The sequence below is a fragment of the Streptomyces sp. NPDC005791 genome (genome assembly GCF_042871485.1).
Lineage (GTDB): Bacteria > Actinomycetota > Actinomycetes > Streptomycetales > Streptomycetaceae > Streptomyces.
On sequence record NZ_JBIAIP010000024.1, the window covers coordinates 1 to 49526 of the forward strand.

The window sequence follows — 49526 nt, forward strand, 5'->3', positions numbered from 1 at the left end:
CGCCCTGTGCGCGGTCGAAGACCGCGGGCCAACCACGGCAGTAGCTCCGTACCTCCGACTCCAGGGTCTCGAAGACACTCAGGGCGGGCGGGGTGATGGTCACAGCTGGTCTCCTGCTCGAGGGGTGTGACGGGCGGCGGGTCAGGCGTGCCCGGGAAGCCGCGCCCGGGCGGGGCGCGGGAGGGCGATCAGAGTTCTAGAACGGACCGATGCGGTAGAGCACTTCGGGCAGGTGCGTTCCCTCGGGGAACAGGGCACCGTCGAAGAGCACCTCGCGCTCCAGCGGAGCGTCGTGACGCTGCGCGAACGACGTGAACAGCCGGTCGGAGGCGGTGTTGTCCGGAGTGATGGTCGTCTCGACCGATGCCAGTCCCTGCTCGGAGGCGACGCGGGTGGTCAGCGCGTCCAGCAGCGTGGCCGCCAGTCCCTTGCCACGGTGCGCCCGGTCGACGGCCACCTGCCAGACGACGAGCGTCTCGGGGCGGTCGGGGCGGATGTAGCCGGTCACGAAGGCGATCGGGTCGCCGCTCTCGTCGCGGGCGACCACGGAGGTCGCCGCGAAGTCACGGCACCACAGCAGGTAGCTGTACGAGGAGTTGAGGTCCAGGACCTCGGAGTCGCGGGCGATACGCCAGATCGCGGCTCCGTCCTCCACTCGCGGGGTGTCGATTCTGAGGAATTCGCTTCGGGCACGTGCAAAATCTGCTGGTGCGGCGGTCATGCGAATTGAATTTACCCAGCAAAAATCGAAATTGCATCGCCGTGAGGGGTTGGGTGAACGCGCCTGCTGTGTTATCACGCGGGCGCGGGCCGGGCTCCGCGCGGCGGGGATTCGGGCGTATCTGTCCGGTATTTTCCGGGCATAACGAACCGGTTGTGGGGTCGGTCACATATCTGCAACTCCCGTGACACCTGTTCGGATTACGTGGATGTCCTCAGCGGAAACCAGGGCGTTTAGGTCCGAAGAACGGGGGAAGAAGAATGCGGGGAGCTGCTCCCGATAAAGCAGCTCCCCTTTCGCGTCGATTACATCGGCCGCTGAGGGCCGGAATTAATTCAGCTGTTCGGCCAGGTTTCCGCGACGGCTTCGCGGGCAGCATCGATATCGGTCTTCCGGCCCGCGTCCGTCAGGGCCGTGCCCAGGGCGGCCAGCGAGGACAGCACCGCGTCCCGCGTGGCGTCCACGCCGTAGTGATTGACCCGGACCATCTCCTTGGACAGCGCCCCACCGCCCGCGATCAGCGGCAGCGACGGGTCGGCCGCCAAGGCGTGCGAGACCAGCGCGGCGGCGTCGACGCCCGCCGGTGTACGCAGCGTCGTGGCGACCGGTGCTGCGTCACGCGCGTCGTGGACGTACGGCTCCAGCCCGCCGCCGAGCGCCGTGGCGCCCGCACGGGTCGCCGCGGCCGCCGACGCGTGCCGCGCCATGACCGTGTCCAGGCCGTCCGCCTCGATCCGCTCCAGGCACGCGTCGAGCGCCAGCATCTCCAACTGGGCGGGCGCGTGCGGCAGCGCCGTGCGGCCCCCGTCGATCCAGCGGGCCTTCCAGTCGAGCAGCGAGAGGTACGACTGGCGCGGGGCCTGCGGGTTGCCGGCCATCCGCTCCCACGCCCGCGCGCTCACCGACACCGCGGACACCCCGGCCGGGCCGCCCATGGCCTTCTGCGCGCCGATGACGCACAGATCCACTCCCCAGGCGTCCACCAGCAGCGGCTCCGCGGCCACCGACGCGACGGCGTCCACCATGAACAGCGCGCCGTGCGCCCGTACCACCTCGCCGATCTCCGCGACCGGGTTGGTGTTGCCGGTCGCGGCCTCGGCGTGCACGAGCGACACGAAGTCGATCCCGGGGTGCTCGGCCAGGGCACGCTCCACCTGCTCGGCGGTGACCGCGGAACGGAACGGCACGGCGAGGTCGACCACCTCGGCGCCGCAGTCGCGCAGCCAGTTGCCGAAGGTCTGGCCGTACGGCCCGGTGACGACGTTCAGCGCCGTCGAACCGGGACGTGCGCCGCCCCGGATGCAGCCTTCGAGGGGCAGCAGCGCCTCGCCCTGCATGATGACGATGTCCTGCTCGGTGGCGAGGAGGCCGGCCACTCGCCGCTCGATCGCCGCGAAATGCGCGGCGGTGAGCGGTGCGAGGTCGAGGAACGGGTGCGTCACGGTGGTGCTCTCTTCGGGTCGGCCGGTGCGCGGTCAGCGCCTGCTTCGAGGGTACTAAGCACCTCTCGGACCCCCGGGCGGGCGGCCTCGTACAGTGCACTCCATGAGCGATCACGAGGTGGCGCCGGTGCTGCGGATCAAGGGGCGGGTGCTCGTCGGGCCCGACGAGGTGAGGGACGGACTCTGGGCGGTCGACGGGCGGATCACCTACGATCGGCCGCCCGGCGCGGACGGTGCCGTGACGCTCACCGGATGGGTGCTGCCCGGCCTCGTCGACGCGCACTGCCATGTCGGACTCGGCCACGAGGGGCCCGTCGACGCGGCGACCAGCGAGAAGCAGGCCCTCACCGACCGGGAGGCCGGCACGCTGCTCATCCGGGACGCCGGATCGCCCTCCGACACCCGGTGGGTGGACGAGCGGGAGGATCTGCCGAAGATCATCAGGGCGGGGCGGCACATCGCAAGGACCCGTCGTTACCTCCGCAACTTCGCCCACGAGATCGAGCCCGGCGACCTCGTCGCCTACGTCGCCCAGGAGGCGCGGCGCGGCGACGGCTGGGTGAAGCTGGTCGGCGACTGGATCGACCGGGACGCCGGGGACCTGACCGCATGCTGGCCGCGCGGCGAGGTCGAGGCCGCGATCGCCGAGGCGCACCGGCTCGGCGCCCGGGTCACCGCCCACTGCTTCGCCGAGGACGCGCTGCGGGACCTGGTGGAGGCAGGGATCGACTGCATCGAGCATGCGACGGGGCTGACCGAGGACACCGTTCCGCTGTTCGCGGAGCGCGGCGTGGCGATCGTCCCGACGCTGGTCAACATCGCCACCTTCCCTGCCCTGGCGGCAGGCGGTGAGGCCAGGTTCCCCCGCTGGTCCGCCCATATGCGCAGGCTTCACGCCGCCAGGTACGACACCGTGCGCGCGGCGTACGACGCGGGGATCCCGGTCTTCACCGGTACGGACGCGGGCGGGTCGCTGGCCCACGGTCTGATCGCGGAGGAGGTCGCCGAACTGGTGAAGGCCGGCATCCCGCCCCTCGACGCGCTCTCCGCGACGGCCTGGGGCGCGCGGCGATGGCTCGGCCGTCCCGTGCTCGAGGAAGGCGCTCCGGCGGACCTGGTGCTGTACGACGAGGACCCGCGGGCGGACGTACGGGTGCTGGCGTCGCCGCGGAGGGTGGTGCTCAACGGGCGGGTGAGGGGCTGACGGCCGGTTGACCGTGCGGTGGGCGCCGTGTTGACCGGCGGTGACGCCGCGACCCGCTGTCCCGTTGTAGCACTTCGGCACGTCGTCCGGGGTACTCGCCCTGAGTGCTCCGCGCACGGTGGAACGGGTGATTCCGAGGAACTCCTGTGCCGTTGGTATCGAAGGCGCACACGGAAACCCCGTCCTGCGGTGCCGCTGGTGGGTGACCGGTGGCACCGCCGTCGCCGGCGCAGTCGGCGACCTCGCCGAGACCGGAGGCAGCTCCTCGACCCCGTACATCGCGGGAGCCGCGGCCGTCCTGCCGGCGCCACGGTCATCGCACGCAAGCGCCCGAGGCTGATCACCCGCCCCGGGGAGCCGTCAGCCGACGGCTCTCCGGGGCAGTCCCTGCAGAGCCAGGTCGAGCGCCTGAAGGAATCTGTTGGTCGTCACCCGGTCGCGTACGGCGAGCCGCAGCCACTCGCTGCCCAGCCCAGGAAACGTGTCCCCGCGCCGCGCCGCGAAGCCGCGCGAGCGCAGCAGCTCCCGGACCTCGTCCGCCCGCTCCAGCCGCAGCAGCACGAACGGCGCGGCGGCCGGCTCCACCACCCGTACCTCGCTGAACTCCGCCAGCCCGGCCAGCAGATGCGCCCGGTCCACCGCGATCCGGTCCGCCGCGTCCGCGGCCTCGACCAGCGCCCGCGGCTCCATGCACGCCTCGGCCGCCGCCAGCGCGGGGGAGGACACCGGCCACAGCGGCTGCGCCTCCTGCAACAGCGCGATCGTCGCCGGGTCGGCCAGTACGTAACCGATGCGCAGCCCCGCCAGCCCCCAGGTCTTGGTGAGGCTCCGCAGCACCACCAGCCCGGGGACGTCCGTACGCCCGCAGAGTGCCTCACGCTCGCCCGGTACGGCGTCCATGAAGGCCTCGTCGACCACCAGCGTCCGCCCGGGCCGCGCCAGTCGCTCCAGCACGCCGGCGGGGTGCAGCACGGACGTCGGGTTGGTCGGGTTGCCGACCACCACCAGGTCCGCGTCCTCCGGTACCGCCGCGGGATCGAGCCGGAAGCCGTCCTCCGGCCGCAGCACCACCCGTCCGACCTCATGACCCGCCGCGCGCAGGGCCGCCTCGGGCTCGGTGAACTGCGGGTGCACGACGACCGGCCGCCGTGCGGGCAGCGCCCGCGCGAGCAGGACGAACGCCTCGGCGGCGCCCGCCGTGAGCAGCACTCTCTCCTCGGGGAGCCCATGCCGCCCGGCGACCGCCGTGCGGGCCGGCCGCCCGTCCGGATAGGCGGCCAGCGACCCCAACGACGCGGCTATCCGCTGCCGCAGCCACTCCGGAGGCGTGTTGGTCCGTACGTTGACGGCGAGGTCGGTCAGGTCCAGGCCGCGTACTTCCGCGTCGCCGTGGTGCCGCAGATCGGGCCCGGCGTTGTCGATGTGCTTCGTGGGGGGCATGGCAGCCATGGTGAACGGCTCGGCGCCATTCGTCGATGCCGAGTTTCCGGCCGACGGTCCCCGGCGGGCCACCGCGCAGGTCGCGGACGCCGACTTCCGCTTCGTGACCAGCAGTTCACCGGCGTTCATGAGCGCCGCAGCCTCCGCGACCGACCCGGTGGCCACAGCCTCACGGGGCGCCGCCGAGGGATTCGGCACGGAGACCACTGCCAGCGCGCCCGCCGTGTGCGACCGCACGGGCACCCCCAGACGCTCCGCGGCGGCGACGATGCCCGGCTCGTCGGCCCTCGAGTCGAGCGTCGCCAGCTCGACCACGTCATCGGCCTCCTGCCCGGCCTCCTGCAGCGTCCTCCGGATCAGCTCGACCACCTCCTCGGCCAGGACGCCGCGACGGGCACCGATACCGACGACGAGCCCGGCTCGGAGCATGGCGGGACATCCTTTCGAAGGACGCGGAGGGGAGAGGGACCGCAGGGGACACGCCAGGGTTGCGTGAGGTGCGTGAGGCGGCGTCGATCCGCTAGCAAGGGCCCATGGCGGTATTCGTCGCGCTCGGCGCGTTCCTGATGACCCTGGTGGGCGGTTGGGTCGCCCAGCGCGTCAGCGACCGCCGCCACCTCGTACTCGGCTTCGCCGGCGGACTGATGCTGGGTGTCGTCGGCCTCGATCTGCTGCCGGAGGCGGTGGAGGCCGCGGGCGGCGTCGTCTTCGGCGTACCCGCCGCCCTGTTGCTGTTCGTGGGCGGCTTCCTGACGGCGCATCTCGTCGAGCGTTCGCTGGCCGTACGCCAGGCGGCACACGGGGCGAGCGAGGAACGGGTGCCGCAGGTCGGGCTGACAGCGGCGGCCGCGATGGTGGGCCACAGCCTGATGGACGGCATCGCGCTCGGCGCCGCGTTCCAGATCGGCGGCGGGATGGGAGCCGCCGTCGCGCTCGCCGTCATCACCCACGACTTCGCCGACGGTTTCAACACGTACACGATCACCAGCCTCTACGGGAACGCCCGGCGCAAGGCGCTCCTGATGCTGCTCGCGGACGCCCTGGCACCGATCGTGGGCGCGGCGACCACCCTGCTGTTCACCCTTCCGGAGGAACTGCTCGGCTGTTATCTCGGTTTCTTCGGCGGGGCGCTGCTCTACCTCGCCGCCGCCGAGATCCTCCCCGAGGCGCACCATGACCACCCGGCCCGCTCCACGCTGCTGTGCACGGTCGTGGGGGTGGGTTTCATCTGGCTGGTGGTCGGCGTCGCGGGGTGACGTCATGCCCGGCAGTGCTCCACGAAACGCCGGGCCACCCCGGGCTCCGCCGCCCAGTGCGTGTGCAGATAGCTCGCGTGCACACCCCCCTGCACGAAACCCTCCACCCGTCGCTCCGGCTGGTGCAGACCCCAGGCGGGTGTCACGCCGGCCCCGGGCTCCAGCACCGTCCGGTGGAACTCGTGCCCGCGCAGCCGGGTCCCGGCCACGGCCAGCGCGCTGTCGGACAACGCCACCGCCTGCCGGTAGCCGAGCGTCAGCCGCTCGGACATCCGGGCCGAGGCGTCCAGCACCCCGCACATCGGCCGGCCGTCCAGCTCACGGGCCAGATACAGCAGCCCCGCGCACTCCGCCGCCACCGGAGCGCCGGACAGAGCCAGTTCGGTCACCGCCCGGCGCAGCGGCTCGTTCGCGGACAGTTCAGGCGCGTACATCTCGGGGAAGCCGCCGCCGATGACCAGCCCCGCCGTGCCCGGGGGCAGTTTCTCGTCGTGCAGCGGGTCGAAGACGACCACCTCCGCGCCCGCCGCCGTCAGCAGCTCGGCGTGCTCCGCGTACGCGAAGGTGAACGCCGCGCCGCCCGCAACGGCCACCACCGGCCGGGCCTCCGGCTCGGGGTGGCGCTCCGGCTCCCACGCCTCGCCGGGCAGGGCCGGTGCCGAACGGGCCAGTGCCAGCAGGGCGTCCAGATCACAGCCTTCCCGCACCCGCTCACCCATCGCCCGTACGGCGTCCAGGGCGTCGGCCTGCCGCTCGGCCACCGGGACCAGGCCCAGATGGCGTGAAGGGGTCGCCACCTGCGGCGCCCGCCGCAGCACCCCGAGCACCGGAAGCCCGGACTCGTCGAGCGCCTCCCTGAGCAGTGCCTCATGGCGGTCGGAGGCCACCTTGTTCAGGATCACCCCGCCGATCCGTACCTCCGGGTCCCAGGAGGCGAATCCGTGGACGAGGGCAGCGACCGAACGCGACTGCGAGGACGCGTCGACGACCAGGACGACGGGTGCCCGCAGCAGCTTGGACACCTGGGCCGTGGAGGCGAGTTCACCCTGTCCCGAGGCACCGTCGTACAGCCCCATCACACCTTCGACGACGGCGAGGTCACAGCCGCTCGCACCGTGTCCGAACAGCGGGGCGACGAGCCCGGGCCCGCACATGTACGCGTCGAGGTTGCGCCCCGGGCGGCCGGTGGCCAGCGCGTGGTAACCCGGATCGATGTAGTCGGGCCCCACCTTGTGCGGGGACACCGCGAGGCCACGCCCCGCGAAGGCCGCCATCAGGCCCGTGGCGACCGTGGTCTTGCCGCTGCCGGACGCCGGTGCGGCGATGACCAGACGAGGAACACTCACCACTCGATGCCTCTCTGGCCCTTCTGGCCGGCGTCCATCGGGTGCTTGACCTTCGACATGTCGGTCACCAGGTCGGCGGCCTCGATCAGCTTCTGCGGGGCGTTCCGCCCCGTGATCACCACGTGCTGCGTGCCCGGACGGTCCCGCATCACCTCGACGACCTCGTCGGTGTCGATCCAGCCCCAGTGCATCGGGTAGGCGAACTCGTCGAGCACGTACAGCTTGTACGTCTCCGCCGCCAGGTCACGCTTGACCTGCTCCCATCCCTCGCGTGCCTTCTCCTCGTTGTCGGAGTTGTCACCGTGAATGCCGCGCTGGACCCACGACCAGCCCTCGCCCATCTTGTGCCAGTCGACGGTGCCGCCCTCGCCGCTCGCACCGAGCACCTTCAGCGCGTTCTCCTCGCCGACCTTCCACTTCGCCGACTTCACGAACTGGAACACCCCGATCGGCCAGCCCTGGTTCCAGGCCCGCAGCGCCAGCCCGAAGGCCGCCGTCGACTTGCCCTTGCCGATGCCCGTGTGGACGAACAGCAGCGGACGGTTACGCCGCTGACGTGTCGTCAGTCCGTCGTCCGGTACCGATACCGGCTGTCCCTGTGGCATCAAGCGGCCCTTCCCGCAGCGGTGATGTTCTTGACCAGCCCGGCGATCGAGTCGGCGCGCAGTTCGTCGAGCGTGACCGCGCCACCCCCCAGGTCCCGGGCGAGCTGTGCGGCGAGGCCGAGGCGTACGAACCCCGACTCGCAGTCCACGACGACGGACGCGGTGCCTTCGCAGGCGTGCAGCCGCCCGGCCCGCGCCGCCAGCGCCACCGGGTCGACACCCCCCGTCGCCCGGCCGTCCGTCACGACCACGAGCAGCGGCCGGCGCGACGGGTCGCGCAGCCGTTCCACCCGCAGTACGTCGTGCGCCTTGAGCAGTCCGGCGGCCAGCGGGGTCCGTCCACCGGTCGGCAGCGACTCCAGCCGTGCGGCCGCCGCGTCCACCGACGAGGTGGGCGGCAGCGCCACCTCGGCGTCCCTGCCCCGGAAGGTGACCAGCCCGACCTTGTCCCGCCGCTGGTACGCGTCCAGCAGCAGCGACATCACCGCCCCCTTGACGGCGGCCATCCGTTGCCGGGCCGCCATCGATCCGGAGGCGTCCACGACGAACAGCACGAGGTTGCCCTCGCGCCCCTCCCGCGTCGCCTGCCGCAGATCGTCACGCCGTACGACGAGACCCCGCCCCGACCGCCCGCGCGACCGCTGGTGCGGCGCCGCCGCCTGGACGGTCGCCGCCAGGTGCAGCTTCGTCAGCGCACCCTCGGGCCGCCGCGACCCGGTGGTCCGGCCGTGCTCGGTGCGCGCCCGCGACCGCCGCCCGGCCGCGCCCTCGCCCAGTCCTGGCACGCTCAGCATCTTCGTGCGGAACGGCTCGCCCGCCCGCACCGGCTGCTGTTCCCCGGCGCCGCCCGGCGTGGGCGCGTCCCCGCTCCCCGCCCCGTCCGGTCCGGGCGCGTCGGTGCCGCCGTCGTCGGGGCCACCCGCATCCGTGCCGCCGTTGCTCTCGGGGCCGCCGCCTTGTGGGGGCACCCCGCCGCCACCGGGCCCGTCGGGGTCCGGCTCGTCGTCGCCTTCGCCGTCCGCCGCGTCCTGGAGGGCCTCGTCCAGCTTGTCCTCGTCCAGCCCGGGCGCGTCGAACGGATTGCGCCGCCGCCGGTGGGGGAGTGCCAGGAGCGCGGCCTGCCGTACGTCGTCCTCGGCGACCTCCTCGCGGCCCGCCCATGCGGCCAGCGCCGTCGCGGTGCGGGCCATGACGATGTCGGCACGCATCCCGTCGACCTCGAACGCCGCACACGTCGCCGCGATCTGCCGCAACACGCCGTCGCCCAGCACCACGTGCGGGAGCAGGGCACGCGCGGCGACGATCCGCTCACGCAGCGCCGCCTCCTCGTCCGCCCACCGCGCCGCGAACCCGGCCGGGTCGTCGTCGTAGGCGAGCCGCCGCCGCACGACCTCCACACGCAGATCGGTCTCACGCGAGGCGGCCACCTCGACGGTCAGCCCGAAGCGGTCCAGCAGCTGGGGGCGCAATTCGCCTTCCTCGGGATTCATGGTCCCGACCAGCAGGAAGCGTGCCGCGTGACGGACGGAGACACCTTCGCGCTCGACGTACGAGGCGCCCATGGCCGCCGCGTCGAGCAGCAGGTCCACCAGGTGGTCATGGAGGAGGTTGACCTCGTCGACGTACAGGATCCCGCGATGGGCGTCGGCGAGGAGACCCGGCTCGAAGGCCTTCACACCCTCCGAGAGCGCCCGCTCGATGTCGAGAGCGCCGACCAGCCGGTCCTCCGACGCGCCGACCGGAAGCTCCACGGTCCGCGCCGGACGCGACACGCCCGTACCCGTCTCATGGGGGCCGTCGGGACACGCCGGATCGGGCGCACCGGGGTCGCACGAGAAACGGCACCCCGCCACGACCGCGACCTCGGGCATCAGGGCGGCGAGCGCCCGCACGGCGGTGGACTTGGCGGTGCCCTTCTCCCCGCGTACGAGAACCCCGCCGACGGCCGGACTCACGGCGTTGAGCAGGAGCCCGAGCCGCAGATCGTCCTGCCCCACGATGGCGGTGAAGGGATACGGCGTACTCACAGTGCCTCCTCGGTGATGTGCGCTTGCGGGCCGACACGTTCCGCCCCGGCCCCCGCCGCCGGGGCCCCCGGCGGCACGAACGGCAGCCCCTCCGGCGCCCCCGCCTCGATCAGCCGCCACAGCGCGTCCGTGTCGGCGTGCTCCTCGATCAGATCCCCCAGCCGGTCCAGCTGCTCCTCCCGCAGCGCACCGAAACTCGTGTCCGGTGCCGGGACGAACCGCCGCCCCGCGGCCCGCGCGACCTCGCCGAGGAACGCCCGCCGGAACGCGTCGCTCTCCAGCGACCCGTGCCAGTGCGTCCCCCAGACCGAACCCACCCGGCACCCGTCCAGGAACGGCTCGCCGCCGGCCACCTCGGCGACCCCGTGGTGGATCTCGTACCCCTCCACCGGCTCCCCGAGCGCCGTCCCGACGGGCCGGGCCAAGACCTTCTCCCGGCCGAAGCGGACCCGCACCGGCAGCAGCCCGAGCCCGTCGACCAGACCTGCCCGCGACTCCACGTCGTCCTCGATGCGCTCCCCCAGGACCTGGAACCCGCCGCAGATCCCCAGCACCGGCCGCCCCTCGGCGGCCCGCCGTCGCAGCGCGTCGGCCAGCCCCCGCTCGCGCAGCCACGCCAGCGCCTTCACGGTGCCCCGCGTCCCGGGCACGACCACGAGGTCCGCGTCGGCGAGCTCCTCCGCCCGGTCCACGAACCGCACCACGACACCCGGCTCGGCCGCCAGGGCGTCCACATCGGTGAAGTTCGACATCAGCGGGACGGCGCACACCGCGACGCGCAGCACGTCCGCACCGTGCGGCGGCGCCACGACCGATTCCCGTACGGCGCCGCGCATCGACACCCGCAGTCCGTCCTCCTCGTCGATGCCCAGACCGTGGGCGTACGGCAGCACCCCGTACGTACGCCGGCCCGTGAGCCCGAGGAGCATGTCGAGACCGGGCTCCAGCAACGACACGTCACCACGGAACTTGTTGACGAGGTACCCGGCGACCAGGGACTGGTCCTCGGGGCTCAGCAGCGCCGTCGTGCCGAAGAACGAGGCGAACACACCGCCCCGGTCGATGTCCCCGACCACCAGCACGGGAAAGCGCGCGGCCCGGGCGATGCCCATGTTGACGATGTCCGTACGCCGCAGATTGATCTCGGCCGGACTGCCCGCGCCCTCGCAGATCACGGCGTCGTACGTGCCCCGGAGCTGCTCCAGACAGTCCACGACCGTCCCCAGCAGCGCCTCCTGGCGCCCTCCGTGGTAGCCGCGCGCACTCATCTCGCCGACCGGCTTCCCCATCAGGACGACCTGGCTCGACCGGTCACCACCGGGCTTGAGCAGCACCGGGTTCATCAGCGCCGACGGTTCCACCCGGGCGGCCTGCGCCTGCATCGCCTGGGCCCGGCCGATCTCCGCGCCCTCCCGGGTGACGAACGAGTTCAGCGACATGTTCTGCGCCTTGAACGGTGCGACCTTCACCCCCTGGCGCACCAGCCACCGGCAGATCCCGGCCGTGACGACACTCTTGCCCGCGTCCGACGTGGTTCCCGCGACCAGCAGCCCGCCGCTCATCCGTCTCTCCGTCCCATGGCCAGCCGTCCCGCCGCACACACGGCGAGGGCCAGCACACTCACCCGGCGCGACAGCCGCACCGCCCGTTCGACGTCCGTGACCCGCACGTCCCGGCCCGCCTCGCCGTTGAGGACCGGCCGGTGCTCGACCCGCCCGCCGTACGCGAGGGTGCCGCCGAGCCGTACGCCGAGCGCGCCCGCGAACGAGGCCTCCACCGGGCCCGCGTTGGGGCTGGGATGCCGGCCCGCGTCGGCCCGCCAGGCCCGGACGGCCGCGCGCGGACGCCCTCCGGCGGCCACGGCGAGCACGGCGGTGAGCCGGGCTCCGGGCCAGCCGGCGACGTCGTCGAGCCGGGCCGATGCCCAGCCGTAACGCCGGTAGCGGGGCGACTTGTGGCCGACCATGGCGTCGAGGGTGTTGACGGCCCGGAAGGCGACGAGCCCGGGCACCCCGCCGAGCGCGCCCCACACCAGTGCGCCCACGACGGCGTCCGAGGTGTTCTCGGCGACGGACTCCACCACCGCGCGGGCGATCTGCTGTCCGTCCAGTGCCTGCGGATCACGGCCGCACAGATGCGGCAGCCGCTCCCGGGCCGCTTCGATGTCCCCGGCGGCCAGCGCCCCGCCGACGGCGCGCGCCTCGCGGCCCAGCGAGGTGCCCCCGACGACGGACCAGGTGGCGGCGGCGGTCAGCGCCACGGCGGCTGCGGGACGGTTCCGCACGGCACGGGCGGCCAGCGCGGCGGCGCCCGTGGCACCCCCGGCGCAGACGAGCGTGTGCAGGGCGCCCCAGCCGCGGTGATCGCGCCACAGACGGCTCTCGGCACCCGCCGCGGCGCGCCCGAAGGCGGCGACGGGGTGACCCCGCCGGGGATCACCCAGCAGCAGGTCGCCGATCAGGCCGGCTGCGGCGCCGTACGCGAAGATGCGGTCGGCTCTCACCGCTCAGCCGGCCGTCGCGCCTCGAAGGACCATCACGACGGGTGGTGTGGTGACCGACGCAGGGCAGCCAGGCATGGCGTATGTCCTCACTCAGGGTCCGCGCCCTGGTTCGACGTGACCGGCGACGAGAGTCTCCTGGCTTCCGGATCCGCAGGTCCTCCGGCCTTCCAGCCCGCGGTGGCGGGCCGTGACTTCCGTGTGGAGGCTGCTCCCCGGTGACAGTGGCGGGACCGCGCCGGATTCGCACCGGCTTCCTCTCCTGTCGCCGTAAGGCCGGCTGGGCCGGCCTCAATGGCTACGGCAGTCCACCATGCGCCGCGAACGCCCGTCAACCTGCCGCTGACCTGCGAGGCTGCGGAACCGGTTCGGTGTGCTCAGACGCACGCCGGCCGGACACACCCGTGGTGTGTCCGGCCGGTGACTGCCCCGCGTGGAGGTCAGGCGACGATCAGATAGATGCCGTACGCGACCGCCGCCAGGCACAGCCCGAAGCAGGCGTAGGCGCCGGTGCGCGCGAGGACGCCGGCCCCGCCGCCGCCCTGCGCCGTCGGCGTCTGCCTGGCCAGGCCGGTGATGCCGAGGGTGAAGAGGCCCACCAGTGCGACGGTGATCACGAGGCTGACGCCGAAGACGGAGGCGAGAGCTGCCCAGTCGATGTTCATACGGATCTGTCCTTACACCGTGGCCGGCCGGGCCGGATCGGCCGGGGTCTCGGCCGTCGCGGCCGGAGCGTGGATGGTGGTCTTGAGCTCGGTGGCGGCCACGCCGACGGGCGGCGGGCTGACGGCCGCGATGGCGGTCGTGACGACGCCCACGGGCTCGTCCCCGGTCGCGTTGACGTTGGTGTGGTCGACCGGCTTGCGGCGCGACAGCATCCAGATGGCGCCGGAGCCCGCGACGAGCAGGACGGCGACCACGGCGACGCCCCAGGGGCCCTGCTTGGTCAGGAACTCGGCACCCGCGGCGACCAGGCCGGCGGCAGGCAGTGTCAGCCCCCAGGCGATGAACATCCGGGTGGCGGTGGACCAGCGGACCACGCCTCCCTTGCGTCCGAGGCCCGCGCCCATGACGGCACCGGAGCAGGACTGCGTGGTGGAGAGGGAGAAGCCGAGGTGCGAGGAGGCCAGGATGACCGTGGCGGCGCTCGTCTGGGCCGCGAAGCCCTGCGGCGGACGCAGGTCGGTGAGGCCGCTGCCCATGGTGCGGATGATGCGCCAGCCGCCGAGGTAGGTGCCCAGCGCGATGGCGATACCGGCGGAGGCGATGACCCAGACCGGCGGGTTGGAGCCGGGGGCGAGGACACCACCGGTGACCAGCGCCAGGGTGATGATGCCCATGGTCTTCTGCGCGTCGTTGGTGCCGTGGGCGAGCGAGACGAGACCGGCGGAGGCGATCTGACCGGCGCGGTACCCCTTGGCGGTCGACTTCAGCTGGGCCGGATCCGTGATCTTCCGGTTCAGGCGGTACGTCAGCTTCGTCGCCAGCAGCGCGGCGATACCGGCGACGACGGGCGCGGCGATCGCGGGCAGCAGGACCTTCGTGACGACGGTGCCGCCGTTGATGGAGGACCAGCCGGCCGACATGACCGCGGCGCCGATGAGGCCGCCGAAGAGTGCGTGGGAGGAACTGGAGGGCAGGCCGACCAGCCAGGTCAGCAGGTTCCACAGGATGGCGCCGACGAGCGCGGCGAAGATGACCTCGGTTCTGAGGCCGTCCTCATTGACGATCCCGCCGGAGATCGTCCTGGCGACCTCCACCGACAGGAACGCGCCGACGAGGTTGAGAACGGCGGACATGGCCACCGCTGTCTTGGGCTTGAGCGCGCCGGTCGAGATGGTGGTGGCCATCGCGTTGGCGGTGTCGTGGAAACCGTTCGTGAAATCGAACACGAGAGCTGTCACGACCACAATCGCGAGCAGCAGCGTGATGTGTTCCATTTACCCAGGCAATCGTTCGACGTCATTGGCACGTGGAACGTAAGCAACCAGGGTGAACGGAAGATGAACTGAGCAGGGCGGCACGGTGACCCCAAGCGCGTACGTGGGTTCCGTTTGTGTGCGTGCCGCATGACCGGAGACCTCTGTTCCGTTGCGGGGACAGGCCCCGGCCGTCGCACGCCCTCCGCCCGGATGTCCGATGTGTCCCCCTGGAGAGACATCAGTCACGTCCCCTCACATGCCCCCTAAGATCCCCCGCATGAGTGACGTGAGCACGGAGGCGATCGGACGGGCCTGGGGCGGGGTCGTCGAGACGGCCCGAAGGACGGCGGCGGACGGCCTGGTCGTCGGCACCTCGGGCAACGTCTCGGCCCGGGTCGGCGACATCGTCCTGGTCACCCCCAGCGGGGTGCCCTACGACCGGCTCGGCCCCAGGGACGCGGTCGGCGTCGACATCGAGGGGCGTCAGGTCCTCGGTGACCTCGTCCCGACCAGCGAACTCCCGCTCCACCTGGCCGTCTACCGCGAGACCGACGCGGCGGCCGTCGTCCACACCCACGCCGTGCACGCCACGGCCGTCTCCACCCTCGTCACCGAGCTGCCGCTCGTCCATTACGCCGCCGCCATGCTCGGCGGCCCCGTCCGCACCGCCGCCTACGCGCGCTACGGGACACGGGAGCTCGCCGACGCCATGCTGGCCGCCCTGCGCGACCGCACCGCCTGCCTGCTGCGGAACCACGGCACCGTGGCGTACGGGGCCACCCTCGACGAGGCCTACGACCGCACCGCCCAGCTCGAATGGATGTGCAGGCTCTGGCTTACCGCGAGCTCCGTGCCCGGCCACCGGCCGAGCCTCCTCACACCGGCTCAGCTGCGCGACGTCCAGGACGCCCTGGAGGGGTACGGCCAGCCCGGCTGAGCCCGGCACGCCGCACCGTCCGGCCGACGCCCACTGGCCGTCGGCGCCGGCTGCCGGGACACTGGAGCGGTGCGCCCGGCAACAGCGGCGGCAGTGGCCGTCACCTCGATCCTCGGCGTCGGCGCGGCAGCGGTCGCCGCCGGCCGCTACGCCAGCGACGCCGCCCTCGGGGCGCCCTCGCCCCGCCCGTTCCCGGCGGACCGCCGGCTCACCGTGCACGCCACGGCGGCCGGGCAGATCACCCTGACCCGGTCCTTCACCGCGCTACGCCCCGGCACGTACGGACTGACCGGCCGCGGCGTCCACGCGGTGGTCGGCCCGGTGATCGACCAGGTGCCCGGCCATTCCCTCGTCTCCCCCGACACCGTCGTACGCCGGCTGGAACGCGTGACCCTCGGCAGCCTGAAGCCGGGCGCCAGGGTCCGCCTCACCCCGGAGCTCCACCGAGGCGACCCCCTCACCGCCCTCGGCCTCGCCTACAAGGAGGTCGAGGTCCCCGGCGAACTCGGCGCACTGCCCGCCTGGTTCGTACCCGGCGCCCGCGACACCTGGGTGATCACCGCGCACGGCCTCGGTGCCACCCGGGACCACCCCATGAACGTGATGGGTTTCCTCCACGCCCAGCAGTTCCCCGTGCTCGACCTGGCCTACCGGGGGGACGCGGGCGCCCCGCGCTCCCCGGACGGCCTCTCCCACCTCGGCGAGTCCGAATGGCGTGACCTCGACGCGGCCATCCGCTACGCCGTGCGCTACGGCGCCGAGAAGGTCATCCTCCTCGGATGGTCGTCGGGCGCCTCCATGGCGCTGCACACGGCCGTCAACTCCGCTCTCCGTGACCGCGTCCGCGGCCTCGTCCTCGACTCGCCGGTCCTGGACTGGAAGACCACCCTGCGCGCGCTCGCCTCGGCCCGGGGCGTGCCCTCCGCGCTGCTGCCGCTCGCCGTCCGGGCGGCCCAGGGGCAGACCGGGCTGCACGGCGCACCGCTCCTGGACACCTCGGTGCCGACGGCCCTGCACGTCCCCACGCTGATCGTCCACGGCCCCGACGACGCCCTGGCCCCCTGGCAGCCGTCGCGCGAACTCGCCGCACGCCGCCCCGACCTGGTGGCTCTGCACTCCGTGCCGCAGGCTCCGCATGCGGCGATGTGGAATGCCGACCCGGCCGGCTACGAAGAGGTGCTCCGTCGCTTCCTCACGCCCCTGATGTGAGCTGATGGGACGGAACCGCCCGGTTGGTGCCCCGGCGCCGGCGCCTCTCGAACCCCGGTGACACCGCTTCCGTTTGGGCTTTCGGCCCGTCAGAGGCAAGACTGCTCCTCGTGACGTCCCGTACCCCGCGCGACTCCAGGCTGCGACTTGTCCGCCCACGACCCCAGGCGACCGCCCGTAAGGCCGTGACGACCCGGCGCACCAGGCCGGCCCCCCGCCCACCCGAGGGCACACCGCCACCGGCGGAACTGGCACGGCAGGCCAGGGCCGTACTGGCCGACGCCGTGCGGATCGCCCACTGGGCGGCGGACGGCACGAGTCCGGGCTCCGTCCCGCTCGCCGCCCGGGCCCTGGAAGCCGCGGCTGCCGCGCTGGAGCTCTCACCGGCCCAGGTGATGGCCGGCTGGGACCGGGCCAGACTGGCCGGCCTCATCGAGATGCACGGCGACACCGCCCGCCCCGGCTGGCGGCTGCGCGCCTGGGACCGCGACGACTCCGCCGTACTCCGCGGCTGGGTCGCGCTCTTCGACGCATGGTCGCTCGTCCACGCCTCACCCGACGGCATCGAGGCCACCGCGGTGGCCGAAGCCGTCGAGGCCGTCCCCCAGGTGCTCTCCCTCCTCCAGCTCTCGGCGGGCGCCGTCGCCGTGCCCGCGCTCCTCGACCTGCTCGGACAGCGCGTCGCGGAACTCCACGAGGAGCGGTGCGAGGTGCCGTACGGGCCGCAGGAGCAGCCCGCACCCGCCGGTGGGCAGTCCGCCGACCTGAACGCCCTGCTGCTCGACTGGGCCCTCGAGGGTCTCGCCTCCGTCGGCGCCCTCACGCTCGGCGCGGGCCATGCCACCCTCACCCCGCTGGGCAACTGGGCGGTCTGGGTCAAGCTGGAGCAGATCTGCGTGGCCGCGCAGAGCCCGGCCGGCAACATCGAGCAGCCCGCGGCCGACATGCTGCTCGGCTGCGCACGGCTCACCCCCGGCCCGGCCCGTGCCGAATACCGGGCCTGGCTGGCGGCCCGGCCCGTCGGCAGTGCCGTGGCCGAACTGCTCGCCGTCGCCCGCGGTGAGGACGCCCTGCTGCGCGGCCTCGCCTTCGAGGCGCTGCGCGTCGTCGGCGCGCCCGCAGAGCCCGTCGTCCGCTCCGTCGTCACCGAAGCGCCGCTGCGCCCGTACGCGCTGCTCTGGCTCGCCGAGTACGAAGGGACCGACCCGGACGACGCCCAGGACGTCCTCAGCCGGGAGGAAGCCACCTGGCTCTGGGTCGACACCGCCGCGGCCGTGGCCGACCACGGCGAGACCGGGCTGCTGGTCCGCCACCTCGACTCCGCCGTCCAGGGCACGGTCCCCGCGCTCCTGGACGAGGTACGGGCCGTCGGCCACCCGCGGACCGTCCAGGTGCTGGTGGCGCTGGCCGCCGCCCACCCGGACCCGGCCCTCGCCAAAGCCGTGCGTCGCGCCGCCTTCCAGGTGCACACCGGCGGGGTCTGACCGCCATCGCCCGCACAGCCCCGGGGTCACCCGGACCGAGATCCCCGGGGCGCACGCGAGGTGATATCCGTCTCAGTCTTCGGCGGGTCACCCGCAACCCCGGCCGAGGGTGTCGCGCCGACTGAGCCCGCGTGACGTACCGCAGGGGCGCCGTGAGGGCCGGGAGCATGGCGGAAAAGCAGGTGGACACCGCCAGTAGACTGAGTCCCATGGCAATTCTCCTTGTGCATTAGACGGCGTCGAGTCGTGAGTCCGCTGTCCCTCCGCCGTCCATACCGCCCTGGAGTTTTTCCGTGATCACCGCTTCCGGCATCGAGCTGCGCGCCGGCGCCCGCATCCTCATCGAGTCCGCCTCCTTCCGTATCGCCAAGGGCGACCGCATCGGCCTGGTCGGGCGCAACGGCGCCGGCAAGACCACGCTCACCAAGTGCCTGGCGGGCGAGGGGACATTGGCCGGCGGCACCATCACCAACAGCGGGGAGGTCGGCTACCTCCCGCAGGACCCGCGCACCGGCGACCTCGAGGTCCTGGCCCGCGACCGCATCCTCTCGGCCCGCGGCCTCGACGAGATCCTGCGCAAGATGCGGGAGAACGAGGAGCGGATGGCGAACGGCAAGGGCGCCACCCGCGAGAAGGCGATGAAGCGTTACGAGCGCCTGGAGACGGAGTTCCTCACCAAGGGCGGATACGCCGCCGAGGCCGAGGCCGCCACCATCGCAGCCGCGCTCAGCCTGCCCGACCGGGTGCTCGGCCAGCCCTTGCACACTCTTTCCGGTGGTCAGCGCCGCCGGGTCGAGCTGGCCCGCATCCTGTTCTCGGACGCCGACACCCTGCTGCTAGACGAGCCCACCAACCACCTCGACGCGGACTCGATCGTCTGGCTGCGCGACTATCTCAAGACCTACCGCGGCGGCTTCATCGTGATCTCCCACGACGTCGAGCTGGTCGAGACCGTGGTCAACAAGGTGTTCTACCTCGACGCCAACCGCGCGCAGATCGACATCTACAACATGGGCTGGAAGCTCTACCAGCAGCAGCGCGAAGCCGACGAGAAGCGCCGCAAGCGTGAGCGGCAGAACGCCGAGAAGAAGGCCGCGTCCCTGAACTCGCAGGCCGACAAGATGCGTGCCAAGGCGACCAAGACCGTCGCCGCCCAGAACATGGCCAAGCGGGCCGAGCGGCTGCTCTCGGGGCTGGAGGCCGTGCGGGTCTCCGACAAGGTGGCGAAGCTGCGCTTCCCGGAGCCGTCCCCGTGCGGCAAGACCCCTCTGATGGCCGAGGGCCTCTCCAAGTCCTACGGGTCGCTCGAGATCTTCACCGACGTCGACCTCGCCATCGACAAGGGTTCGCGCGTCGTCATCCTCGGCCTCAACGGCGCCGGCAAGACGACGCTGCTGCGGCTCCTCGGCGGCGCCGAGAAGCCCGACACCGGCCGGATCATCGAGGGCCACGGCCTCAAGCTCGGCTACTACGCCCAGGAGCACGAGACCCTGGACCCGGAGCGCACCGTCCTGGAGAACATGCGGAGTGCGGCGCCCGACCTCGACCTCGTAGAGGTCCGCAAGACGCTCGGTTCCTTCCTCTTCTCCGGTGACGACGTGGACAAGCCCGCCGGAGTGCTCTCCGGTGGTGAGAAGACCCGGCTCGCCCTGGCGACCCTCGTCGTCTCCTCCGCCAACGTCCTGCTGCTCGACGAGCCCACCAACAACCTCGACCCGGCCAGCCGTGAGGAGATCCTCGGAGCCCTGCGCACGTACAAGGGCGCCGTCGTCCTCGTCACCCACGACGAGGGCGCGGTCGAGGCGCTCCAGCCGGAGCGGATCATCCTGCTGCCCGACGGGGTCGAGGACCTCTGGGGTGCGGACTACCGGGACCTGGTCGCCCTCGCCTGACCCGCAAGGGCCCCGGGACCGGCGCGGAGCCCGGTGATCCAACACGTCTGGATCATTCGGCCCATCAGTGATCCATCATCTGGATGAGCAGGTCTCATACCCCGGCGCGGCGCCCGGCAGATAACTGCCGGGCGCACTCATTTCCGGCCTCCCTGCCCTGTACGGCCCTGACCTGGCCGTTTTTCCCGCAACCCGCTCCATGACGCCCCAGGGGCCTTTGGAATGCCTGACTCCGCTTGTGTCGGGCCCCTCGAGGACACGGAATCCTGTCGCACTGACCTTGCCGAATGGGTGGCCAGGAAGCGCGGGAGGGGTGATCATGAGAGTCCAGAGCGCACTTCCTTGAGGAGGCACGGGTGGCCGAGACTCTGAAGAAGGGCAGCCGGGTGACCGGCGCCGCGCGCGACAAGCTCGCGGCAGACCTGAAGAAGAAGTACGACTCCGGTGCGAGCATCCGGGCGCTGGCCGAGGAAACGGGCCGCTCCTACGGATTCGTCCACCGGATGCTCAGTGAGTCCGGAGTCACGCTGCGGGGACGCGGCGGAGCGACTCGTGGGAAGAAGGCCGCTTCGGCCTGACAGCGGTCAGGCGTCGGCCCAGGCCGGCTCCGAGGCCTCACCGGAACACGGGTGGCCACCCGGCCGGCCGCGAGGTCGTCCGGGTGGTTACTGTTCAGTTACTTGCCAGTAAGTGCTGACAGCACCCGATCCGGAGGCGCTCCATGACCTCGCTCGACCCTGTGCTCGACAAGGACGGCGTACGGCTCACCGTCGAAGACGCGGTTGCCACGGTGACGCTCACCAACCCGGCCAAGCGCAACGCTCAGTCTCCCGCTCTGTGGCGGGCGTTGACAGAGGCCGGACGAGCGCTCCCCGGCAGCGTGCGGGTCGTCGTGCTGCGCGGCGAGGGCAAGTCCTTCTCCGCCGGCCTCGACCGGCAGGCCTTCGCACCCGAGGGCTTCGACGGCGAGCCGTCCTTCCTCGACATGGCGCGCGGCTCGGAGGACGAGCTCGACGCGACCATCGCCGAGTACCAGGAGGCGTTCACCTGGTGGCGCCGCAACGACATCGTGTCGATCGCGGCCGTCCAGGGGCACGCGATCGGTGCCGGCTTCCAGCTCGCCCTCGCCTGCGACCTGCGGATCGTCGCGGAGGACGTGCAGTTCGCCATGCGCGAGACCAGTCTCGGTCTCGTTCCCGACCTGACGGGCACCCACCCCCTGGTGAACCTGGTGGGGTACGCCCGCGCGCTCGAGATCTGCGCCACCGGCCGCTTCGTACACGCCGAGGAGGCCGAGCGCACCGGTCTCGCCAACCTCGTGGTCGCCGCCGACCAGCTCGACGCGGCAGCCCGCGATCTGGCCGCCGCACTGCTCGCCGCCCCGCGCGACGCGGTCGTCGAGACCAAGGCCCTGCTGAGCGGTGCCCTCTCGCGTACGTACGAGGAGCAGCGCATCGCCGAGCGGGCCGCCCAGGGCCGTCGTCTGCGTGACCTCGCAGGCGTCGCCGACTGACGGCCGCGCTCGCGCCGCGCACTGCCCCTCGCCGGACGGCGTGGGGCAGTGTCAGCCGCGGTCCATGACGGCCGTGATCAGCACAGCGACCGTCGGGCGGCCCTCCGCGGCCTCGGCCACGGCCCCGCGCACCGCCCGCGCCACATCGAGCGCCCGGTGGTCCTGGGCCGTCGCCAGTTCGACCCGGACGTGACCCTCCGTGTGCTGCACCGCACTGCCCAGCACCCGCGTCAGGGCGACGACACCGGGTACCCCGGCCGCCGCGGTGCCGGCGGCCCCTTCGGGTTCCACCGCGCGGATGGCGACGGGCACCTCCGCGACGGGGCGGGGCTCCTCCTCCAGCAGCTCCGTCACCCGGAGGTCCACGGCGTCGACCACCAGGCCGAGCCGTTGGGCCGCCGCCGTCAGCAGGGCCGCGCGCAACGCGTCCGCGGTGACGGTCAGGGGCCGCCGTGCCGTCGCGGAGAAACCGGCCTCGATCCGCAGCGGTCCGGGCGGCAGCGCGCTGGGAGGGCCGGGCACCACCGGGTCCTGGGCGTGCTCCTCGTCGGCAGGGGCGATCCTGAGGGTTCCCACCACGGCTCCCGACCCGGCGACGGCCTCGCGCAGCACCGCCGCCGCCGCACTCTCCGCGATCCAGGAACCGTCGGCGGGGTCGCCCAGAGGGAGCAGTCTGCCCAGGCCGAGCCTTTGGCGTACGGCAGCGGTCCATCCGTCGGCCCGGTGCGGGCTGTCAGCCGTTGTCATTGCTCCACCCTGCCCCATCCGCGGGGCGGAACGGGGCAAGCGCACTTACTGTGGGTCACGGAAGTTCACTCCGCCCCGAAGGGAAGTGCGGCGATGACCGAGAGCCCGCAGCGGAACCGGCCCGACAGCTCCAGCGGCGTGTCCGGCGGGGACGACGGCAGACAGAGTCAGTTGAGCAAGCGCGGCGGGGGAGCCCCCGCGACCCGTGGCCGCACGACCATCGCCGACGGCGTGGTCGAGAAGATCGCCGGAATGGCGGCACGGGACGTCATCGGGGTCCACGCGATGGGCAGCGGCATCTCCCGGACGTTCGGCGCCGTACGCGACCGTGTTCCCGGCGGCAACAAGTCCGTGTCCCGCGGCGTCAAGGCGGAGGTCGGCGAATCACAGGCCGCTCTCGACCTGGAGATCGTCGTCGACTACGGCGTGGCGATCAGCGAGGTGGCACGCGACGTGCGCGAGAACGTCATCGCGGCGGTCGAGCGCATGACCGGCCTGGAAGTCGTCGAGGTCAACATCGCCGTGAGCGACGTGAAACTGCCCGACGAGGAGGACGACGAGGACGAGTCCGAGTCCCGCGTCCAGTAGACCTTCCACGCTGGCAGTTGAGGAGCACACGATGAGCATGGCTGTGGTCGGCCTCATGGCCGGCATGGCGCTCGGTTTCGCCGGATACTTCGGCGGATTCGGGGCCTTTCTGCTGGTGGCCGCGCTGGGTGCGGTCGGCTTCGTCGCCGGCCGCCTCCTGGACGGCGACCTGGAGCCCGGCGACTTCTTCCGGAGTCGCGAGCGCGGCGACCGGCGACGGTGACGGGAGTGACAGGCCAGGTCGAAGCGGCCGGGCGAGGGCAGACCCGGATCGCCGACCGGGTCGTCGCGAAGATCGCCGCGCAGGCGGCGAAGGAGGCCGTCGACGAGCGGCCCCCGGACGCCGCCGCACCGCGCGCCACCGTCACCGTCCACCGTGACACCGCGCGCGTGCGCGTCAGCCTCGACCTCGGCTACCCGAGCGACATCGGCCGTCAGTGCGGGGCGGTGCGTCGTCATGTGGCGGAGCGGGTGAAAGCACTGGCGGGGATGGAGGTGCCCGAAGTGGCGGTGCGGGTCGAACGGCTGCATCCGTCGGGAGCGGGCACCGTACCGGAGGGGAGCATCCGATGAGCGAGCCTCACGGCCCGGAGGACGGTACGCGGCGCCTGCCCGCCGTAGAACCGGCGCCATCCGGTGGTGTGCTCGAGATGGACCGGTCCGCGTCCGGCTCGACCGACGAACGGGCCCCCGTAAGGCATTCGGGCGGCCACGCGGGCCGGTTCTGGTCCGGGCGCAGGATCCCCGCGGCACTGGTCGCCCTGATCGTCCTCGGCGGTGCCGGGCTTCTGCTCTACGACATCGCGGCGGTACGGGCCGACCACCCGGCCATGCAGTGGCGGCGCTCCGCCGCCGAGGACCTGGCGAGCCGTCACCTCGACGACGTATGGGTCCTCGCGGGATCCGCTCTGGCGGCCGCGCTCGGTCTCTGGTTGCTCGTCCTCGCCCTCACCCCCGGCCTGCGAGCCCTGCTCCCCATGAGCCGCCGGCACGCGGGTGTGAAGGCCGGACTCGACCAGAACGCCGCCGGCTTCGTCCTGCGCGACCGGGCCGTGGAGGTGTCCGGAGTGCAGTCCGTACGGGTGAGGACGAGCCGGCGGAAGGCGACCGTGCGGGCCGTCTCGCACTTCCGCGCACTCGACGACGTCAGGGCCGACCTGGACACCGTCCTGGGCCGGGCCGTCAGCGAACTCGGCCTGGCACGGCCGCCCGGCCTCTCCGTGCACGTACGCCGCCCGGCGAAGAAGGGGTGATTCCGTGATCAAGACCGTCAACCGGGTCCTGCTCGGCCTGGCAGGGCTGATCCTCCTCGTCCTCGGCGGCGCCGTCCTCGCGGCGGGTCTCGGCCTGTCCGTACCCTCCTGGTGGCCCTTCGGCGGCAAGGACGACGTGCTGCTCAGCACCGCCGACCGGACCAGATGGCGGGACGAGGGCTGGTGGTGGCCCACCGTCATCGCGGTGCTCGCCGTCCTGGTGGTCCTCGCGCTGTGGTGGCTCCTCGCCCAGGTGCGCCGCGGGCGCCTCACCGAGGTGCTGGTCGACAGCGGCGACGGCGACAGCGCTCTGCTGCGGGGCAGGGCCCTGGAAGGCGCGCTCGCTGACGAGGCGGGTTCCCTCGACGGGGTCTCCGACGCCAAGGCCACGCTGACCGGCAGACGTACCGCCCCGCGGGCCCGGATCCGGCTGCTGATGGAACCGCACGCGGCCCCGAGCGTGGCGCTGCGTGGACTCTCCGAAGGGGCACTGACTCACGCGCGGACCTCGGCGGGGCTGGACGAGCTGCCCGCCGAGGTCCGTCTGAAGGCGGTCAAGCACCGCGCGGGCCGGGTGAGCTGACGGCCCGACGTCGGCGGGCCGTCAGAACCCGTGCCGGGCGCCGCCGTCGACGGGCACCATGATGCCCGTCAGATAGGAGGCGGCCGGCGAGAGCAGGAAGGCCGCGGTCCTCCCGAATTCCGCCGGGGTGCCGTAGCGGCGCAGCGGGATGCGCGCCTCGTTGGCCGTACGGGACGCCTCGGCGTCGCCGGACAGGGCGTCCAGCTCGCGCACCCGGTCCGTGTCGATCCGGGCCGGCAGCACCCCGACGACCCGGATGCCCCGCGGGCCCAGCTCGTCGGCGAGGGACTTGGCGAAGCCGGCGAGCCCCGGGCGCAGCCCGTTGGAGATCGTCAGACCGGCGATCGGCTCGTGCACCGACCCGGACAGGACGAAGCCGATGACACCGCCCTCGCCGAGGGTCTCGGCCGCCGTACGGGCCAGGCGCACGGCACCGAGGAAGACCGACTCGAAGGCCGACTGCCACTGGTCGTCCGTGTTGTCGGCCAGGAAGCCCGGCGCGGGGCCGCCGACGCTGATGAGGATGCCGTCCAGTCGGCCGAAGTGTTCCCTCGCGGTGTCCACCAGCCGCCGGGCGGCCAGCGGGTCGGCGTTGTCCGCGGCGAGCCCGACCGCGTCGGGGCCCAGCTCGGCGGCGGCCTCGGCGGCACTCTTCTCGTCCCGGCCGGAGATGATCACCTTCGCGCCGTCGGCGGCGAGCGCTTGCGCGGTGGCGTTGCCCAGCCCGCGGGTCGCACCGGTGACGATGTAGACACGGTCCTTCAGTCCAAGATCCATGGCCCTATCCTGCCAAGTCCTCGCGGGCGAGGTCGACCGCGCTGTTCACCAGCCCGATGTGGCTGAACGCCTGCGGGTAGTTGCCGAGCTGGCGACCGGCCACCGGGTCGTACTCCTCGGCCAGCAGCCCCACGTCGTTGCGCAGATCCAGCAGCCGGTCGAACAGAACCTCCGCCTCGTCCCTCCGGCCCGTCCGCAGCAGGGCGTCGACCAGCCAGAACGAGCACGCGAGGAACGCCCCCTCGTCGCCGGGGAGACCGTCCACCGACACGCCCTCGGTGCTGTAGCGGCGGATCAGACCGTCGTGGGCGAGCCCGTCGCGCACCGCGTCGACCGTCCCGATCACCCGGGGATCGTCCGGCGGCAGGAAGCCGGTGCGCACGATGAGCAGCGTCGAGGCGTCCAGCTCCTGTGATCCGTAGTACTGGGTGAAGGTGTTGCGCACGGGGTCGTAGCCCTTCTCGCAGACCTCCGCGTGCACGGCGTCCCGCATCGCCCGCCACCGGTCGGCGTCACCCGGCAGCTCCGGGTTCTCCTCCAGGCTGCGCACCGCACGGTCGGCCGCGACCCAGGCCATCACCTTGGAGTGCACGAAGTGCCGGCGCTGGCCGCGGACCTCCCACAGGCCCTCGTCCGGCTCGCGCCAGGAGGATTCCAGGAAACCGAGCAGGCTGAGCTGCAGTTTCCAGGCGTGCGGCTTGTCGTCGAGCCCGGCGTCGCGGGCCAGCCTGAGCGAGTCGATGACCTCGCCGTACACGTCCAGCTGCTGTTGCCGCACCGCCGCGTTGCCCGTGCGGACCGGCAACGAATTCTCGTAGCCCTTCAGCCACGGCAGCTCCGTCTCGGGGAGTCTGCGCTCACCGGCGAGCCCGTACATGATCTGGAGGTCGGCGGGGTCGCCGGCCACGGCCCGCAGCAGCCAGTCCCGCCACGCGGCCGCCTCCTCGACGTACCCGGCCGAGACCATGGCGGCCAGAGTGAGCGTGGAGTCCCGCAACCAGCAGTAGCGGTAGTCCCAGTTCCGCACGCCCCCGATCTCCTCCGGCAGCGAGGTCGTGAGGGCCGCCACGATGCCGCCCGTGGGGGCGTAGGTGAGTGCCTTCAAGGTGATCAGGGAGCGGAGCACCGCCTCCCGGTGCCTGCCACGGTAGGTGCACCGAGCCGACCACTTCGCCCAGTCGGCGAGGGTGTGCCTGAGGGACTTGTGCGGGTCGATCAGCTTCGGGCGCGGGGAGTGCGAGGGGTGCCAGGTGAGGACGAACGCCACGGACTCGCCCTCGGAGACCGTGAAGGAGGAGCACGTGCTGAACTGCTGGCCCCATGTCTTCACCGGCGGCTCGCTGCGCAACCAGACGGAGTCCGGGCCCGCGACGGCCACCCGGTGACCGTGCGAGCGCCGCATCCACGGGACCACGGAGCCGAAGTCGAACCGCAGCCGCAGGACGGAGCTCATGTCGACGCTGCCGCTGACGCCCTCGACGATCCGCATGACGTCGGGGGCCTTGTCGCGCTGCGGCATGAAGTCGATGACCTTCACGGTCCCGGTCCTGGTCTCCCAGAAGGTCTCCAGGACCAGGGAGTCGTCGACGTAGGCGCGCCGGGTGCAGGTCTCCGTGCTGTCCGTTCCCTGGGGAGCGATGCGCCAGTGGCCGTTCTCCTCGTCACCGAGCAGAGCCGCGAAGCAGGCGCCCGAGTCGAAGCGGGGCAGACACAGCCAGTCGACAGAACCGTTCCTGCCGACCAGGGCGGCCGTCTGGAGATCGCCGATGACGGCGTAGTCCTCGATAGGTGGGGTCACGCTGTGGCGTCTTCCCGAACATGGGCGCCGCTAAGCAGCTCGGCCGGTGCGAACCGACCGGTGTGACGTACTCAGGCGGTGGCCGGCTCCGGCTGCGCCGTGGTCTCGCCGTCCTTGGCCGCCTCTTCGCGGTCGCGCTTCTCACGGCGTACGAGAATGACCCAGCCGACCGGGACCCCGGCGGCGAAGAGCCACCACTGGACGGCGTACGCCATGTGGGGGCCGATGGAGCCGTCGTCGGGTGCGGCGATCGTCTCGGGGCTGCCGTCCGCGGGTTCGGGGGCGGTCAGCTCGAGGTATCCGCCCAGCACCGGACGCTCGAGCAGCTGCGACTGCTGGGAGCTGTTGATCAGCATCACCTGGCGGTCCGGCAGCCCCTCCAGGTCCTTGATGCCGCTGGCGCTCGTCGTCTCGTCCGCCTTGAGCCGGCCCGTGACGGTGATCTCACCGCTCGGCGGCGCGGGGACCTCGGGGAAGGACTGCTGGTCGGCTGCGGCCGGGACCCAGCCGCGGTTGACCAGGACGGTGCCACCGCCCTTGAGGTCCAGGGGCGTCAGGACCAGTACGCCGATGCGCTCGTCCTGCGAGGTACGGCGGCGTACGACCACCTCGTGCTCCGTGTCGAACGTCCCGGTGGCCGTCACGGCACGCCAGTAGTCGGAGCGGGGGACCGTGTGCCCGGGAGAGGTGAGGCGGGTGACGGGAACCGGGTCCGCCTCGAGGTTCCGTGTGATCAGCGCGTTCTGCTCGACCCGGTGTTCGTGCCGGTGGAACTGCCAGAAACCCAGCTCCACCATCGTGGGAATCATGGCGAGGACGAGGAGGGTGAGAATCACCCACTGCCGGGTCAACAGGAAGCGGTACACCCCATGACCGTACAACTCGGGTCATGGGGTGCGGCACGGAGGGTCCCCCGTGCGGACGGGAGACCCCGTCATACTTTGTCCACGATGCCCGCCCTTCCTTCGGCGCGGGCGCAGTGGCCGCCGCAGTACCAGTGGCCGTCGACCTCGACGCCCTGGCCGATGACCTGGACCCGGCAATGCTCACAGATGGGCGCCATGCGGTGAATGGCGCACGAGAAGCAGTCGAAGACATGGATCGCGCCCTGCGCGTGCACCTCGAAGGACATCCCGTAGTCGTTTCCGCAAACCTCACAACGTGCCATGCGCCACAGGGTGGGACGCCGGGTGGCGGCGGGCGAGCGGGTGCGGGGCGAGTCGCCCCCGGTTCACTCCGATGACGGCGACGGTCTCGGCACGGCGACCGTCCTGGCCGGTGCCACATCCCTCAGCAGATGGGTGAAGGCGCTCTCCTCCAGGACCGGGGTGCCGAACGACTTCGCCTTCACCGTCTTGGACGTCGCCGAGTCCGGGTCGTTGGTGACGAGCAGGCTCGTCAGCCGCGACACGCTGGTCGCCACGTGCAGGCCGGCCTCCACGGCGCGGTCCTCCAGCAGTTCCCGCTCGATCGAGGTGTCCCCGGAGAAGGCCACCCGCATGCCCTGCATGAGAGGTTTGTCCGACTCGTAGCGTCCGGGGTTGGGGTACGGGCACGCGGGCCGCTTGCGTGAGGGGCGCCAGCTGCCCTGTCCCTGCGACGGCCGGTAACCGGCGCGCGGGGTGACCGGGGAGTCGTACCACTCCGTCAGCGGACGGCACTCCAGCAGCGGAAGACGCACACCACCCCGGGCCGCCGCGTGCAGGCTCGGACGGAACGCCTCGGCCAGCACCCTGGCGTCGTCGAGCGCGTGGTGCGCGCGCTGCTGCACCACACCGAAGTGCGCGGCCAGCGACTCCAGCTTGTGGTTGGGCAGGGGGAGACGGAGCTCCTTGGACAGCGCGATGGTGCACAGCCGCTGCTCGACGGGGGCGGTGACCGCCGCGCGTGCGTACTCCCGGGCGATCATCGACCAGTCGAACGCGGCGTTGTGGGCGACGAGCACCCGTCCGGCGAGCCGCTCGGACAACTGCGCGGCGATCTCCGGAAAGAGGGGCGCGCCCTCCAGGACCTCGCTGGTGAGCCCGTGGATCCAGACGGGGCCGGGGTCCCGCTCGGGGTTCACCAGGGTGTACCAGTGGTCCTCGACCTCGCCTCTCGCGTCCAGGCGGTACACGGCAGCGGACACTATCCGATCGTCGCGGGCGAGTCCGGTGGTCTCCACGTCGACGACCGCGTACCCCTGGGGATACGCGGCCGGCCACGGCGCTGCGGTCTGACGGTCGTCGAGCATGGTCACAGAGAATACGGGCCGGGACCGACAGCGACCTATCCGGGCGGTCCCGCCCGTGAACCCGTCGGCACGGGTGAGCAGTTGTCCCCGGGCGCGGCAACCGCGGGTCGGGATGCGTCCGGGGAGGGGTCGATGAGACGCTCCCCGGGTGACGGACCCCCAGGCGCAGACGCACGACGAACCTCACCGGAACGGGCTCGGCACCCGGCTCAACTGGCTGCGGGCCGCGGTGCTGGGCGCCAACGACGGGGTGGTCTCCACCGCCGGTCTCGTCGTCGGAGTGGCCGGTGCCACCGGGGACCGCTCCGCCCTGCTGACGGCCGGCCTGGCCGGCCTGCTCGCGGGCTCCCTGTCGATGGCGGCGGGCGAGTACGTGTCGGTGTCCACCCAGCGCGATGCGGAGAGGGCCGCGCTGGCGACGGAGAAGCGCGAGCTCGAGGAGACCCCCGAAGCCGAGCTCGCCGAGCTGACCGGACTGCTGGAGGAGAAAGGGCTGAGCCACCACCTCGCCCGGGAGGCCGCCGTCCAGCTCACCCGACGGGACGCACTGCGCGCCCACGCCGAGGTCGAGCTGGGTATCGACCCGGACGAGCTGACCAACCCGTGGCACGCGGCCGGCGCCAGCTTCCTGGCCTTCACGGTGGGCGCGCTGCTGCCCCTGCTGGCGATCGTGCTGCCGCCGTCCTCGGCGAGGCTACTCGTCACCGTGCTGTCCGTGCTCGCCGTGCTGGCCCTCACGGGGTGGTGGAGCGCACGCCTGGGCGGGGCGCCGGCGGGGCGGGCGGTCCTGCGGAACGTGGCCGGGGGAGCGGTGGCGATGACGGTCACCTACGGGGTGGGGACGCTGCTGGGGGCGGCGGGGGTGTGAGGGCGGACCCCTGCGTGTCCGACAGGAGGCGCGCGGGCGGGCTCGGATCACGGAAACCTGGGCGCATGCTGAGAACCACCTCGATGAGCGAGCGCGCCGAGGCAACTTCCGTACGTGACACGCGTGATCCTCCCCCTCGACGACGCGCCTGCCGGAAATCCCACGGCGGGGCAGTTGGCGGAACCCACCAAACGCTCATGACGCCATGTCTCACATACTTGTGGGTAACAACGTCTATGCCCGGCACCTCGGGCGGCTCTACGGTGCTCGCATGGAGCCGAACCTGCCCGATGTCGTGCTGTGGTCGATCCCGGCCTTCGTCCTGCTCACCGTCCTCGAAATGGTGTCGTACCGCCTCCACCCGGACGACGAGGCCGCCGGGTACGACGCCAAGGACGCCGCCACCAGCGTCACCATGGGGCTGGGCAGCCTGGCCTTCGACCTGCTGTGGAAGATACCGGTCGTGGCGATCTACGCGGCCCTGTACGAACTGACCCCGCTGCGCGTCCCCGTCCTGTGGTGGACGGTCCTGCTGATGCTGCTCGCCCAGGACTTCTTCTACTACTGGTCACACCGTGGCCACCACGTCATCCGGATCCTCTGGGCCTGCCACGTGGTCCACCACTCCAGCCGGAAGTTCAACCTGACCACGGCCCTCCGTCAGCCCTGGACCTCGCTCACCTCCTGGCCGTTCCACCTCCCGATGATCGCCCTGGGCGTGCACCCGGCCGCGCTCGCCTTCTGTTCCTCGGCGAACCTGGTCTACCAGTTCTGGGTGCACACCGAACGGGTCGGCAAGCTGCCCCGGCCCTTCGAGTACGTCCTCAACACGCCCTCCCACCACCGGGTGCACCACGCCTCCCAGGGCGGCTACCTCGACCGCAACTTCGGCGGGATCCTCATCGTCTGGGACCGGCTCTTCGGCTCCTTCACCGCCGAGACCGAACGGCCCGTGTTCGGCCTCACCAAGAACATCGCCACCCACAACCCGTTCCGCGTCGCCACCCACGAGTACGCGGCCATCGCCCGTGACGTACGGGCGGCCACGACCTGGGGCGAGCGGGCCGGACGGATCTTCCGCGGGCCGGGCTGGCAACCGGCCCGCACGACCGGCGCGACCGCCCAGCCGCACACCGCCGCCGAGCGCACCGCATGACGGTCCGCGCCGGTGCGCCCCGACTCGTACGCCCGCTGCTCGTCGCTTTCTTTGCCGTGGCCGCCGTGGACCTGGCCGGGCTGCTGGCCGGGGTGCAGACCGCCCACCTGGTGGCCAAGCCGCTGCTGATGCCCCTGCTCGCCGCCTGCGCGGCGGCGCGCGGCGGCCCCCGCCTGCTCGTCGCCGCGCTGCTGTGCGGCTGGGCCGGGGACGTGCTGCTGATGCCCGACTCGGAAGCCGCCTTCCTTGCCGGGATGGGCTGCTTCGCGGTGGGTCACGTCTGCTATCTCCTGCTCTTCGGCCGCGCCGGGCTCCGGCCGGCCGCAGGCCTCGCGTACGCCGCCGCGCTCGTGGCCTTCCTGGCGTTCCTGTGGCCCGGTCTGCCGGGCGACCTGCGGATCCCGCTGACCGGTTACGGCCTGCTGCTCACGGTCATGGCCTGGCGCGCGGGCGCCCTCGGCCGGTACGCGGCGCTCGGCGGCGCGCTCTTCCTGCTCTCCGACGGCCTCATCGCCACCGGCATCGCGGACCGGCCGCAGCTCCCCGCCCACGATTTCTGGATCATGCTGACCTACCTGGCGGCGCAGTACCTGCTCACCCGGGGAGCGCTGAGCGGAACGGCGGATTCCACCGGCGCCGCCCCCGGGGCGTACCGTGAAAGGGGTATCAGAATCTGAGACGAACGAGGATCACCCCGCATGCGCGCCACCGTCATCCACGCCCCTCACGACATCCGTGTCGAGGAGGTGCCCGACCCCGTGATCCAGCAGCCCACCGACGTGGTGCTGCGGGTCCTGCGGGCCTGCGTCTGCGGCAGTGACCTCTGGGCCTACCGGGGGGAGTCGGCCCGGCAGCCCGGGCAGCGGATCGGCCACGAATTCCTCGGCGTCGTCGAGGAGGCGGGCTCCGGGGTCAGGGGCTTCGCCGTCGGCGACCTCGTCGTCGCCCCCTTCGTCTGGTCCGACGGCACCTGCACGTACTGCGCCGAAGGACTCCCCACCTCCTGCCCCCAGGGCGGCTTCTGGGGATCGGCCGGTTCCGACGGCGGTCAGGGCGAGGCCGTCCGCGTCCCGTTCGCCGACGGCACCCTGGTCAGGCTCCCGGCCGCGGCCGCGTCCGACGACCGGCTCCTCACCGCGCTCCTGGCACTCTCCGATGTCCTGGGCACCGGGCACCACGCCGCGCTCGGCGCGGGCGTGAAGCCGGGCAGCACCGTCGCGGTCGTCGGCGACGGCGCGGTCGGCCTGTGCGGTGTCATGGCGGCCAAGCGGCTCGGCGCCGAACGGATCATCGCGCTGGGCCGCCACCGGGCCCGTACCGACATCGCGCGCGCCTTCGGAGCCACGGACGTCGTGGCCGAGCGCGGCGAGGCGGCGCTCGCGGCCGTACGGGAACTGACGCGGGGCGAGGGCACCCACGGGGTGATCGAGGCGGTGGGCACCGAGCAGTCGATGCGTACGGCCATCGGCATCGTCCGCGACGGCGGTTCCATCGGCTATGTCGGAGTCCCGCACGGCAGCGGCACCGGGGTCGACCTCGGCGACATGTTCGACCGCAACATCGCGCTGCGGGGCGGCGTCGCCCCCGTACGTACGTACATCCCGGAGCTGCTCCCCGACGTGCTGGACGGCACGGTCGACCCGTCGCCGGTCTTCGACCTGTCGGTCGGGCTGGACGGGGTGCCGGGCGGCTACAAGGCGATGGACGAGCGCACGGCGCTCAAGGTCCTCATCACGCCGTAGCGGCAGCCGCACACGGGAGGGGCCGGGACGACTGTCCCGGCCCCTCCCGCACGTCCTACTTGCGGACCGCGTCCAGCGCGTCCACGACACCGGCTCCGTAGAAGCCGTTGTACTGCTTGCCGCCCTCGCAGACCGCGTCGACGGTGCCGTCACCGTCGATGTCGTACGGCGCGCCGCACGCGGTGGCGTCGGCCTGGTGCGTCAGCAGCGCCTTCACCCCGGCCGCCGAGGCGCGCGGGTGGGTCGACTTGATCAGGGCCGCGACACCCGCGACGTGCGGGGACGCCATCGACGTACCGGCCTTGTAGCCGAATCCGCCGCCGGGCAGCGTGGACAGGATCAGACCGTTGTCCGCCGGCGCCTCGGGCGCCTGGTAGCGCGTCGAGTCACCGCCCGGGGCGGCGACGTCGACGACCCCGAGGCCGTAGTTCGAGTACGAGGACTTGAGGTTCTTCGCACCGGTCGCGGAGACCGTCACGACACCCGGCAGCATGGTCGGGATGTCAGGGCAGGCGCTCGGGTCGACCGTACGCGTGACCGTCGTCGTGTCGTTGGGGCTCGTCGTGTCCTCGATGGCGTCGAGCGCCAGGTCGTGGTCGGAGTTGCCGGCCGCGGCGACGTTGACGACGCCCTTGCCCTCCGCGTAGCGGGTGGCGCGGGTGATCGCATCGACCAGGGCGCCCTGGTCCGGGTCGTTCTTGCAGTTGAACAGCCACGGGTCGGTGTAATAGCTGTTGTTGGTCACATCGACGCCGTGCTCGGCGGCCCAGACGAAGCCGCAGACGACGGCCTCGGCGTAGAAGAATCCGGCCGGCGTGGACACCTTGATGCCGGAGACCTTCACTCCCGGCGCGACGCCGGTGACGCCGGTGCCGTTCTTCGCGGCGGCTATGGTGCCCGCGACGTGCGTGCCGTGGTCGCTCTCACCGGCCGCGGGCCGCCAGGCGCCGTCCGTGGTGTCCGGGGCGCCGGACACGCAGCTCACCGAGGCCTCACGGTCGAAGTTCGGGGCCAGGTCCGGGTGCGTGTCGTCCACACCCGTGTCGATGACGGCGACCGTGACCTTGCTGCTGCCGAGCGACTTCTCGTGCGCCTTGTCCGCCTTGATGGCGGGCAGGTCCCACTGCAGGGGCTCCAGCGCGTCCTGGCCCGCCACCGCGTCCGCGGATGCCGCCCGCGCCTGTGCGGCGGTCAGGGGCTGCTCGACCCCGATGTCCTTCGTCGCCTGCGGAACGATCGGGTTGGTGCGTGTGGCGCCGGCCGACTGGACGCCCTTGGCCTTGCGGATCGTCGCGCCGAAGTCCGGGTTCTTCGAGTGGACGACGATGACGCCTATCTTGTCGTACGACGTCACGACGGTTCCGCCGGCCGCTGATATCGCCTTCCGCACCTGCTTGACAGTGCCGTGACCCGCCCGCGTGTTCACGACGTACGACAACTGGGGGCCGTCCGTGCGAACCGCCGCCGTCGGCTCGTCCGCGGGTGCCGCGGCCGCGGTCCCCGTCGGGAGGAAGCCGAGCGAGGCCGTGAGCGCGAGTCCGACGGGCAGCGTGAGTACGCGAGTCCGCCTGGATGCCAGATGAGCCATGGGTTCTCCACATCATCCGTGCCGGTGGAGCCGGACACAGGCGTGTCCGGTCCGGTACATGACCAGTGAAGTTATCGCTGATCATCCCGGTGTATCAACGGAAATGGGTAAGTGAGTTCGAGGTGTGACCTCCGCGAGTCGCGTGCGCGGGGCCCGGCCGGAGAAGACCGAACCTGCGGTGAACCGCTGCGTCGTGCTCTCCGTGCCGTTGCACAGGGAGTCGCGCATCCAGCCCTCGCCACCCGGCAACGCAGAGGACCTCCCGTGAAACCCACCCTTCCCACCACCGCACCCGCGTCGCGAGGAGAATCCGTGGCCACCGAAGCACCGCCGCCCCAGACCCCTGAGGACAACAGTCCCGTCCAGCCCACGACAGAGGCGTTCCTCGAGGCGCAGAACAGTGCGGAGTTCGCCGAACTGCGCCGCTCCCACCGCTCCTTCGCCTTTCCGCTGACCGTCGGCTTCATCGCCTGGTACCTGCTGTACGTGCTGCTGTCCAGCTATGCCGACGACTTCATGAGCACGATCGTCTTCGCGAACTTCAACGTCGCCTTCGTGTTCGGCATCGCGCAGTTCGTCACCACGTTCCTCATCGCCTGGTTCTACTCACGCCACGCCACGAACAAGCTCGACCCGCAGGCGGCGGCCATCAAGTCCCGTCTGGAGGCCGACGCATGAGCGCCGGGTACGCATCGCACACCGTGATCCAGCTCGCCGCGTCGTCGACGACCGAACACCGGCCGCTGATCATCAGCCTCTTCGCGGTCTTCGTCGCGGCGACCCTGGGCATCACCGTCTGGGCAGGCCGGCAGACCAAGAGCGCGTCGGACTTCTACGCGGGCGGGCGGCAGTTCACCGCCTTCCAGAACGGCCTCGCCGTCTCCGGCGACTACATGTCGGCGGCGTCCTTCCTCGGAATCGCCGGTGCCATCGCCCTCTTCGGCTACGACGGCTTCCTCTACTCCATCGGCTTCCTCGTCGCCTGGCTCGTCGCCCTGCTGCTCGTCGCCGAACCGCTGCGCAACTCGGGCCGCTACACCATGGGCGACGTCCTCGCCTACCGGATGCGGCAGAGGCCCGTACGCACCGCGGCGGGCGTCTCCACCATCGTCGTGTCGATCTTCTACCTGCTGGCCCAGATGGCGGGAGCGGGCGTCCTCGTCTCACTGCTGCTCGGCATCACCAGCGACGCGGGCAAGATCCTCATCGTGGCACTGGTCGGTGTCCTGATGATCGTCTACGTCACCATCGGCGGGATGAAGGGCACCACCTGGGTGCAGATGGTCAAGGCCGTGCTCCTCATCGCGGGCGCACTGCTGATGACGGTCATGGTGCTCTGGAAGTTCGACTTCAACGTCTCCGACCTCCTGGGCACCGCGGCCGAGAAGAGCGGCCACGGCGCCGCCTTCCTGGAGCCCGGCCTCAAGTACGGCGTCACCGACATCTCGAAGCTCGACTTCATCTCCCTCGGCATCGCCCTCGTCCTGGGCACCGCCGGCCTGCCCCACATCCTGATCCGCTTCTACACCGTGCCGACCGCCAAGGCCGCCCGTAAGTCGGTCAACTGGGCCATCGGCATCATCGGTGCCTTCTACCTGATGACGATCGCCCTCGGCTTCGGCGCCGCGGCCCTGATCGGCCCGGAGGAGATCAAGGCCAAGAACCCGGCGGGCAACGCGGCGGCACCACAGCTCGCCGAGTACCTCGGCGGGGTGGGCACCACGGGCGGCGCCATCATGCTCGCCGTCATCTCGGCCGTCGCCTTCGCCACGATCCTCGCCGTCGTCGCGGGTCTCACCCTCGCGTCCTCGTCCTCCTTCGCCCATGACATCTACGCCAACGTCATCCGCAAGGGCAAGGCGACGGAGAAGGAGGAGATGCGCGCCGCGAGGTGGGCCACCGTGGCCATCGGCGTCGTCTCCATCGCGCTCGGCGCCATGGCCCGTGACCTGAACGTCGCGGGACTCGTGGCCCTGGCCTTCGCCGTCGCCGCGTCGGCCAACCTGCCGACCATCCTCTACAGCCTCTTCTGGAAGCGCTTCACCACCCAGGGCGCCCTCTGGTCCATCTACGGCGGTCTCGCCTCGTCCGTCTTCCTGGTGCTGTTCTCCCCGGTCGTCTCCGGGAAGGCCAGCTCGATGTTCCCGGACGTCGACTTCGCCTGGTTCCCCCTCGAGAACCCCGGCCTCGTCTCCATCCCGCTGGGCTTCCTGCTCGGCTGGGTCGGCTCGGTCCTCTCCAAGGAGGAGCCGGACAAGGGCAAGTACGCCGAACTCGAGGTCAAGTCCCTCACCGGCACCGGAGCCCACTGACCCGCCTGCGGCACCTCGCGCACCTCCACGGGGCCCCGTCGTAGAGACCTACGACGGGGCCCCGTCGCGCCTCGTGCCAACCGAGCCCCCTCGATGTCACAGGTCTCGCGTACTCTCGGAGACCTCAGACCGCGAACGAGGACATCACCGGGGGAGGAGGCCCACAGTGCTCATCGACACCTACGGCCGGGTCGCCACGGACCTGCGTGTTTCGCTGACCGACAAGTGCAATCTCCGCTGCACCTACTGCATGCCCGAAGAAGGCCTGCAGTGGCTCTCCAAGACCGAGCTGCTCAGCGACGACGAGATCGTCCGGCTCGTCCGTGTCGCCGTGACCGCACTCGGTATCACGGAGGTCCGCTTCACCGGTGGCGAGCCGCTGTTGCGTCCCGGCCTCGTCTCCGTCGTGGAGCAGTGCGCCGCCCTGGAGCCCCGCCCCAGGCTGTCGCTCACCACCAACGGCATCGGGCTCAAGCGCACCGCCGCCGCCCTGAAGGCGGCGGGCCTGGACCGGGTCAACGTATCCCTGGACACCCTGCGGCCCGACGTCTTCAAGACGCTCACCCGCCGCGACCGGCACGAAGACGTCCTGGAAGGACTCCAGGCCGCCCGCGAAGCGGGGCTCACCCCGGTCAAGGTCAACTCCGTCCTCATGCCCGGACTCAACGACGACGAGGCCCCCGACCTGCTCGCCTGGGCCGTGGAGAACGCCTACGAGCTCCGCTTCATCGAGCAGATGCCGCTCGACGCACAGCACGGCTGGAAGCGCGACGGCATGATCACGGCAGGGGACATCCTCGCCTCGTTGCGCACCCGCTTCACCCTCACCGCGGAAGGGGACGAGGAGCGCGGCTCCGCCCCCGCGGAGCGCTGGGCCGTCGACGGCGGCCCGCATCGCGTCGGAGTGATCGCCTCCGTGACCAGGCCCTTCTGCGGGGCCTGCGACCGCACCCGGCTCACCGCCGACGGCCAGGTCCGCACCTGTCTCTTCGCCCGTGAGGAGACGGACCTGCGCGGCGCCCTGCGCTCCGGCGCGCCGGACGAGGAGATCGCCAGGATCTGGAAGCTCGCGATGTGGGGCAAGAAGGCGGGCTCCGGACTCGACGACCCCACCTTCCTCCAGCCCGACCGTCCGATGTCAGCGATCGGTGGCTGAGGACTCCCACTCCGCCAGCGTCACGACGTCCTTGAGGAAGCCGCGCACGCCGAGGAACGAGGACAGGTGCTCCCGGTGCTCGTCGCAGGCCAGCCAGGTCTTGCGACGCTCCGGTGTGTGCAGTTTCGGATTGTTCCAGGCGAGCACCCATACGGCATCGGCACGGCAGCCCTTGGCGGAACAGACCGGTGCGCCGGTGGAGCTCTCGGCGGAAGTGGCGGGGAGGTTCACGGCCTCAACCCTAAGCGCTCACGTCCGGGACCCTTGCGGCGCATCCCCGCCGGAGAACGGCGACGCCGGGCAGCCACGGGGGGAGCTGCCCGGCGTCGGTCCGTCACTCCGACGGGGGATGCGGAGCGCTCACGAAGTATGTCACGGGGGTCAGGGTCCGGTGCACCGGAACGGCACGATTGATCTGAGCTTTCTTGCGTTCTGCGGAGCGCTCCCGCTCAGTCCGCAGGGCGCGAACCGCCCCCCTGGCCGGACGGTCCGTGCTCCGCGGTGGGCTCGGTGACGGGCTCGGCGGGAGCGGCCGCAGAGGTCGCGCCGAGAGCGGTCCGCATCGGCGCGGGCACGAACGTCGAAGGGAGCGATGGGGCGTTCTCCCGGCCGGCGTTGGCGATCACCACCGCGACATAAGGGAGCAGAACACCCAGAGCGAGCGCCACTACGGCCACATGCCTCTCGACATTCCACAGAGTCGCGGCCAGCACCACGGCGACGGTGCGCACGGACATCGAGATGATGTAGCGCCGCTGCCTTCCCCGCACATCGTCGGCAAGACCCTGCCGGGCGCCCGTGATCCGGAAGACCTCCGTGCCGCTCTGCTTCCGCATAGTGCTTCCACCACCAAGATCTCTGTGCCGGACTTCCCCGGACGGCGCGGCTCCTACGGTACGCCCGGCGTCCGCCGCATTCGAGGCCGGGGCGTGTCCCGTGAGGCCGGGTCCGGACCGCGCTCCCACGTACGGCCCTGTCCGGCATGCGGCGTACGTGCGGCGGGCCGAGACTGGGCGGACGTGCGCACTACCGCGCCGCACGAGGAGGCGATATGAGCTGGTTGTGGGCAATCATCGTAGGTCTGGTGCTTGGTGTGATCGCCCGGGCGATCCTGCCGGGGAAGCAGGACATCCCTCTCTGGCTGACGGTGGTGTTCGGCATCCTCGGCAGCATCCTCGGTAACGCGGTGGCGACGTGGATCGGGGTCAACGACACCAAGGGGATCGACTGGATCCGCCATGTGCTGCAACTGATCGGTGCCGTGGTCGTCGTAGGCGTCGGCGACACGGTCTGGCAGTCGATCCGAGGTAAACGGGGCAACAGGCAGCGAACCTGACCCCCGGTGGACACAGCACCGCGGCCGGCCACGCTTCACGCGTGGTCGGCCGCGGTGCTGTGCTCGTCGGCGTCAGTCGGCGGTGACCTCGACGGCGGCCAGGTTCTTCTTGCCCCGGCGCAGGACCAGCCAGCGCCCGTGCAGCAGCTCCTCGGGCGCCGGAGCGCTCTCGCCGTCCGTGACCTTGACGTTGTTCACGTAGGCCCCGCCCTCCTTGACCGTCCGGCGGGCGGCCGACTTGCTGGCGGACAGCCCGACCTCGACCAGGAGGTCCACCACCGGACCCAGCTCGGCGACCCGGGCGTGCGGCACCTCGGACAGGGCGGCGCTCAGCGTCGCCTCGTCCAGCTCGCCGAGCTCACCCTGGCCGAACAGCGCCTTCGACGCCGCGATGACCGCCGCGCACTGCGCGCCGCCGTGCACCAGCGTCGTCAGTTCCTCGGCCAGCGACCGCTGCGCCGAACGCGCCTGCGGACGCTCCTCGGTGAGCTTCTCCAGCTCCTCGAGCTCCTCGCGGCTCTTGAAGCTGAGGATGCGCATGTACGTCGAGATGTCCCGGTCGTCCACGTTCAGCCAGAACTGGTAGAACGCGTACGGCGTCGTCATCTCCGGGTCGAGCCAGACGGCCCCGCTCTCGGACTTGCCGAACTTGGTGCCGTCGGCCTTCACCATCAGCGGTGTCGCCAGCGCGTGCACGGCGGCGCCCGGCTCGAGGCGGTGGATCAGGTCGATCCCCGCCGTGAGGTTGCCCCACTGGTCGCTGCCGCCCTGCTGGAGGGTGCAGCCGTAGCGCCGGTACAGCTCCAGGTAGTCCATGCCCTGGAGGAGCTGGTAGCTGAACTCGGTGTAGCTGATGCCCTCCTGCGACTCCAGGCGGCGGGCCACCGAGTCCTTGGTGAGCATCTTGTTGACCCGGAAGTGCTTGCCGATGTCCCGGAGGAACTCGATCGCGGACATGCCCGCGGTCCAGTCCAGGTTGTTCACCATCGTGGCGGCGTTCGGGCCCTCGAAGGTGAGGAAGGGCTCGATCTGCCCGCGCAGGCGCTGGACCCACGCGGAAATGGTCTCCGGGTCGTTCAGCGTGCGCTCCGCGGTCGGCCGCGGGTCACCGATCTGGCCGGTCGCCCCACCCACCAGGGCGAGCGGCTTCAGCCCGGCCAACTGGAGCCGGCGCATGGTGAGCACCTGCACCAGGTGGCCCACGTGCAGACTCGCCGCGGTCGGGTCGAAGCCGCAATAGAAGGTGACCGGGCCGTCCGCGAGAGCCTTGCGCAATGCGTCCTCGTCGGTGGACTGGGCGAACAGCCCGCGCCACTTCAGCTCGTCGACGATGTCCGTCACGGTCGTTTCTCTCCTCTGAGGGTTCGACTGGGTTCGATGGGTCGTCCGGTCAGTCTATGGGCGTCATACGCCCCGGCTGACCGAGCTCATGTGGAAGTCGGGGATCCGCAGCGCGGGCATCGCGGCCCGGGTGAAGTAGTCGCCCCACTCGCGCGGCAGCGTCTTCTCCGTACGGCCCGCCTCCGAAGCACGGGACAGCAGCCCGACCGGCGACTCGTTGAACCGGAAGTTGTTCACCTCGCCGACGACCTCGCCGTCCTCCACCAGATAGACCCCGTCACGGGTCAGACCCGTCAGCAGCAGGGTGGCCGGATCCACCTCCCGGATGTACCAGAGGCAGGTCAGCAGCAGGGCCCGGCCGGTCGTCGCGGCGACCATCTCCTCCAGGGACCGCTCACCACCGCCGTCCAGGACGAGGTTGTCCATCGAGGGGGCCACCGGCAGGCCCGTCAGCCCCGCGGAGTGCCGGGTCGTGGTCAGCCGCTCCAGCCGGCCGTCCTTGATCCAGTCCGTCGGGGCCAGCGGCAGCCCGTTGTCGAAGACCGAGGAACCGTCCCCGGAGGAGTGCGCGATCACGAACGGGGCGGCTTCCAGCCCCGGAGCGTGCGGATCGCTGCGCAGGGTCAGCGGCAGCTCGGAGAGCGTCTCGCCGATCCGCGTACCGCCACCGGGCCGGGAGAAGACCGTCCGGCCCTCCGTGGCGTCCCGGGCGCCGGCCGACCAGTACTGGTAGATCAGCAGATCGGCCACCGCGGTCGGCGGCAGCAGGGTCTCGTAGCGCCCGGCGGGCAGCTCGATCCTGCGCTCCGCCCAGCCGAGGCGCTGTGCCAGCTCCGCGTCCAGGGCCGCCGGGTCGACGTCCTTGAAGTCCCTGGTGGCCCTGCCGGCCCAGGCGGAACGAGTCCGGTCGGGGGACTTCGCGTTCAGCTCCAACGTCCCGTTCGGCTGGTCGTGGCGCAGCCGCAGCCCCGTCGATGTGCCCAGATACGTCGAGTTCAGCTGGTGGTGGGCGAAGCCGTACAGCTCACGGCCGCCCGAGCGGGCCCGCGCGAAGGCGTCGCCCAGTGCCGGGGCGAAGTCGGCGAAGACGTCGGAGCCGGTCTCGGCCGGCGGCTCCGTGAAGTCGGCGGACCCCGGCACACCGGACACCAGCGGCTGCGCGTCCTCGGCCGCACCGGCCCCGCGCGCGGCGGCCTCGGCGGCCCGCACCAGCGGTTCCAGGTCGTCCGCGGTGACGGCCGAACGGGACACCACACCGGATGCCGTTCCCTCGGCGCCGTCCACGGTCGCGATCACGGTCAGGGTGCGTCCCCGCGTCACCCCGTTCGTGGTGAGCGCGTTACCGGCCCAGCGCAGGTTGGCGGAGGAGTTCTCGTCCGCGATGACCACGCAGCCGTCGGCGGTGGACAGCTCCAGTGCGCGCTCGACGATCTCGTACGGCTTGCTGACGCGGCTCATCGCCCGGCCTCCTGCGTCGTGTTGAGGATGTTCACGCCTCGGAAGAGGGCGGAGGGGCAGCCGTGCGACACGGCCGCGACCTGACCCGGCTGGGCCTTGCCGCAGTTGAACGCGCCGCCCAGGACGTAGGTCTGCGGGCCGCCGACCTTCTCCATCGAGCCCCAGAAGTCCGTCGTCGTCGCCTGGTAGGCCACGTCCCGCAGCTGACCGGCCAGCCGGCCGTTCTCGATCCGGAAGAACCGTTGCCCGGTGAATTGAAAGTTGTACCTCTGCATGTCGATGGACCACGACCGGTCGCCGACCACATAGATCCCGCGCTCCACCCCGCCGATCAGGTCCTCCGTGGAGAGCCCGCCCGGGTCCGGCCGCAGCGACACGTTCGCCATGCGCTGCACGGGGACGTGCTCCGGGGAGTCCGCGTACGCGCACCCGTTGGAGCGCCCCAGGCCCGTCAGCTTCGCGATCCTCCGGTCCGTCTGGTAGCCCACCAGCGTCCCGTCCTTCACCAGGTCCCACGACTGGGCCTCGACACCCTCGTCGTCGTACCCGATGGTCGCGAGCCCGTGTTCGGCGGTGCGGTCACCGGTCACGTTCATCACGGGGGAGCCGTACGTCAGCTTCCCCAGCTGGTCGAACGTCGCGAACGAGGTCCCCGCGTACGCCGCCTCGTACCCCAGCGCCCGGTCCAGCTCGGTGGCGTGGCCGATCGACTCGTGGATGGTCAGCCAGAGGTTGGACGGGTCCACCACCAGGTCGTACGTCCCCGCCTCGACGCTCGGCGCCCGCATCTTCTCGGCCAGCAGCCCCGGGATGCGCTCCAGCTCCGCGTCCCAGTCCCAGCCGGTGCCCGTGAGGTACTCCCAGCCCCGGCCCACCGGCGGGGCGATCGTCCGCATCGAGTCGAACTCGCCGGTCGTGCCGTCCACGGCCACCGCCGTCAGCTGCGGATGCACCCGCACCCGCTGCTGGGTGGTGACCGTGCCCGCCGTGTCCGCGTAGAACTTGTTCTCGTGGACGGTCATCAGCGAGGCGTCCACATGCGCGACCCCGTCGGCCGCCAGCAGCCGCGCGCTCCACTCGGCGAGCAGCCCGGCCTTGTCCGCGTCCGGCACTGCGAAGGGGTCGACCTCGTACGACGACACCCAGGTCCGCTCACCGTGCACCGGCTCGTCCGCCAGTTCCACGCGCTCGTCGGAACCCGCCGCGGCGAGCACCTTCGCCGACAGCTTCGCCATGGCGACGGCCTGCGAGGCCACCTTCGCCGCCGCGTCCATCGTCAGGTCGACGCCGGACGCGAAACCCCAGGCCCCGCCGTGCACCACCCGGACCGCGTACCCGGTGTCGGTGGTGTCCGACGTACCGGACGGCCGGGCGTCCCGCAGCCGCCAGGAGGCGCCGCGCACCCGTTCGAACCGGAAGTCCGCGTGTACGGCGCCGAGCGCACGGGCGCGGGCGAGCGCCGCGTCGGCGAGGGCACGCAACGGCAGGGCCAGGAACGACTGATCTACCTCGTGGGCCACGCGGGCCTCCCCTTCTCCACCTCTGGACAATGTCTCCGCAGTGAATCATGGGGGGTCGCGGCGTCCTCGTGCTCCGGTTTTACGATGCCGTGTCCCGACCGAACCGTTCTGTAGGGATCCGACAGTCCCGGCCCGGCGGCGCTGTCAGAGGCCGATTCCCTGGATGAGCAGTGGTACCGATAGGTTTTCGATGTACCAGACCGCCAAGGAAAGGGTGATCCGTTGAGCCGCTCGGTTCTCGTCACCGGAGGAAACCGGGGCATCGGCCTCGCCATCGCCCGCGCCTTCGCCGACAACGGCGACAAGGTCGCCGTCACCTACCGCTCGGGGGAGCCGCCGCAGGCGCTCACCGAGGCGGGCGTTCTCGCGGTCCGGTGCGACATCACCGACACCGAACAGGTGGAGCAGGCCTACAAGGAGATCGAGGAGAAGCACGGTCCCGTGGAGGTGCTGGTCGCCAACGCCGGTATCACCAAGGACCAGTTGCTGATGCGGATGTCCGAGGACGACTTCGCGTCCGTGCTCGACACCAACCTCACCGGCACCTTCCGCGTCGTCAAGCGGGCCAACCGTGCGATGCTGCGCGCCAAGAAGGGCCGTGTCGTCCTGATCTCCTCCGTCGTCGGCCTCCTCGGCTCGGCGGGGCAGGCCAACTACGCGGCGTCCAAGGCGGGCCTGGTCGGCTTCGCCCGGTCGCTGGCCCGCGAGCTCGGCTCGCGGAACATCACGTTCAACGTCGTCGCACCCGGTTTCGTCGACACCGACATGACCCAGGTGCTCACCGACGAGCAGCGCAAGGGCATCGTGTCGCAGGTGCCGCTCGGCCGTTACGCGCAGCCCGCCGAGATCGCCGCCGCGGTGCGCTTCCTCGCGTCCGACGACGCGTCGTACATCACTGGAGCCGTCATTCCCGTTGACGGCGGATTGGGCATGGGTCACTGATCACCATGAGCGGAATTCTCGACGGCAAGCGCATCCTCATCACGGGGGTGCTGATGGAGTCGTCCATCGCCTTCCACGCCGCGAAGGTGGCCCAGGAGCAGGGCGCCGAGGTCATCCTGACGGCGTTCCCCCGCCCGACGCTGACCGCCCGCATCGCCAAGAAGCTTCCGAAGCCCGTCAAGGTCCTCGAGCTCGACGTCACCGACGACGAGCACCTGGAGCGGCTCGCGGGCCTGGTCAAGGACGAGCTCGGCTCGCTGGACGGTGTCGTGCACTCCATCGGCTTCGCGCCGCAGGACGCGCTCGGCGGCAACTTCCTGAACACCCCGTTCGAGTCGGTCGCCACCGCGATGCACGTCTCGGCGTTCTCCCTGAAGTCGCTCGCCATGGCCTGCAAGCCCCTGATGAACGACGGCGGCTCGATCGTCGGCCTCACCTTCGACGCGCAGTTCGCCTGGCCGCAGTACGACTGGATGGGCCCGGCCAAGGCCGCGCTGGAGGCCACCTCCCGCTACCTCGCCCGCGACCTGGGCAAGGACAGCATCCGCTGCAACCTGATCTCGGCCGGACCGCTCGGCTCCATGGCCGCCAAGTCCATCCCGGGCTTCGGCGAGCTCGCGGACGTCTGGAACCACCGCTCCCCGCTGGAGTGGGACATGACGGACCCGGAGCCGGCCGGCCGCGGCGTCGTGGCCCTGCTCTCGGACTTCTTCCCGAAGACCACGGGCGAGATCATCCACGTCGACGGCGGCGTGCACATGATGGGTGCCTGACCCACCCACGGATCGCCGACGGCCGCGTACCCCTCGTATGGGGTACGCGGCCGTCGCGCGTGTCCTGCGGTCCTCCTGGCGCTCAAGTCGAAAAGATGACGGTTCCACCGCAGAATGTGGTGGAACCCGGACTTTCGGTCAGGCTGCGGGGAGGAGGACGCCGTGCGCTCCACACATCGCCGCACCTGGGCCCTGCTCGCAGCGGCGGCCGTCGTCGCGGGGCTCCTGGCCCCGGTGGCCGTGAGTGCGGCCAACCGGGCGGGGAGCGGAGCGGCGGCGCCCGTCGCACCGGAACCGGAGCCCTCGGGCTCCGAATGCCGTACGTCGGTCGACGGCTCCCGGGTGATCGCCTACTGCCACAACCCGTACCCCACGACCGATCTCGTCCAGCTCCACACCGAGTGCGCACGCTGGTGGGACGTCGACGCCGACGGAGGTACGGTCGCGGTGCAGCCGGGCCGGACGGTCAAGCTCGAGGACCGCTGCTGGAAAGAGGTCGGCTCGGCCTGGATCAGCCACTCGGTGACCTTCTGAGCGGACAGCCCTCAGACCCGTTCCCGCAGACAGTCCAACGCGTGGGCGGCCGCCTCGGCGGCCGCCGTCTCCGCGTCGCCCGCCCGGATCGCCTCGACGAGCCGCGCGTGGTCCATGAGCTCCTCCGGGCCGAGCTTCGAGCCCACGTCGTCGCGCAGGTAGTCACGGAGCAGGTCGTTGAGATCGGCGTAGAGCTCGGTCAGCACGTCGTTGTGCGAGGCGGCGACCACAGCGAGGTGCAGGGTCGCGTCGGCGGCCACGAAGGCCTCCGCGTCACCCGACGCCCAGGTCTCCTCCCGCCGCGCCATCAGCGCGTCCAGCTGCCGCAGGTCCCTGTCCGTGCGCCGCACGGCGGCCAGCCGGGCCGCCGAGGACTCCAGCGTGGAACGCAGCTCTGCGACGTGCCGGGGATCGGCGTCCGCGAAACGGCGCTGCATCACCCCGGCCAGCTCACTGGTCGCCACCACGTACGTGCCGGAGCCCTGACGGATGTCCAGCAGCCCGTTGTGCGCCAGGGCGCGCACCGCCTCGCGCACCGTGTTACGGGCGACCCCGAGCTGCTCGACCAGCTCCGGCTCGGTGGGGATACGCGAGCCCACCGGCCACTCGCCCGCCGTGATCTGGTTCCTCAGCTGGGCAATCACCTGATCGGCGAGAGCCGAACGCCGCGTGGACGTCAGCGCCATGGTGCTCCTTGCTCGTGTACCGGAGGGTCCGGAAGAGGTGGTCCGGGAGGTGCGGGCCCGTCGGATCGTCCCCCGATTGTCTCAGGGAGAGCGGAAGTGGACAGTCAATCATCCCATGATTCTATGATGGGTCTCATGCGTCACGACGAGACCCCGACCCTGAGCCCTCCCGCAGCACCCGGCACCCCGGTGTCCGATGCGTCCTCGCCCGGACCTTCCCCCTGGTTGCTGCGGATCGTCACCCTCGGCCTGGTCCTTGCCGCGCTCAACCTCCGGCCCGCCATCACCAGCCTCGGCCCCCTCCTCGAAGAGGTACGGGACGGACTGCACATGAGCGGCAGCGTCGCCGGCGTCCTCACCTCCGTGCCGCCGCTCTGCTTCGCGCTGTTCGGTTTCATGGCGCCCCGGCTGGCCCGCAGGTTCGGTACCGGCGCCGTCGTCTGCGCGGGCATGGCGGCCATCGCCGCCGGCCTGCTGCTGCGCCCCTTCGTGGGCGGTACCGCCGGGTTCCTCGCCGCCAGCGCCCTGGCCCTGATGGGCATCGCGGTCAGCAACATCCTGATGCCCGTCGTCGTCAAGCGCTGGTTCCCCGACCGGGTCGGCACCGTGACCGGCCTCTACTCGATGGCGCTGGCCCTGGGCACCGCCCTCGCGGCAGCCTTCACCGTGCCTCTGACGGAAGCGCTGGGCGGCAGTTGGAAGACCGGACTGGCCGTCTGGGCCGGCCTCGCCGTCGTCGCCGTCCTGCCCTGGCTCCCGCTCGTACGGGAGCGTGGCGACGTGTCCGGGCCGGCCGCCGGAGCCCCGGCTCCGCCCGCGCTCCGGATCACCCGCAGCTGTACGTCCTGGGCGCTCGCCTGCTTCTTCGGGCTCCAGGCCACGGCCGCGTACATCACCATGGGCTGGATCCCGCAGATCTTCCGTGACGCGGGGATCTCCGCGGGCACCGCGGGTGTCCTGCTCGCCGTGATCATGGCCATGGGCGTACCCCTGGCCTTCGTCATCCCCCGGGTCGCCTCCCGGCTGCGGACCCAGGGCCCGATCGTCCTGGTGCTCAGCGGTTGCGGCCTCCTCGGTTACGCGGGCCTCTACCTCGCCCCGGCCGGTGGCGCCTGGCTCTGGGCACTGCTGCTGGGCGTCGCCAACTGCGCCTTCCCGCTCGCCCTGACCATGATCGGGATGCGTTCGCGCACCGGCGCCGGAGTGGTCCGGCTCTCCGCCTTCGCGCAGTCCACCGGCTACCTGCTCTCGATCCCCGGCCCCCTGCTGGTCGGCGTGCTCTACGAGCACAGCGGCGGCTGGGGCCTGCCCCTCGCCCTCATGGCGGCCCTCCTCGTGCCCCAGACGGTCGCGGGAATGCTCGCCGGGCGGGACCGGACGATCGAGGACGAGTGCTGAGATGCGACACTGAGCGCATGCCAGTGCTCGATCCGAATCCCCAGAACGGCCAGAAGAAGCTCCTCCAGGTCTTCGGCACGATGATCCTCATCTCCGTGATCATCGGTGTGATCGCCACGATCGCCTCGCCCTGACCCTTCCCTGGGGGTGGGGCCAGCCCCCCATCCCCTAGGGGGCCAGGTTCAGGGTCGAGTGGGTGGGTCACCGGATGGGACCACCGAGGGCCGGCCCGTAGGTTCTGGGTAACACAGCCGAGGACCCACGGAGGCGGACATGTCGGCCCGTACGAACACCCGGACCCACCGGCCCGCCCCGGCCACCGCCGACGCCCGGCTGCCGTGGTGGGCCGTCGTGCTGCCCGCCCTCGCCTTCGCCGCGCTCCTCCTGCTGATCGTGGAACCCGGCCAGGCGCACGCGGCGACCGGCGACCCCGCGATCGGGCGGCTGCTCGGGCACATCCTCGGCCTGATGTCCGCCTGACCCGCCCCGTACACACCACGCCGCCCGTCATTCACCCTCAGCGTGCGAGCACGTCAACACCCTGCGCCCGGTGGCGCATTTCGTGCGAAGCTGAGGTGTATGAGCGCCGATACACCTCGCAGGATCGTCCTTCTCAGGCATGCCAAGGCGGAATGGTCGCAGCAGTCCGACCATGAGCGGCCACTGGCGGAACGGGGCAGGAAGGACGCCCCCGTCGCCGGCCGCAAGCTGGCCGACTCGGAGATCGTCTTCGACCTGGCTCTGTGCTCGACCGCCACCCGGACCCGCGAGACCTGGAAGCTGGCGGTCCACGAATTCGCACAGCGCCCCAGGACCGTGTACGAGGAGAGGCTGTACGAGGCCTCCCTCGGCGAACTGATCGCCTTGTTCGACGAGACCCCGGACGACGTGCGGAACCTGCTGGTCATCGGCCACAATCCCGGCATGCACGGTGCCGCGGACGCGCTCTCCGGCCGGGCCGAGGGCGATGCGCTCGCCCGTATGACCAGGGACGGCTTCCCGACCGCGGCCTACGCCGTCGTCGAGTTCGCCGGTCCCTGGAAGAGCCTCGAACACGGCGTGGGCAAGCTCGTCGAGTACTGGACGCCCAACGACTGACCGACGACGTATGAGGGGGGGGGGGGGCCCCCCCGGGGGGGGGGGGGCGCCCCCCCCCCCGGGGCGGGCCCCCCCCCCGCCCCCCCCCCCCCCCCCGGCGGCCGCCCCCCCCCCCCGGGGGGTGTCGGCGCCCACAAAAAA

The 49526-nt window shown here is 71.7% G+C and carries 52 protein-coding genes and 1 riboswitch; of the genes, 29 read left to right on the forward strand and 23 right to left on the reverse strand.

Annotated elements, in window-relative coordinates; all coding sequences use genetic code 11:
- Positions 1 to 196: 196 nt before the first annotated feature.
- Both ectA and ACFYSH_RS31595 read right to left on the reverse strand, forming a co-directional pair.
- Positions 197 to 721 (reverse strand): diaminobutyrate acetyltransferase, encoded by a 525-nt coding sequence (gene ectA, locus ACFYSH_RS31590; protein ID WP_359476188.1) that lies wholly within the window; start codon positions 719 to 721, stop codon positions 197 to 199.
- Positions 722 to 1056: 335 nt separating this feature from the next.
- Positions 1057 to 2163 carry an aminotransferase class V-fold PLP-dependent enzyme gene (locus ACFYSH_RS31595; protein WP_359476191.1) on the reverse strand — a complete coding sequence of 369 codons (1107 nt, stop codon included), beginning with the start codon at positions 2161 to 2163 and terminating at the stop codon, positions 1057 to 1059.
- Positions 2164 to 2266: 103 nt separating this feature from the next.
- On the opposite strand from ACFYSH_RS31595, the gene ACFYSH_RS31600 reads away from it, so the two are divergent.
- Together ACFYSH_RS31600 and ACFYSH_RS31605 are read left to right on the forward strand one after the other, a co-directional pair.
- Entirely contained in the window at positions 2267 to 3367 is a 1101-nt protein-coding gene (locus ACFYSH_RS31600) for an amidohydrolase family protein (RefSeq protein WP_359476194.1), read from the forward strand.
- Between the two features lie 202 nt (positions 3368 to 3569).
- Complete coding sequence (locus ACFYSH_RS31605) at positions 3570 to 3707, forward strand: LAETG motif-containing sortase-dependent surface protein (protein ID WP_359476197.1); 138 nt, start codon at positions 3570 to 3572, stop codon at positions 3705 to 3707.
- Positions 3708 to 3727: 20 nt separating this feature from the next.
- On the opposite strand, the gene cobC is transcribed toward ACFYSH_RS31605, so the two are convergent.
- A complete protein-coding gene (gene cobC / locus ACFYSH_RS31610) occupies positions 3728 to 5236 on the reverse strand; it encodes an Rv2231c family pyridoxal phosphate-dependent protein CobC (protein WP_388757001.1) in 1509 nt (502 codons plus the stop codon).
- Positions 5237 to 5340: 104 nt separating this feature from the next.
- On the opposite strand from cobC, the gene ACFYSH_RS31615 reads away from it, so the two are divergent.
- Positions 5341 to 6063 carry a ZIP family metal transporter gene (locus ACFYSH_RS31615; protein WP_359476203.1) on the forward strand — a complete coding sequence of 241 codons (723 nt, stop codon included), beginning with the start codon at positions 5341 to 5343 and terminating at the stop codon, positions 6061 to 6063.
- Positions 6064 to 6065: 2 nt separating this feature from the next.
- On the opposite strand, the gene ACFYSH_RS31620 is transcribed toward ACFYSH_RS31615, so the two are convergent.
- The 7 genes from ACFYSH_RS31620 to ACFYSH_RS31650 all read right to left on the reverse strand — a co-directional run bounded on the left by ACFYSH_RS31620 (position 6066) and on the right by ACFYSH_RS31650 (position 14481).
- Complete coding sequence (locus ACFYSH_RS31620) at positions 6066 to 7412, reverse strand: cobyrinate a,c-diamide synthase (RefSeq protein ID WP_359476206.1); 1347 nt, start codon at positions 7410 to 7412, stop codon at positions 6066 to 6068.
- Positions 7406 to 8014, reverse strand: coding sequence for a cob(I)yrinic acid a,c-diamide adenosyltransferase (gene cobO, locus ACFYSH_RS31625; RefSeq protein ID WP_033305549.1), 609 nt, complete (start codon positions 8012 to 8014; stop codon positions 7406 to 7408). Before cobO ends, ACFYSH_RS31620 begins: the two co-directional genes overlap by 7 nt.
- A complete protein-coding gene (locus ACFYSH_RS31630; protein ID WP_359476209.1) occupies positions 8014 to 10041 on the reverse strand; it encodes a putative cobaltochelatase in 2028 nt (675 codons plus the stop codon). The genes cobO and ACFYSH_RS31630 overlap by 1 nt, the downstream gene beginning before the upstream one ends.
- Positions 10038 to 11603 (reverse strand): cobyric acid synthase, encoded by a 1566-nt coding sequence (locus ACFYSH_RS31635; protein WP_359476212.1) that lies wholly within the window; start codon positions 11601 to 11603, stop codon positions 10038 to 10040. Before ACFYSH_RS31635 ends, ACFYSH_RS31630 begins: the two co-directional genes overlap by 4 nt.
- Complete coding sequence (locus ACFYSH_RS31640) at positions 11600 to 12544, reverse strand: cobalamin biosynthesis protein (protein ID WP_359476215.1); 945 nt, start codon at positions 12542 to 12544, stop codon at positions 11600 to 11602. Before ACFYSH_RS31640 ends, ACFYSH_RS31635 begins: the two co-directional genes overlap by 4 nt.
- Before the next feature lie 128 nt (positions 12545 to 12672).
- A riboswitch (cobalamin riboswitch) is annotated at positions 12673 to 12802 on the reverse strand.
- A gap of 179 nt (positions 12803 to 12981) precedes the next feature.
- Positions 12982 to 13206: a hypothetical protein gene (locus ACFYSH_RS31645; protein WP_359476218.1), complete on the reverse strand. Its 225-nt coding sequence runs from the start codon at positions 13204 to 13206 to the stop codon at positions 12982 to 12984.
- A 12-nt stretch (positions 13207 to 13218) separates the two neighbouring features.
- On the reverse strand, positions 13219 to 14481 hold the full coding sequence (locus tag ACFYSH_RS31650; RefSeq protein WP_359476221.1) for an inorganic phosphate transporter: 1263 nt from the start codon (positions 14479 to 14481) through the stop codon (positions 13219 to 13221).
- 259 nt (positions 14482 to 14740) lie between these two features.
- Here ACFYSH_RS31650 and ACFYSH_RS31655 point away from each other — a divergent pair, with 259 nt between their 5' ends.
- The 6 genes from ACFYSH_RS31655 to ACFYSH_RS31680 all read left to right on the forward strand — a co-directional run bounded on the left by ACFYSH_RS31655 (position 14741) and on the right by ACFYSH_RS31680 (position 21498).
- Positions 14741 to 15400, forward strand: a complete 660-nt coding sequence (locus ACFYSH_RS31655; protein ID WP_359476224.1) for a class II aldolase/adducin family protein — start codon at positions 14741 to 14743, stop codon at positions 15398 to 15400.
- Positions 15401 to 15469: 69 nt separating this feature from the next.
- On the forward strand, positions 15470 to 16609 hold the full coding sequence (locus ACFYSH_RS31660; protein ID WP_388757009.1) for an alpha/beta hydrolase: 1140 nt from the start codon (positions 15470 to 15472) through the stop codon (positions 16607 to 16609).
- A 185-nt stretch (positions 16610 to 16794) separates the two neighbouring features.
- Complete coding sequence (locus ACFYSH_RS31665; RefSeq protein ID WP_359476334.1) at positions 16795 to 18093, forward strand: hypothetical protein; 1299 nt, start codon at positions 16795 to 16797, stop codon at positions 18091 to 18093.
- 293 nt (positions 18094 to 18386) lie between these two features.
- Positions 18387 to 19985: an ABC-F family ATP-binding cassette domain-containing protein gene (locus ACFYSH_RS31670; RefSeq protein WP_388757012.1), complete on the forward strand. Its 1599-nt coding sequence runs from the start codon at positions 18387 to 18389 to the stop codon at positions 19983 to 19985.
- Positions 19986 to 20341: 356 nt separating this feature from the next.
- Positions 20342 to 20563: a helix-turn-helix domain-containing protein gene (locus ACFYSH_RS31675; RefSeq protein WP_006123601.1), complete on the forward strand. Its 222-nt coding sequence runs from the start codon at positions 20342 to 20344 to the stop codon at positions 20561 to 20563.
- 143 nt (positions 20564 to 20706) lie between these two features.
- Positions 20707 to 21498: an enoyl-CoA hydratase/isomerase family protein gene (locus tag ACFYSH_RS31680; RefSeq protein ID WP_359476233.1), complete on the forward strand. Its 792-nt coding sequence runs from the start codon at positions 20707 to 20709 to the stop codon at positions 21496 to 21498.
- Between the two features lie 51 nt (positions 21499 to 21549).
- Here ACFYSH_RS31680 and ACFYSH_RS31685 read toward each other — a convergent pair whose 3' ends face one another.
- A complete protein-coding gene (locus ACFYSH_RS31685) occupies positions 21550 to 22245 on the reverse strand; it encodes a hypothetical protein (protein WP_359476236.1) in 696 nt (231 codons plus the stop codon).
- 93 nt (positions 22246 to 22338) lie between these two features.
- Between ACFYSH_RS31685 and ACFYSH_RS31690 the strand changes: the two genes are divergently transcribed.
- Genes ACFYSH_RS31690 through amaP form a run of 5 tightly spaced genes read left to right on the forward strand, consistent with a single transcriptional unit; the run spans position 22339 to position 24669 of the window.
- The gene (locus ACFYSH_RS31690) at positions 22339 to 22833 is read left to right on the forward strand and encodes an Asp23/Gls24 family envelope stress response protein (protein WP_359476239.1); all 495 of its coding nucleotides are present in this window, start codon (positions 22339 to 22341) and stop codon (positions 22831 to 22833) included.
- Positions 22834 to 22864: 31 nt separating this feature from the next.
- On the forward strand, positions 22865 to 23056 hold the full coding sequence (locus ACFYSH_RS31695) for a hypothetical protein (RefSeq protein ID WP_359476242.1): 192 nt from the start codon (positions 22865 to 22867) through the stop codon (positions 23054 to 23056).
- Positions 23053 to 23406 (forward strand): hypothetical protein, encoded by a 354-nt coding sequence (locus ACFYSH_RS31700; RefSeq protein WP_359476245.1) that lies wholly within the window; start codon positions 23053 to 23055, stop codon positions 23404 to 23406. Before ACFYSH_RS31695 ends, ACFYSH_RS31700 begins: the two co-directional genes overlap by 4 nt.
- On the forward strand, positions 23403 to 24086 hold the full coding sequence (locus tag ACFYSH_RS31705; protein ID WP_388757017.1) for a DUF6286 domain-containing protein: 684 nt from the start codon (positions 23403 to 23405) through the stop codon (positions 24084 to 24086). Before ACFYSH_RS31700 ends, ACFYSH_RS31705 begins: the two co-directional genes overlap by 4 nt.
- Positions 24087 to 24090: 4 nt before the next feature.
- A complete protein-coding gene (amaP, locus tag ACFYSH_RS31710) occupies positions 24091 to 24669 on the forward strand; it encodes an alkaline shock response membrane anchor protein AmaP (protein WP_388757019.1) in 579 nt (192 codons plus the stop codon).
- 21 nt (positions 24670 to 24690) lie between these two features.
- Here amaP and ACFYSH_RS31715 read toward each other — a convergent pair whose 3' ends face one another.
- The 5 genes from ACFYSH_RS31715 to ACFYSH_RS31735 all read right to left on the reverse strand — a co-directional run bounded on the left by ACFYSH_RS31715 (position 24691) and on the right by ACFYSH_RS31735 (position 29483).
- Entirely contained in the window at positions 24691 to 25446 is a 756-nt protein-coding gene (locus ACFYSH_RS31715) for an SDR family oxidoreductase (protein ID WP_359476254.1), read from the reverse strand.
- A 4-nt stretch (positions 25447 to 25450) separates the two neighbouring features.
- Complete coding sequence (locus ACFYSH_RS31720) at positions 25451 to 27244, reverse strand: glycoside hydrolase family 15 protein (RefSeq protein WP_359476257.1); 1794 nt, start codon at positions 27242 to 27244, stop codon at positions 25451 to 25453.
- Positions 27245 to 27315: 71 nt separating this feature from the next.
- Positions 27316 to 28110 carry an SURF1 family protein gene (locus tag ACFYSH_RS31725; protein WP_388757023.1) on the reverse strand — a complete coding sequence of 265 codons (795 nt, stop codon included), beginning with the start codon at positions 28108 to 28110 and terminating at the stop codon, positions 27316 to 27318.
- Positions 28111 to 28178: 68 nt separating this feature from the next.
- Positions 28179 to 28412, reverse strand: a complete 234-nt coding sequence (locus ACFYSH_RS31730) for a hypothetical protein (RefSeq protein WP_359476263.1) — start codon at positions 28410 to 28412, stop codon at positions 28179 to 28181.
- A 63-nt stretch (positions 28413 to 28475) separates the two neighbouring features.
- Positions 28476 to 29483 carry a DEDDh family exonuclease gene (locus ACFYSH_RS31735; RefSeq protein WP_388757026.1) on the reverse strand — a complete coding sequence of 336 codons (1008 nt, stop codon included), beginning with the start codon at positions 29481 to 29483 and terminating at the stop codon, positions 28476 to 28478.
- Between the two features lie 142 nt (positions 29484 to 29625).
- On the opposite strand from ACFYSH_RS31735, the gene ACFYSH_RS31740 reads away from it, so the two are divergent.
- The 4 genes from ACFYSH_RS31740 (at position 29626) to ACFYSH_RS31755 (ending at position 33243) form a co-directional block, all read left to right on the forward strand.
- Entirely contained in the window at positions 29626 to 30345 is a 720-nt protein-coding gene (locus ACFYSH_RS31740; RefSeq protein WP_388757029.1) for a VIT family protein, read from the forward strand.
- Between the two features lie 271 nt (positions 30346 to 30616).
- On the forward strand, positions 30617 to 31501 hold the full coding sequence (locus ACFYSH_RS31745) for a sterol desaturase family protein (protein WP_359476272.1): 885 nt from the start codon (positions 30617 to 30619) through the stop codon (positions 31499 to 31501).
- Complete coding sequence (locus tag ACFYSH_RS31750; protein ID WP_388757032.1) at positions 31498 to 32178, forward strand: lysoplasmalogenase; 681 nt, start codon at positions 31498 to 31500, stop codon at positions 32176 to 32178. The genes ACFYSH_RS31745 and ACFYSH_RS31750 overlap by 4 nt, the downstream gene beginning before the upstream one ends.
- A gap of 21 nt (positions 32179 to 32199) precedes the next feature.
- Positions 32200 to 33243: a zinc-dependent alcohol dehydrogenase family protein gene (locus ACFYSH_RS31755; protein ID WP_359476277.1), complete on the forward strand. Its 1044-nt coding sequence runs from the start codon at positions 32200 to 32202 to the stop codon at positions 33241 to 33243.
- A gap of 55 nt (positions 33244 to 33298) precedes the next feature.
- Here ACFYSH_RS31755 and ACFYSH_RS31760 read toward each other — a convergent pair whose 3' ends face one another.
- Positions 33299 to 34831 carry a S8 family serine peptidase gene (locus ACFYSH_RS31760; RefSeq protein WP_359476280.1) on the reverse strand — a complete coding sequence of 511 codons (1533 nt, stop codon included), beginning with the start codon at positions 34829 to 34831 and terminating at the stop codon, positions 33299 to 33301.
- A gap of 312 nt (positions 34832 to 35143) precedes the next feature.
- Here ACFYSH_RS31760 and ACFYSH_RS31765 point away from each other — a divergent pair, with 312 nt between their 5' ends.
- The 3 genes from ACFYSH_RS31765 (at position 35144) to moaA (ending at position 38299) form a co-directional block, all read left to right on the forward strand.
- Positions 35144 to 35509: a DUF485 domain-containing protein gene (locus ACFYSH_RS31765; protein WP_359476283.1), complete on the forward strand. Its 366-nt coding sequence runs from the start codon at positions 35144 to 35146 to the stop codon at positions 35507 to 35509.
- Positions 35506 to 37143 (forward strand): cation acetate symporter, encoded by a 1638-nt coding sequence (locus ACFYSH_RS31770; RefSeq protein ID WP_359476286.1) that lies wholly within the window; start codon positions 35506 to 35508, stop codon positions 37141 to 37143. Before ACFYSH_RS31765 ends, ACFYSH_RS31770 begins: the two co-directional genes overlap by 4 nt.
- A 166-nt stretch (positions 37144 to 37309) precedes the next feature.
- The gene (gene moaA, locus ACFYSH_RS31775) at positions 37310 to 38299 is read left to right on the forward strand and encodes a GTP 3',8-cyclase MoaA (RefSeq protein WP_359476289.1); all 990 of its coding nucleotides are present in this window, start codon (positions 37310 to 37312) and stop codon (positions 38297 to 38299) included.
- Here the strand turns inward: moaA and ACFYSH_RS31780 are convergent.
- Together ACFYSH_RS31780 and ACFYSH_RS31785 are read right to left on the reverse strand one after the other, a co-directional pair.
- Positions 38282 to 38530, reverse strand: a complete 249-nt coding sequence (locus tag ACFYSH_RS31780) for a hypothetical protein (RefSeq protein WP_359476292.1) — start codon at positions 38528 to 38530, stop codon at positions 38282 to 38284. The genes moaA and ACFYSH_RS31780 overlap by 18 nt on opposite strands.
- Before the next feature lie 218 nt (positions 38531 to 38748).
- Positions 38749 to 39135, reverse strand: coding sequence for a DUF3099 domain-containing protein (locus ACFYSH_RS31785; protein WP_359476295.1), 387 nt, complete (start codon positions 39133 to 39135; stop codon positions 38749 to 38751).
- Between the two features lie 215 nt (positions 39136 to 39350).
- Here ACFYSH_RS31785 and ACFYSH_RS31790 point away from each other — a divergent pair, with 215 nt between their 5' ends.
- On the forward strand, positions 39351 to 39635 hold the full coding sequence (locus ACFYSH_RS31790) for a GlsB/YeaQ/YmgE family stress response membrane protein (RefSeq protein ID WP_359476298.1): 285 nt from the start codon (positions 39351 to 39353) through the stop codon (positions 39633 to 39635).
- Positions 39636 to 39707: 72 nt separating this feature from the next.
- Here ACFYSH_RS31790 and tyrS read toward each other — a convergent pair whose 3' ends face one another.
- The 3 genes from tyrS to ACFYSH_RS31805 all read right to left on the reverse strand — a co-directional run bounded on the left by tyrS (position 39708) and on the right by ACFYSH_RS31805 (position 43954).
- Positions 39708 to 40976: a tyrosine--tRNA ligase gene (gene tyrS, locus ACFYSH_RS31795; RefSeq protein ID WP_359476301.1), complete on the reverse strand. Its 1269-nt coding sequence runs from the start codon at positions 40974 to 40976 to the stop codon at positions 39708 to 39710.
- Positions 40977 to 41039: 63 nt separating this feature from the next.
- Positions 41040 to 42434, reverse strand: a complete 1395-nt coding sequence (locus ACFYSH_RS31800) for a metallopeptidase TldD-related protein (protein ID WP_388757038.1) — start codon at positions 42432 to 42434, stop codon at positions 41040 to 41042.
- Positions 42431 to 43954, reverse strand: coding sequence for a TldD/PmbA family protein (locus ACFYSH_RS31805; protein WP_359476307.1), 1524 nt, complete (start codon positions 43952 to 43954; stop codon positions 42431 to 42433). The genes ACFYSH_RS31800 and ACFYSH_RS31805 overlap by 4 nt, the downstream gene beginning before the upstream one ends.
- 222 nt (positions 43955 to 44176) lie before the next feature.
- Here ACFYSH_RS31805 and fabG point away from each other — a divergent pair, with 222 nt between their 5' ends.
- From fabG to ACFYSH_RS31820, 3 genes are all read left to right on the forward strand, one after another.
- On the forward strand, positions 44177 to 44896 hold the full coding sequence (gene fabG / locus ACFYSH_RS31810) for a 3-oxoacyl-[acyl-carrier-protein] reductase (RefSeq protein WP_388757042.1): 720 nt from the start codon (positions 44177 to 44179) through the stop codon (positions 44894 to 44896).
- A gap of 5 nt (positions 44897 to 44901) precedes the next feature.
- Positions 44902 to 45669, forward strand: a complete 768-nt coding sequence (gene fabI, locus ACFYSH_RS31815; protein WP_359476313.1) for an enoyl-ACP reductase FabI — start codon at positions 44902 to 44904, stop codon at positions 45667 to 45669.
- Positions 45670 to 45831: 162 nt separating this feature from the next.
- Positions 45832 to 46203 (forward strand): hypothetical protein, encoded by a 372-nt coding sequence (locus ACFYSH_RS31820; RefSeq protein WP_359476316.1) that lies wholly within the window; start codon positions 45832 to 45834, stop codon positions 46201 to 46203.
- Between the two features lie 11 nt (positions 46204 to 46214).
- Here the strand turns inward: ACFYSH_RS31820 and ACFYSH_RS31825 are convergent, their stop codons facing one another.
- A complete protein-coding gene (locus ACFYSH_RS31825) occupies positions 46215 to 46889 on the reverse strand; it encodes a FadR/GntR family transcriptional regulator (RefSeq protein WP_359476319.1) in 675 nt (224 codons plus the stop codon).
- Between the two features lie 135 nt (positions 46890 to 47024).
- Between ACFYSH_RS31825 and ACFYSH_RS31830 the strand changes: the two genes are divergently transcribed.
- The 4 genes from ACFYSH_RS31830 (at position 47025) to ACFYSH_RS31845 (ending at position 49385) form a co-directional block, all read left to right on the forward strand.
- Complete coding sequence (locus ACFYSH_RS31830; RefSeq protein ID WP_388757046.1) at positions 47025 to 48287, forward strand: CynX/NimT family MFS transporter; 1263 nt, start codon at positions 47025 to 47027, stop codon at positions 48285 to 48287.
- Between the two features lie 17 nt (positions 48288 to 48304).
- Positions 48305 to 48421 carry an SGM_5486 family transporter-associated protein gene (locus ACFYSH_RS31835; RefSeq protein WP_359476325.1) on the forward strand — a complete coding sequence of 39 codons (117 nt, stop codon included), beginning with the start codon at positions 48305 to 48307 and terminating at the stop codon, positions 48419 to 48421.
- 139 nt (positions 48422 to 48560) lie between these two features.
- On the forward strand, positions 48561 to 48767 hold the full coding sequence (locus ACFYSH_RS31840; protein WP_359476328.1) for a hypothetical protein: 207 nt from the start codon (positions 48561 to 48563) through the stop codon (positions 48765 to 48767).
- Between the two features lie 99 nt (positions 48768 to 48866).
- Complete coding sequence (locus ACFYSH_RS31845) at positions 48867 to 49385, forward strand: histidine phosphatase family protein (protein WP_359476331.1); 519 nt, start codon at positions 48867 to 48869, stop codon at positions 49383 to 49385.
- The last annotated feature ends 141 nt before the right edge of the window (positions 49386 to 49526 follow it).

Bases quoted from the DNA above. Each gene is read 5' to 3' on its own strand.
- ACFYSH_RS31785 (WP_359476295.1), bottom strand. From the start codon at position 39,135: ATGCGGAAGCAGAGCGGCACGGAGGTCTTCCGGATCACGGGCGCCCGG.
- cobC (WP_388757001.1), bottom strand. From the start codon at position 5,236: ATGCTCCGAGCCGGGCTCGTCGTCGGTATCGGTGCCCGTCGCGGCGTC.
- cobO (WP_033305549.1), bottom strand. From the start codon at position 8,014: ATGCCACAGGGACAGCCGGTATCGGTACCGGACGACGGACTGACGACA.
- ACFYSH_RS31730 (WP_359476263.1), bottom strand. From the start codon at position 28,412: ATGGCACGTTGTGAGGTTTGCGGAAACGACTACGGGATGTCCTTCGAG.
- ACFYSH_RS31840 (WP_359476328.1), top strand. From the start codon at position 48,561: ATGTCGGCCCGTACGAACACCCGGACCCACCGGCCCGCCCCGGCCACC.
- ACFYSH_RS31705 (WP_388757017.1), top strand. From the start codon at position 23,403: ATGAGCGAGCCTCACGGCCCGGAGGACGGTACGCGGCGCCTGCCCGCC.
- ACFYSH_RS31830 (WP_388757046.1), top strand. From the start codon at position 47,025: ATGCGTCACGACGAGACCCCGACCCTGAGCCCTCCCGCAGCACCCGGC.
- ACFYSH_RS31655 (WP_359476224.1), top strand. From the start codon at position 14,741: ATGAGTGACGTGAGCACGGAGGCGATCGGACGGGCCTGGGGCGGGGTC.
- ACFYSH_RS31650 (WP_359476221.1), bottom strand. From the start codon at position 14,481: ATGGAACACATCACGCTGCTGCTCGCGATTGTGGTCGTGACAGCTCTC.
- ACFYSH_RS31715 (WP_359476254.1), bottom strand. From the start codon at position 25,446: ATGGATCTTGGACTGAAGGACCGTGTCTACATCGTCACCGGTGCGACC.
- ACFYSH_RS31755 (WP_359476277.1), top strand. From the start codon at position 32,200: ATGCGCGCCACCGTCATCCACGCCCCTCACGACATCCGTGTCGAGGAG.
- ACFYSH_RS31695 (WP_359476242.1), top strand. From the start codon at position 22,865: ATGAGCATGGCTGTGGTCGGCCTCATGGCCGGCATGGCGCTCGGTTTC.
- ACFYSH_RS31680 (WP_359476233.1), top strand. From the start codon at position 20,707: ATGACCTCGCTCGACCCTGTGCTCGACAAGGACGGCGTACGGCTCACC.
- ACFYSH_RS31745 (WP_359476272.1), top strand. From the start codon at position 30,617: ATGGAGCCGAACCTGCCCGATGTCGTGCTGTGGTCGATCCCGGCCTTC.
- fabI (WP_359476313.1), top strand. From the start codon at position 44,902: ATGAGCGGAATTCTCGACGGCAAGCGCATCCTCATCACGGGGGTGCTG.
- ACFYSH_RS31835 (WP_359476325.1), top strand. From the start codon at position 48,305: ATGCCAGTGCTCGATCCGAATCCCCAGAACGGCCAGAAGAAGCTCCTC.
- ACFYSH_RS31600 (WP_359476194.1), top strand. From the start codon at position 2,267: ATGAGCGATCACGAGGTGGCGCCGGTGCTGCGGATCAAGGGGCGGGTG.
- ectA (WP_359476188.1), bottom strand. From the start codon at position 721: ATGACCGCCGCACCAGCAGATTTTGCACGTGCCCGAAGCGAATTCCTC.
- ACFYSH_RS31770 (WP_359476286.1), top strand. From the start codon at position 35,506: ATGAGCGCCGGGTACGCATCGCACACCGTGATCCAGCTCGCCGCGTCG.
- ACFYSH_RS31685 (WP_359476236.1), bottom strand. From the start codon at position 22,245: ATGACAACGGCTGACAGCCCGCACCGGGCCGACGGATGGACCGCTGCC.
- ACFYSH_RS31790 (WP_359476298.1), top strand. From the start codon at position 39,351: ATGAGCTGGTTGTGGGCAATCATCGTAGGTCTGGTGCTTGGTGTGATC.
- ACFYSH_RS31635 (WP_359476212.1), bottom strand. From the start codon at position 11,603: ATGAGCGGCGGGCTGCTGGTCGCGGGAACCACGTCGGACGCGGGCAAG.
- ACFYSH_RS31800 (WP_388757038.1), bottom strand. From the start codon at position 42,434: ATGAGCCGCGTCAGCAAGCCGTACGAGATCGTCGAGCGCGCACTGGAG.
- ACFYSH_RS31845 (WP_359476331.1), top strand. From the start codon at position 48,867: ATGAGCGCCGATACACCTCGCAGGATCGTCCTTCTCAGGCATGCCAAG.
- ACFYSH_RS31825 (WP_359476319.1), bottom strand. From the start codon at position 46,889: ATGGCGCTGACGTCCACGCGGCGTTCGGCTCTCGCCGATCAGGTGATT.
- ACFYSH_RS31615 (WP_359476203.1), top strand. From the start codon at position 5,341: ATGGCGGTATTCGTCGCGCTCGGCGCGTTCCTGATGACCCTGGTGGGC.
- ACFYSH_RS31645 (WP_359476218.1), bottom strand. From the start codon at position 13,206: ATGAACATCGACTGGGCAGCTCTCGCCTCCGTCTTCGGCGTCAGCCTC.
- ACFYSH_RS31750 (WP_388757032.1), top strand. From the start codon at position 31,498: ATGACGGTCCGCGCCGGTGCGCCCCGACTCGTACGCCCGCTGCTCGTC.
- ACFYSH_RS31690 (WP_359476239.1), top strand. From the start codon at position 22,339: ATGACCGAGAGCCCGCAGCGGAACCGGCCCGACAGCTCCAGCGGCGTG.
- ACFYSH_RS31760 (WP_359476280.1), bottom strand. From the start codon at position 34,831: ATGGCTCATCTGGCATCCAGGCGGACTCGCGTACTCACGCTGCCCGTC.